The sequence below is a fragment of the Allobosea sp. 47.2.35 genome (assembly GCF_024655635.1).
Taxonomy (GTDB): domain Bacteria; phylum Pseudomonadota; class Alphaproteobacteria; order Rhizobiales; family Beijerinckiaceae; genus Allobosea.
Genome location: NZ_JANLGI010000006.1, coordinates 1 through 56,273, shown reverse-complemented (window position 1 = coordinate 56,273; position 56,273 = coordinate 1). Strand labels below are relative to the sequence as shown.

At 67.0% G+C, this 56,273-nt stretch carries 51 protein-coding genes and 1 tRNA gene (1 of these 52 running past the window's edge); 12 read left to right on the top strand and 40 right to left on the bottom strand.

Features of this window, described 5'->3' with window-relative positions:
* A protein-coding gene (locus tag NUV79_RS09695; RefSeq protein WP_257732874.1) for a glutathionylspermidine synthase family protein crosses the window boundary here: on the top strand, positions 1-373 show its 3' portion. It extends 797 nt beyond the left edge of the window; 373 of the gene's 1,170 nt are visible here — the last part of the coding sequence; its start codon lies off the left edge, out of view; its stop codon occupies positions 371-373.
* 73 nt (positions 374-446) lie between these two features.
* Positions 447-1,328 carry a VOC family protein gene (locus tag NUV79_RS09690; protein WP_257732873.1) on the top strand — a complete coding sequence of 294 codons (882 nt, stop codon included), beginning with the start codon at positions 447-449 and terminating at the stop codon, positions 1,326-1,328.
* 104 nt (positions 1,329-1,432) lie between these two features.
* Here NUV79_RS09690 and mdoH read toward each other — a convergent pair whose 3' ends face one another.
* Positions 1,433-3,616, bottom strand: coding sequence for a glucans biosynthesis glucosyltransferase MdoH (gene mdoH / locus NUV79_RS09685; RefSeq protein WP_374679097.1), 2,184 nt, complete (start codon positions 3,614-3,616; stop codon positions 1,433-1,435).
* Positions 3,604-5,163 (bottom strand): OpgD/OpgG family glucan biosynthesis protein, encoded by a 1,560-nt coding sequence (locus tag NUV79_RS09680; RefSeq protein ID WP_257732872.1) that lies wholly within the window; start codon positions 5,161-5,163, stop codon positions 3,604-3,606. Before NUV79_RS09680 ends, mdoH begins: the two co-directional genes overlap by 13 nt.
* A 308-nt stretch (positions 5,164-5,471) precedes the next feature.
* Between NUV79_RS09680 and glmU the strand changes: the two genes are divergently transcribed.
* Positions 5,472-6,839: a bifunctional UDP-N-acetylglucosamine diphosphorylase/glucosamine-1-phosphate N-acetyltransferase GlmU gene (gene glmU / locus NUV79_RS09675; protein ID WP_257733039.1), complete on the top strand. Its 1,368-nt coding sequence runs from the start codon at positions 5,472-5,474 to the stop codon at positions 6,837-6,839.
* A gap of 120 nt (positions 6,840-6,959) precedes the next feature.
* Positions 6,960-8,786, top strand: coding sequence for a glutamine--fructose-6-phosphate transaminase (isomerizing) (glmS, locus tag NUV79_RS09670; protein ID WP_257732871.1), 1,827 nt, complete (start codon positions 6,960-6,962; stop codon positions 8,784-8,786).
* Positions 8,787-8,793: 7 nt separating this feature from the next.
* Here glmS and NUV79_RS09665 read toward each other — a convergent pair whose 3' ends face one another.
* Positions 8,794-9,180 (bottom strand): YbaN family protein, encoded by a 387-nt coding sequence (locus NUV79_RS09665; protein ID WP_257732870.1) that lies wholly within the window; start codon positions 9,178-9,180, stop codon positions 8,794-8,796.
* Positions 9,181-9,310: 130 nt separating this feature from the next.
* On the opposite strand from NUV79_RS09665, the gene NUV79_RS09660 reads away from it, so the two are divergent.
* Positions 9,311-10,027, top strand: a complete 717-nt coding sequence (locus NUV79_RS09660) for a DUF502 domain-containing protein (protein WP_257732869.1) — start codon at positions 9,311-9,313, stop codon at positions 10,025-10,027.
* On the opposite strand, the gene NUV79_RS09655 is transcribed toward NUV79_RS09660, so the two are convergent.
* On the bottom strand, positions 10,017-10,850 hold the full coding sequence (locus NUV79_RS09655; RefSeq protein WP_257732868.1) for an AraC family transcriptional regulator: 834 nt from the start codon (positions 10,848-10,850) through the stop codon (positions 10,017-10,019). The two genes, NUV79_RS09660 and NUV79_RS09655, sit on opposite strands and share 11 nt — an antisense overlap.
* 123 nt (positions 10,851-10,973) lie before the next feature.
* Positions 10,974-13,073, bottom strand: coding sequence for an ATP-dependent DNA helicase RecG (gene recG, locus NUV79_RS09650; RefSeq protein ID WP_257732867.1), 2,100 nt, complete (start codon positions 13,071-13,073; stop codon positions 10,974-10,976).
* A gap of 157 nt (positions 13,074-13,230) precedes the next feature.
* On the opposite strand from recG, the gene NUV79_RS09645 reads away from it, so the two are divergent.
* A complete protein-coding gene (locus NUV79_RS09645; RefSeq protein ID WP_257732866.1) occupies positions 13,231-13,527 on the top strand; it encodes an FAD assembly factor SdhE in 297 nt (98 codons plus the stop codon).
* A gap of 161 nt (positions 13,528-13,688) precedes the next feature.
* Positions 13,689-17,237: a transcription-repair coupling factor gene (gene mfd, locus NUV79_RS09640; RefSeq protein WP_257732865.1), complete on the top strand. Its 3,549-nt coding sequence runs from the start codon at positions 13,689-13,691 to the stop codon at positions 17,235-17,237.
* A gap of 15 nt (positions 17,238-17,252) precedes the next feature.
* Here mfd and pcaG read toward each other — a convergent pair whose 3' ends face one another.
* From pcaG to NUV79_RS09590, 10 genes are all read right to left on the bottom strand, one after another.
* A complete protein-coding gene (gene pcaG, locus NUV79_RS09635) occupies positions 17,253-17,954 on the bottom strand; it encodes a protocatechuate 3,4-dioxygenase subunit alpha (RefSeq protein WP_308218177.1) in 702 nt (233 codons plus the stop codon).
* On the bottom strand, positions 17,938-18,657 hold the full coding sequence (gene pcaH, locus NUV79_RS09630; protein ID WP_257732864.1) for a protocatechuate 3,4-dioxygenase subunit beta: 720 nt from the start codon (positions 18,655-18,657) through the stop codon (positions 17,938-17,940). The genes pcaG and pcaH overlap by 17 nt, the downstream gene beginning before the upstream one ends.
* 25 nt (positions 18,658-18,682) lie before the next feature.
* On the bottom strand, positions 18,683-20,590 hold the full coding sequence (locus NUV79_RS09625; RefSeq protein ID WP_257732863.1) for a bifunctional sugar phosphate isomerase/epimerase/4-hydroxyphenylpyruvate dioxygenase family protein: 1,908 nt from the start codon (positions 20,588-20,590) through the stop codon (positions 18,683-18,685).
* A gap of 14 nt (positions 20,591-20,604) precedes the next feature.
* Positions 20,605-21,435 carry a shikimate dehydrogenase family protein gene (locus tag NUV79_RS09620; protein WP_257732862.1) on the bottom strand — a complete coding sequence of 277 codons (831 nt, stop codon included), beginning with the start codon at positions 21,433-21,435 and terminating at the stop codon, positions 20,605-20,607.
* Positions 21,432-22,496 carry a Gfo/Idh/MocA family protein gene (locus NUV79_RS09615; protein ID WP_257732861.1) on the bottom strand — a complete coding sequence of 355 codons (1,065 nt, stop codon included), beginning with the start codon at positions 22,494-22,496 and terminating at the stop codon, positions 21,432-21,434. The genes NUV79_RS09620 and NUV79_RS09615 overlap by 4 nt, the downstream gene beginning before the upstream one ends.
* A gap of 11 nt (positions 22,497-22,507) precedes the next feature.
* Positions 22,508-22,957, bottom strand: a complete 450-nt coding sequence (gene aroQ, locus NUV79_RS09610; RefSeq protein ID WP_257732860.1) for a type II 3-dehydroquinate dehydratase — start codon at positions 22,955-22,957, stop codon at positions 22,508-22,510.
* Between the two features lie 46 nt (positions 22,958-23,003).
* Positions 23,004-23,735: an amino acid ABC transporter ATP-binding protein gene (locus NUV79_RS09605; RefSeq protein ID WP_257733037.1), complete on the bottom strand. Its 732-nt coding sequence runs from the start codon at positions 23,733-23,735 to the stop codon at positions 23,004-23,006.
* A gap of 68 nt (positions 23,736-23,803) precedes the next feature.
* Positions 23,804-24,637 (bottom strand): transporter substrate-binding domain-containing protein, encoded by an 834-nt coding sequence (locus NUV79_RS09600; protein ID WP_257732859.1) that lies wholly within the window; start codon positions 24,635-24,637, stop codon positions 23,804-23,806.
* Between the two features lie 48 nt (positions 24,638-24,685).
* Entirely contained in the window at positions 24,686-25,327 is a 642-nt protein-coding gene (locus tag NUV79_RS09595; protein WP_257732858.1) for an amino acid ABC transporter permease, read from the bottom strand.
* A 7-nt stretch (positions 25,328-25,334) separates the two neighbouring features.
* Positions 25,335-26,003: an amino acid ABC transporter permease gene (locus NUV79_RS09590; protein WP_257732857.1), complete on the bottom strand. Its 669-nt coding sequence runs from the start codon at positions 26,001-26,003 to the stop codon at positions 25,335-25,337.
* A gap of 223 nt (positions 26,004-26,226) precedes the next feature.
* Between NUV79_RS09590 and NUV79_RS09585 the strand changes: the two genes are divergently transcribed.
* Entirely contained in the window at positions 26,227-26,892 is a 666-nt protein-coding gene (locus tag NUV79_RS09585; protein ID WP_257732856.1) for a TetR/AcrR family transcriptional regulator, read from the top strand.
* A 35-nt stretch (positions 26,893-26,927) separates the two neighbouring features.
* On the opposite strand, the gene aroQ (NUV79_RS09580) is transcribed toward NUV79_RS09585, so the two are convergent.
* Positions 26,928-27,395 (bottom strand): type II 3-dehydroquinate dehydratase, encoded by a 468-nt coding sequence (aroQ, locus tag NUV79_RS09580; RefSeq protein WP_257732855.1) that lies wholly within the window; start codon positions 27,393-27,395, stop codon positions 26,928-26,930.
* Positions 27,396-27,575: 180 nt separating this feature from the next.
* On the opposite strand from aroQ (NUV79_RS09580), the gene NUV79_RS09575 reads away from it, so the two are divergent.
* Positions 27,576-28,268 carry a GntR family transcriptional regulator gene (locus NUV79_RS09575; RefSeq protein WP_257732854.1) on the top strand — a complete coding sequence of 231 codons (693 nt, stop codon included), beginning with the start codon at positions 27,576-27,578 and terminating at the stop codon, positions 28,266-28,268.
* 137 nt (positions 28,269-28,405) lie between these two features.
* Positions 28,406-29,188 carry a helix-turn-helix transcriptional regulator gene (locus NUV79_RS09570; protein ID WP_257732853.1) on the top strand — a complete coding sequence of 261 codons (783 nt, stop codon included), beginning with the start codon at positions 28,406-28,408 and terminating at the stop codon, positions 29,186-29,188.
* 6 nt (positions 29,189-29,194) lie between these two features.
* Here NUV79_RS09570 and maiA read toward each other — a convergent pair whose 3' ends face one another.
* From maiA to NUV79_RS09500, 14 genes are all read right to left on the bottom strand, one after another.
* A complete protein-coding gene (maiA, locus tag NUV79_RS09565) occupies positions 29,195-29,827 on the bottom strand; it encodes a maleylacetoacetate isomerase (RefSeq protein WP_257732852.1) in 633 nt (210 codons plus the stop codon).
* Between the two features lie 14 nt (positions 29,828-29,841).
* Complete coding sequence (locus NUV79_RS09560; protein ID WP_257732850.1) at positions 29,842-30,612, bottom strand: SDR family NAD(P)-dependent oxidoreductase; 771 nt, start codon at positions 30,610-30,612, stop codon at positions 29,842-29,844.
* A 13-nt stretch (positions 30,613-30,625) separates the two neighbouring features.
* Positions 30,626-31,456, bottom strand: a complete 831-nt coding sequence (locus tag NUV79_RS09555) for an SDR family NAD(P)-dependent oxidoreductase (protein ID WP_257732849.1) — start codon at positions 31,454-31,456, stop codon at positions 30,626-30,628.
* A gap of 23 nt (positions 31,457-31,479) precedes the next feature.
* Positions 31,480-32,100: a glutathione S-transferase family protein gene (locus tag NUV79_RS09550; RefSeq protein ID WP_257732848.1), complete on the bottom strand. Its 621-nt coding sequence runs from the start codon at positions 32,098-32,100 to the stop codon at positions 31,480-31,482.
* A gap of 13 nt (positions 32,101-32,113) precedes the next feature.
* Positions 32,114-33,811: an FAD-dependent oxidoreductase gene (locus tag NUV79_RS09545; protein ID WP_257732847.1), complete on the bottom strand. Its 1,698-nt coding sequence runs from the start codon at positions 33,809-33,811 to the stop codon at positions 32,114-32,116.
* A 10-nt stretch (positions 33,812-33,821) separates the two neighbouring features.
* Positions 33,822-34,565, bottom strand: coding sequence for an SDR family NAD(P)-dependent oxidoreductase (locus NUV79_RS09540; protein WP_257732846.1), 744 nt, complete (start codon positions 34,563-34,565; stop codon positions 33,822-33,824).
* Positions 34,566-34,596: 31 nt separating this feature from the next.
* Entirely contained in the window at positions 34,597-35,310 is a 714-nt protein-coding gene (locus NUV79_RS09535; protein WP_257732845.1) for an ABC transporter ATP-binding protein, read from the bottom strand.
* On the bottom strand, positions 35,303-36,091 hold the full coding sequence (locus tag NUV79_RS09530; protein ID WP_257732844.1) for an ABC transporter ATP-binding protein: 789 nt from the start codon (positions 36,089-36,091) through the stop codon (positions 35,303-35,305). Before NUV79_RS09530 ends, NUV79_RS09535 begins: the two co-directional genes overlap by 8 nt.
* Positions 36,081-37,064, bottom strand: a complete 984-nt coding sequence (locus NUV79_RS09525) for a branched-chain amino acid ABC transporter permease (protein ID WP_257732843.1) — start codon at positions 37,062-37,064, stop codon at positions 36,081-36,083. Before NUV79_RS09525 ends, NUV79_RS09530 begins: the two co-directional genes overlap by 11 nt.
* Before the next feature lie 6 nt (positions 37,065-37,070).
* The gene (locus NUV79_RS09520) at positions 37,071-37,973 is read right to left on the bottom strand and encodes a branched-chain amino acid ABC transporter permease (protein WP_257732842.1); all 903 of its coding nucleotides are present in this window, start codon (positions 37,971-37,973) and stop codon (positions 37,071-37,073) included.
* Between the two features lie 92 nt (positions 37,974-38,065).
* The gene (locus NUV79_RS09515; RefSeq protein WP_257732841.1) at positions 38,066-39,274 is read right to left on the bottom strand and encodes an ABC transporter substrate-binding protein; all 1,209 of its coding nucleotides are present in this window, start codon (positions 39,272-39,274) and stop codon (positions 38,066-38,068) included.
* Positions 39,275-39,401: 127 nt separating this feature from the next.
* On the bottom strand, positions 39,402-40,142 hold the full coding sequence (locus tag NUV79_RS09510) for a GntR family transcriptional regulator (protein ID WP_257732840.1): 741 nt from the start codon (positions 40,140-40,142) through the stop codon (positions 39,402-39,404).
* A gap of 86 nt (positions 40,143-40,228) precedes the next feature.
* A complete protein-coding gene (fahA, locus tag NUV79_RS09505) occupies positions 40,229-41,593 on the bottom strand; it encodes a fumarylacetoacetase (RefSeq protein ID WP_257732839.1) in 1,365 nt (454 codons plus the stop codon).
* Positions 41,594-41,688: 95 nt separating this feature from the next.
* A complete protein-coding gene (locus NUV79_RS09500; protein ID WP_257732838.1) occupies positions 41,689-42,123 on the bottom strand; it encodes a MarR family winged helix-turn-helix transcriptional regulator in 435 nt (144 codons plus the stop codon).
* 106 nt (positions 42,124-42,229) lie between these two features.
* Between NUV79_RS09500 and hmgA the strand changes: the two genes are divergently transcribed.
* Positions 42,230-43,582, top strand: coding sequence for a homogentisate 1,2-dioxygenase (gene hmgA / locus NUV79_RS09495; RefSeq protein ID WP_257732837.1), 1,353 nt, complete (start codon positions 42,230-42,232; stop codon positions 43,580-43,582).
* A 196-nt stretch (positions 43,583-43,778) separates the two neighbouring features.
* Here hmgA and NUV79_RS09490 read toward each other — a convergent pair whose 3' ends face one another.
* The 7 genes from NUV79_RS09490 to NUV79_RS09460 are packed head-to-tail and all read right to left on the bottom strand — an operon-like array spanning position 43,779 to position 51,132.
* Positions 43,779-44,582: an MBL fold metallo-hydrolase gene (locus NUV79_RS09490; RefSeq protein ID WP_257732836.1), complete on the bottom strand. Its 804-nt coding sequence runs from the start codon at positions 44,580-44,582 to the stop codon at positions 43,779-43,781.
* A gap of 9 nt (positions 44,583-44,591) precedes the next feature.
* On the bottom strand, positions 44,592-45,392 hold the full coding sequence (locus tag NUV79_RS09485) for a TatD family hydrolase (RefSeq protein WP_257732835.1): 801 nt from the start codon (positions 45,390-45,392) through the stop codon (positions 44,592-44,594).
* Complete coding sequence (metG, locus tag NUV79_RS09480) at positions 45,392-46,951, bottom strand: methionine--tRNA ligase (protein WP_257732834.1); 1,560 nt, start codon at positions 46,949-46,951, stop codon at positions 45,392-45,394. The genes NUV79_RS09485 and metG overlap by 1 nt, the downstream gene beginning before the upstream one ends.
* A 21-nt stretch (positions 46,952-46,972) precedes the next feature.
* Positions 46,973-48,043 carry a DNA polymerase III subunit delta' gene (locus NUV79_RS09475; RefSeq protein WP_257732833.1) on the bottom strand — a complete coding sequence of 357 codons (1,071 nt, stop codon included), beginning with the start codon at positions 48,041-48,043 and terminating at the stop codon, positions 46,973-46,975.
* Complete coding sequence (tmk, locus tag NUV79_RS09470; protein ID WP_257732832.1) at positions 48,043-48,693, bottom strand: dTMP kinase; 651 nt, start codon at positions 48,691-48,693, stop codon at positions 48,043-48,045. The genes NUV79_RS09475 and tmk overlap by 1 nt, the downstream gene beginning before the upstream one ends.
* Before the next feature lie 9 nt (positions 48,694-48,702).
* On the bottom strand, positions 48,703-49,938 hold the full coding sequence (locus NUV79_RS09465) for a D-alanyl-D-alanine carboxypeptidase family protein (protein ID WP_374679086.1): 1,236 nt from the start codon (positions 49,936-49,938) through the stop codon (positions 48,703-48,705).
* A gap of 45 nt (positions 49,939-49,983) precedes the next feature.
* Positions 49,984-51,132: a septal ring lytic transglycosylase RlpA family protein gene (locus NUV79_RS09460; protein ID WP_257732830.1), complete on the bottom strand. Its 1,149-nt coding sequence runs from the start codon at positions 51,130-51,132 to the stop codon at positions 49,984-49,986.
* A 394-nt stretch (positions 51,133-51,526) separates the two neighbouring features.
* On the opposite strand from NUV79_RS09460, the gene NUV79_RS09455 reads away from it, so the two are divergent.
* A tRNA-Ser gene (locus NUV79_RS09455) sits at positions 51,527-51,616 on the top strand.
* Between the two features lie 163 nt (positions 51,617-51,779).
* On the opposite strand, the gene NUV79_RS09450 is transcribed toward NUV79_RS09455, so the two are convergent.
* From NUV79_RS09450 to NUV79_RS09440, 3 genes are all read right to left on the bottom strand, one after another.
* Positions 51,780-52,016: a hypothetical protein gene (locus tag NUV79_RS09450; RefSeq protein ID WP_257732829.1), complete on the bottom strand. Its 237-nt coding sequence runs from the start codon at positions 52,014-52,016 to the stop codon at positions 51,780-51,782.
* Positions 52,016-52,210 carry a hypothetical protein gene (locus NUV79_RS09445; RefSeq protein ID WP_257732828.1) on the bottom strand — a complete coding sequence of 65 codons (195 nt, stop codon included), beginning with the start codon at positions 52,208-52,210 and terminating at the stop codon, positions 52,016-52,018. The genes NUV79_RS09450 and NUV79_RS09445 overlap by 1 nt, the downstream gene beginning before the upstream one ends.
* A gap of 155 nt (positions 52,211-52,365) precedes the next feature.
* On the bottom strand, positions 52,366-56,235 hold the full coding sequence (locus NUV79_RS09440) for a hypothetical protein (protein ID WP_257732827.1): 3,870 nt from the start codon (positions 56,233-56,235) through the stop codon (positions 52,366-52,368).
* Positions 56,236-56,273 lie beyond the last annotated feature (38 nt).

Genomic DNA, 56,273 nt, shown 5'->3' with positions numbered 1-56,273 from the left:
CAAGGGCCTGCTTGCCTGCCTCTGGGAGATGGAGCCCGGCCATCCCAACCTGCTGCCGGCCTTCTTCGAGGGCGATCCGCGCTGCGCGACGCTCTCGGCCCGGCATGTGCGCAAGCCGCTCTATTCGCGCGAAGGCGCCAATGTCACGCTCATGGAACGCGGCCGCGTGCTCGACAGCGATGACGGTCCCTATGGCGCCGAGGGCCATGTCCTGCAGGACGCCGCGACCAACCTGTTCTCGGCGGACGGCAAATACGCGGTGCTCGGCTCCTGGCTCGTCGCCTCGCAGGCCTGCGGGCTATGCGTCCGCGAGGATGCCTCGCCGATCACCAAGAACACCTCGCGTTTCCTGCCGCACTATATCGAGCCCTGATCGCGGCGCGGCATGACCGCGCCCTGATCTGTGCTAGCCTTGGACTCCGATACGCCTGTCGACGGAGCCTGCCATGCCTGCAAACGCCTCAACGCCCCGTGGTCTCGACCATCTCGTCATCGGCGTCCGCGATCTCGACGCCGCCTGGCATTTCTACGAGAAGCTCGGCTTCCGCGTCGGCGCCCGTAATCGCCATCCCTGGGGCACTGAGAACCGGATCGTGCAGTTTCCAGGTTCCTTCCTGGAGCTGGTGACGATCGCCGACGATGCCGCGATCCCGCCGCATGGCGAGCGCCGCTTCTCGTTCGGCGCCTTCGTGCGCGAGGCACTGGCCGGGCAGGGCGAGGGGCTCTCGATGGTGGTGCTGGAGAGCACCGACGCCAAGGCCGATGCCGCCGCCTTCAAGGCGCAGGGCATCGGTGATTTCGAGCCGTTCTTCTTCGAGCGCCGGGCTCGGCGGCCTGATGGCAGCGATGTCCGTGTCGCATTCGAGCTGGCCTTCGCCGCCGATTCGCGTGCGCCGGAATGCGGCTTCTTCGTCTGCCAGCAATTCGAGCCGCAGAATTTCTGGAATCCGGAATTCCAGCATCATCCGAACGGCGCCACCGCTCTCTCCGCCGTCGTGATGCTGGCGGAGGAGCCGGCCTTCCACCGCGCCTTCCTCTCGGCTTTCAGCGGTGGCGCCGAGGTGCTGGAGGGCAATGAGGATTACGTGCTCGCCCTGCCGCGTGGGCGCATCGACGTGCTCGATCCCGAAGCCGCGCAGGGCGCCTATCATGTCGAGCCGGATACGACGCCGGCCCGCTTCCTCGGATTCTGCATCTCGGTGCCCGATCTCGAGGCCGTGGCGGAGCGCCTGACCGAGAATGAAGTGTCGTTCCAGCGCGGCGAGGAGCGGCTCTTCGTGCCGGCCGAGGAAGCCTTCGGCTGCATGGTGGCGTTCGAGCAGGGGTGAGGGGTGGCCGCGGTTCCCCCGTCACTACCTCTGTCAGTCCGGCGCGCGCCGTAGGCGCGACCCCCCGGAATGACAAGGGTGGCTCTTAGCCGGAATGGCCGGTGTCAGCCCTTCGCCTCGACCGGCGGCAGCGAGGCCAGAAGCCCGATCAGGGCGCGGTCGTGCAGCACGACCATGCGCTCCTTCGGCTTCAGCCAGATCGCCGCGTCGTCGACCGTCTCGGCATCGACGAGCTTGGCCTGCGCCACGGCGCGGTCGGGCTCGATCTCGCCGCGCCGGCGCGACTGGCCGTAGGGCAGCATCAGCTCATGGGCATGGCGCAGTTCGGCATCGCCATGCAGAGCCTTGATCGCGTCGGCATCGTCGTAGCCGGCCTTCTCGAACTCGGCCTGCAACTCGTTGGCGCGGGTCGCGATCGCGGGCGGGGCGCCTTCCTCCGGCGTCAGCAGGAGCTTGTGGCGCTTGAGCCAAAGGCCGATGGCGAGCTGGCCCGAGGCCCATGACAGCGGGATCGCCAGCACGAGGCCGACGATCGTCGGCGACATCCAGGCGAAGAGCGATGTCGCGATCATGAAGGCCGAGAGGCCGGTGACGACGCCGAGCACGGTATGGGTTCGGTGCCGGCGGATGATGTCCTTCAGCGGGATCGAGCCATCGTCGCGTCGCTGCGGATTCCAGCCGGTGTCGCGGCCGAGCAGGATCTGGAAGACCGAGCCGGACTGGATCAGCATCATGATCGGCGCGAAGAAGGCCGAGAACAGGACCTCGATCAGCGCCGAGACGATCAGGCGAAACGCGCCGCCGCCGGCCTGCCTGAGCTTGCTGTTGAACAGGGTCAGCAAGAGGCCGAACAGCTTCGGCGCCAGCAGGATCGCCATGGTGATCGCGAACAGGCGCAAGGCGCGCTCGGGGTCGAAGCGCGGCCAGACCGGGAAGAGCGTGAATTCCTGCGTGAAGTACTCGGGGCGCGCGTAGTTGACCTGCAGCACGATCAGGATGCCGACCACGAGCTGCATCAGCCAGAGCGGCGAAGCGAGATAGCCCATGATGCCGGTGGCGAAATGCTGGCGCGTCGGCATCACGAAGCCCTTGGCGCCCATGATCCGCGAATGCTGGAGATTGCCCTGGCACCAGCGCCGGTCGCGCACCGAGATGTCGATCAGCGAGGGCGGGCTTTCCTCATAGGAGCCCGTCAGGTCCGGCAACATGTAGACCGACCAGCCGGCGCGGCGGATCAGGGCCGCCTCGACGAAATCGTGGCTCAGCACATGGCCGCCGAAGGGCGGCTTGCCCTTCAGGTCCGGCAGGCCGCAATGGTCGGCGAAGGCCTTCGTCCGGATGATCGCGTTATGGCCCCAGTAATTGCCGTCGCGGCCTGACCACATGGCGAGGCCTGTCGCGATGACCGGACCGTAGACCCGCGCCGCGAACTGCTGGAGCCGCGCGAAGAAGGTGTTGCGGTTGATGATCAGCGGCAGCGACTGGATGATGCCGGCATCGGGATCGTTCTCCATCGCGGCGGCGAGGCGCACGATGCAGGTGCCGGTCATCAGGCTGTCGGCGTCGAGCACGACCATATGCTCGTAGAGGCCGCCCCAGCGCGTGACGAAATCGGCGATATTGCCGGCCTTGCGGTGATGGTTCTTCGGGCGGTGGCGATAGTAGACACGGCTGTTCGGGCCGAGCCGTTCCCGCAGCGCCAGGAAGGCGCGCTCCTCGGCCACCCAGACGTCCGGATTGGTGGTGTCGGAGACGATGAAATAGTCGAAATGGTCGCCGAGCCCCGTCGCCTCGACCGATTCACGGATCGCCGCCACGGCCGCGAAGATACGCGCCGAGGATTCGTTGTAGATCGGCATCACCACGACGGTGCGGTGCTTCAGGCTCTCCGCCCGGTCCGCCTTGCCGGCGCCGAACAGGACGCCGAAGAAGCCGAGCAGCGCGCTGGTGAAGGCGAGCGCGATCCAGGAGAAGTTGATCGTGAACAGCACGAGCAAGGCGTACTGCAGCGAGGTCGTGCGGCTGACCGACACGACATTGTACATTTCCCAGGCGCCGTAGGCGGTGAGCGCGAGCCCGCCGCCGAAGACGAAGAGGCGCTTCAGCCAGGGCGTCTTCCAGTTGCGCGGATCGGCCGGCGCACGGCGGTCGGAGGCCTTCCAGCTCCGGAAGGACTGTACCGGCATGACCAGCGGCTCTTCCGGCGGCGTCGCCGGCTCACGAGCCGCGCTGTAGCTGCGCTGTTCCGTTTCCATGGCGTCGCGGCGGGCTGCCGTTACCAGGTCCATCGATTCAACCAAGTCTCAGAGACGGGCTGACCGCCCGATTGCAGGACGAGCCGGAGCTCGGACAGATTGTCGTTGCCGGGGTCGACCTCGAAGCCGACGCGCATCAGCTTGCGCTCCGGATAAGGCCAGAGGCGGATGTTGTGCACGGCGCCGGGCTGGGCCGTGATCGTCGCCCGCGTCGACGCGACGAGGGCGGCGTCGGCAAGCCTGTCGCCGGTGAAGTCGACGATGAAGCGCCGACGGCGCCCTTGCGAGCCCTTGCCCTGCCGGGTGCGGGTGGCGAGCGCCAGTGGCGGGCGCTCCGGCGGCTGCCAGCACCAGGCCTGGCGATAGCTCAGCGAGGTCTCGCTGCCGGCCGCAAGCGGCTGCCGCGGCCGCCAATAGGTGATGATGTTCTTGTTGACCTCGGAGTCGCTGGGAATCTCGATCAACTGGACCGAGCCCGCACCCCAATCCCCGAGCGGCTCGTTCCAGACGCTTGGCCTGAGCTCGAAGCGCTGGTCGTCATCCTGGAAGGCGGAGGGGTCGCGCTCGCGCTGGACGAGGCCGAAGCCCTTGGGGTTCTCGTCGACGAAGGACGAGACCTGCAGGGTCGCGGGGTTGTTGACGGGCCGATAGATCCACTCGCCACCACCCGACTGCATCTGCACGCCGGAGACCTCGCCGATCGAGGACCGGACATCGTCGAAGGTGCGCCGGCTCTGCGGGCCGGAGAGGAAGGTCGCGCTCGTGCAGCCGAAGCCGACATGATCCAGCGCTTGGCGCGCGAACAACGTCATCTCGACATCGATGAAGGTGACGTCGCCCGGGCGCAGCGTCATCCGTACCGCACCGGCGACGCTCTCCGAATCGAGCAGGCCGTGAATCACCAGCGAACCCACCGCCGGGCTCGGCCGCTCGATCCAGAACGCCCGGAAGAAGGGCAGTTCCTCGCCGCGCGTCTCGCCGGGCCGCAGGATCAGGGCACGCGCCATCGCGCCGAAATTCTGGCCGCGCGCCAGGGCGCGGAAGAAGGTACCGCCCTGGAAGACCGCGACCTCGAAGGGGCGCTCCAGTCCCGCGGCGATCCGCATGCCCGAAAACTGCAGGTCGGCACTGCTCTGCGGCGGCGTGACACGCCCGTAATCGAACTTGCTGCGATCGAAGCCGATGCGGCGCACCGTGCCGTCCTCGATCGTGAACAGGCTCACCGGATTCGAGAAGACATAGCCGCGATGCAGCGGCTCCAGCGTGAAGCCGCGATTCTCGCCGGCCCAGACCGTGGCGCCCGGCTGCATCCGGATGCCCGCATACTGGTCGGCGGGGAGGGTGGTGTAGCCCTCCGGCAGGTCGTTCGTCGCCAGGGGAATCAGCGGGCGCTGGGCCAGGGCCCTGGCGGCGTCGACCACCAGAGCCGGGTCGAAACGCTGTCCGTCCACGAGGGTGGGGATGTTGAAGGACGCTGCGCCGGTCGGAGCCTGTGCCGCGGCCGGGCCGGCCAGCGAGAGCAGAGCCGCGCCACCTGCGGCGCCTTCCAGAAACTGCCTACGATTCAAGGGTTTCGACATGGGATCCAAACTACGCGGGCGACGCCCTCGCCCCTCGCGCTTCTAGAGCATTTCCAGTTCGCCTGAAAAGCCTTTCCGATCGGGAAGATGCACGCCTTTCGGATGGTGCGATCCTTCGAAATGGAGCCGGCGTCGAACCGGCACGACGGTCATCTTCCAAAGGTGCGTTTCACCGCGATTGAACTTTGCCAAAAGGCGCGCGGATCGGCTATCCACGGCGCCTGCAACGCCAGCATGCGTGAATTCGACTCTGATGCGCGGGCGGTGGTCCAACCATGCCTGCAAGGGAAACGAGAAACATGACCGAAATGCAGCCGGCCCGATCCTGCCTCGCGATCGTCCTGGCGGCCGGAGAGGGCACCCGCATGAAATCGCGCGGGCCGAAGGTGCTTCATGCGGTGGCCGGGCGGTCGCTGCTCGGGCATGCGCTGGCAGCGGTCTCGGAGGCCGGCGCGGACGCCGTCGCCGTCGTGATTTCCTCGGAACGCCCCGAGGTCGGCGAAGCCGCGCGCAAGCAGCTTCCGCATGCGCAGATCGCGATCCAGCACGAGCGCCGGGGTACCGCCCATGCGGCGCTGGCCGCGAAAGCCGCCATCGCGGCCGGCCATGACGACGTCATCATCGCTTTCGCCGACACCCCGCTCGTGCGTCCGGAAACGTTCGCCGCCTTGCGCCGGGGCCTGAGCGAAGGCGCAGCCGTCGTCGCGCTCGGATTCGAAGCGAAGGACCCGACGGGCTATGGCCGCTTCGTCGAGAAGGACGGGCGTCTCGAGGCGATCGTCGAACACAAGGACGCGACGCCGGAGCAGCGCGCGATCACGCTCTGCAATGCCGGGCTGATGGCGCTCTCCGGCGAGCACGCTCTCTCGATCCTGGAGGCCATCGGCAGCAACAATGCCCAAGGCGAATTCTACCTCACCGACGCGGTCGAAGTCGCGCGCAAGCGCGGGTTCGACGCCGTCGCGCTGCGTGCGCCGGAGAGCGAGGTGCAGGGCGTCAACGACCGCGCCCAGCTCGCCGCCGTGGAAGCGGATTTCCAGCGGCGCAAGCGCCTCGCCGTGATGCTCGGCGGCGCGACGCTGATCGCGCCCGAGACGGTCTTCTTCAGCTATGACACGCAGATCGGCCGCGATGTCGTGATCGAGCCGAACGTCGTCTTCGGGCCGGGCGTGCGCGTCGATGACGGCGCGGTGATCCACGCCTTCTCGCATCTCGAAGGCGCAACCGTCGGCGCCGACGCCAGCGTCGGCCCCTATGGCCGCCTGCGGCCGGGTGCGAGGCTCGCCGAGAAGGCCAGGATCGGCAATTTCGTCGAGGTGAAGGCGGCCGATATCGGTCCCGGCGCCAAGGTCAACCACCTCACCTATATCGGCGATGCCTCGGTCGGCGCGGCCGCGAATATCGGCGCCGGCACGGTCACCTGCAACTATGACGGCTTCAACAAGGCGAAGACGACGATCGGCGCGAATGCCTTCGTCGGCTCGAACTCGTCGCTGGTCGCGCCGGTGACGATCGGGGACGGCGCCTATGTCGGCTCCGGCTCGGTCATCACCAGTGACGTCGCGCCCGACGCGCTCGCCATCGGCCGTGGCCGGCAGGTCGAGAAGCAGGGCTGGGCGCCGACCTTCCGCGCCGCCGCCGCCGCCAGAAAAGCGGCCAAGAAAGCGGCTGAATAGCCGGGAAACGCGGCGGATCGGGCCATCCGCCGTTCACAGTTCGTCATCTAGATTGATTGGGCACGCGCGCCGATCGCGGCTATGCGCTTTGCCGACAGCAACGGCTTGAGGGGTTCGCCCATGTGCGGCATCGTCGGGATTCTGGGCAAGGAAGCAGTGGCGACGCAGGTCGTCGAGGCCCTGCGGCGGCTTGAATATCGCGGCTACGATTCCGCCGGCGTCGCGACGCTGGAAGCCGGCCAGCTCACCCGCCGCCGCGCCGAGGGCAAGCTCAAGAATCTCGAGATCCGCCTGTCGAACGAGCCGCTGGAAGGTCTTGTCGGCATCGGCCACACCCGCTGGGCGACCCATGGCAAGCCCAACGAGACCAATGCCCATCCGCATGCGACGCCGAAGCTCGCCGTCGTCCATAACGGCATCATCGAGAATTTCCGCGACCTGCGTGCCGAGCTCCAGGCGGACGGCTACGTCTTCGAGACCGAGACCGATACCGAGATCGTCGCCCATCTCGTCACCCGCGAGCTCGACCGCGGCAAGAACCCGGTCGATGCCGTGGCGGCCAGCCTGCCGCGCCTGCACGGCGCCTTCGCGCTTGCCTTCCTGTTCCAGGGCGAGGAAGACCTGCTGATCGGTGCCCGCAAGGGCTCGCCGCTGGCGGTCGGCATCGGCGACGGCGAGATGTATCTCGGCTCGGACGCGCTGGCGCTCGCGCCCTTCACCAACCTCATCGCCTATCTGGAGGAGGGCGACTGGGTTGTGCTTCACCGCCGTGGCGCGACCTTCTACGACAGGACCAACAAGCAGGTGGAGCGCCGCGCCCAGCGCGTCGCCGCCGGCGCCTTCCTGGTCGAGAAGGGCAATCACCGCCATTTCATGGCCAAGGAAATCTACGAGCAGCCCGAGGTCGTCGGCCATACGCTGACGCAGTATCTCGACATGGCCAACGGCAAGGTGCGGCTGCCCTTCGGCGACCAGATCGACTGGAAGAGCCTGTCGCGCCTGACCATCAGCGCCTGCGGCACGTCCTATTATGCCGGCCTCATCGCGAAATACTGGTTCGAGAAGCTGGCGCGCCTGCCGGTCGAGATCGATGTCGCCTCCGAGTTCCGCTACCGCGAGGCGCCGCTGCCGGACCAGGGTCTGGCGCTCTTCGTCTCGCAGTCCGGCGAAACAGCCGACACGCTGGCCGGGCTGCGCTATGCTCGCCAGAACGGGCAGGTCATCCTCTCGGTCGTCAACGTGCCGACCTCGACGATTGCGCGCGAGAGCGATGCCGTCGCGCAGACGCTCGCCGGGCCGGAGATCGGCGTCGCCTCGACCAAGGCCTTCGTCTGCCAGCTTGCGGTCTTCGCCTCGCTCGCGCTTGCCGCTGCCCGAGCCCGCGGCACGCTCTCGGCCGAGGACGAGGCCGATCATGTGCAGCATCTGATCTCGCTGCCGGGGCTGATGGCCCGGGCGCTGCAGCTCGAGCCGCAGATCGAGCAGCTTTCGCACAAGCTCTCGCGGGCCAAGGACGTGCTCTATCTCGGCCGTGGCACGAGCTTCCCGCTCGCGCTGGAAGGCGCCTTGAAGCTCAAGGAAATCAGCTACATCCACGCCGAAGGTTATCCGGCGGGCGAGCTGAAGCATGGACCGATCGCGCTGATCGACGAGGACATGCCGGTCATCGTCGTCGCGCCCTATGACGCGCTGTTCGAGAAGACCGCCTCCAACATGCAGGAGGTCGCGGCACGCGGCGGCCGGATCATCCTCGTCACCGATGCGAAGGGTGCCGCCGAATGCGGCATCGAGCCGGAGGCGACGATCATCCTGCCGGACATGGACCCGACCTTCGCGCCGATCGTCTACGCCCTGCCGATCCAGATGATCGCCTATCAGACGGCGGTTTTCATGGGTAAGGACGTCGACCAGCCGCGCAACCTGGCGAAATCCGTCACGGTGGAGTGACGGCGGCTCAGGTCTCGGGCCGGCTCGCCACGTAGAGGCCCGCACCGATCAGACACAGCGCCGCCGTCGCGAGAGCGATCGGCGGCGCGCTTGTTTGCGTCAGCAGGGCGAAGCTCAACGCCATCGAGCCGCAGGCGAGATATTTCGCATGTCGCGAGATGGCGCCGGTCTCACGCCAGCGCAGCACATGCGGCCCGAGCCTCGGATGGCCCAGCAGCCAGGCCTCGAAACGCGGCGAGGATTGCGAGAAGCACCAGGCCGCAGCGATCAGGAAGATCGTGCCGGGCATCAATGGCAGGATCAGCCCGACGACGCCCAGCGCCGTGAAGACCCAGCCCAGGGCGAACAGCAGCGGCCGCGGCCATCGGCGTCGCGGCTGATCGTCCTCGCTCACGGCCTCGTCCTTGCTTGTGTTTACCTGTGGGGACTGGCGGATGGCGCCGCCTCGCTTATCGTGTCATATCGCGGCCCGCGCTCGCGGCTGCAAGCAGGCTGGAGGTCGCGCCGGTGTTTTGGGAGAAGCGATGACTGCCGGGCCGCCCGATCCGCGCCTCGTCCTGCCGACGGAAATCCTGCGCCCGACCTGGGGTGCACGGTTGCGCCGCTATTTCCTGACGGGACTGGTCATCGCCGCGCCTCTGGCGATCACGGCCTCGGTGACCTGGTGGTTCATCAATTTCATCGACGGGCTGGTGAAGCCGCTCATCCCGAATTCCTACCTACCCGATTCCTATCTGCCCTATCCGATTCCGGGCTTTGGCCTCGTCATCGCGCTGGTCGGGCTGACGCTGCTCGGCTTCCTCACCGCCAATCTCGTCGGGCGCTCCCTTCTGAATGCGGGTGAGGCGATTCTCGACCGGATGCCGGTGGTGCGCAGCCTCTACAAAGGCGTGAAGCAGGTCTTCGAGACGATCTTCTCGCAGTCCGGCACCTCGTTCCGGAAGGTCGGGATGGTGCAGTTCCCGCAGCCGGGCATGTGGTCGATCGTCTTCATCGCGCAGGAGGCGGCGCCCGAGATCGCCGGGCGCCTGCCTGAGGGTGAGGAGCAGATCGGCGTCTTCCTGCCCTGCACGCCGAACCCGACCACCGGCTTCTTCTTCTACCTGCCGCGGCGCGAGGTCGTCGAACTCTCGATCTCGGTCGAGGACGGCGCGAAGCTCATCATGTCGGCCGGGCTGATCCAGCCCGGCGAACAGAACGGCAAGCCGAAGATCGATGGGAAGCCGCCGGTCAGCGCTTGAGCGGCACCCAGATTTCGACGGTGCCATTGCCGGTCGCGCCGTCGAAACGCTCGTCCATGCGCTCCAGCGTGACGCCCATCTCGGGCTCGCGGCCGGATTTCGGGAACCAGTCCTGCCAGATCGCCTTATAGGTCTGGGCGATGCCTGTGATGTGGCCCTTGTGCTCGAACACCGCGCAGAGCTGCTCCGGGACACTGAGTCTTGCGAATTCGTCGGTCAGGTCGCTGAAGGACGAGACCTCGGCCCCGGCGATATAGTCGAAGGCGCCGCTGTCGTCGCAATTATAGCTCGCGCCATAGGCGACATAGCCGCGCTGGCCGGGGATATGGCCGAAATGCGGGACGATCTTCTGCCAGAGCAGCGGGATGCCTTGCGTCTTGTCCATCGAGAAATGGCCGCTGAACCCGGCGATCAGCAGGGGCTTGCCGGTGACGACGCGCGGCTCGGCGATGGGGGCGGGGGTGATGTCATGCATGTTCAGCGACTCCACGAGGGCGAGCGATGAGAGGTCGCGCCGGGCGCGCAGTTCTTCCGGCGTGAGGCCGAACTGCTCGCGAAAGGCGCGGGTGAAGGCTTCGTGGGAGCCATAGCCCCAGTCGAGCGCGACCGAGAGGATATCGGGCGCGCCGTTCGCAAGCTGGCGCGCCGCCTCCGACAGCCGGCGCTCGCGCACATAGCGCATCACCGAACGGCCGGTCGCCGCGCCGAAGGCACGGCTGAGATGGAAGCGCGAGACGCCGCTGACCTCGGCGATCTCGTCGAGCGTCAACTCGGCGGTGAAACGGCTCTCGATACACCAGATGGCTGCCTTGACCGGGTCCATGTTCTCTCCACGAAGTGGCGCGACACTGGACGAGCAAGCGAGGGCTCGCTTGATCAGGATTGCTCCTGGCAGCGTCAGGGCGCCATTGCTAGGCGCCTGGCGACGAAGCCGTGACAGCAGCGATCAGCCCGCCCGCAGCAGCCGGATCGCGACGTCGCGCTCGAACAGGTAGAGCAGCACGCGGATCGCCTGGCCGCGCGGCGTCTCCAGATGCGGGTCGCGCTCGATCAGGAGGCGCGCATCGTCGCGCGCTGCCGCCAGCAGGTCGCCGTCGATCTCGGGGCGGGCAATGCGCCAGTCCGGCGAGCCCGACTGCTTGGTGCCGAGCACCTCGCCCTCGCCACGCAGTCGCAAATCCTCCTCGGCGATGCGGAAGCCGTCCTCGGTCTCGCGCATGATAGTCAGCCGCGCCTCGGCGACCGGGCCGAGCGGCCCCTTGTAGAGCAAGAGGCAGGTCGAGGCGGCCTGCCCGCGTCCGATGCGCCCGCGCAACTGGTGGAGCTGGGCGAGACCGAAGCGCTCGGCATGCTCGATCACCATGACGCTGGCATTGGGTACGTCGACGCCGACCTCGATCACCGTGGTCGAGACGAGGATCCGGGTTTCGCCGGCGACGAAGGCAGCCATGGCGGCATCCTTCTCGCGGCCGGGCATCTGGCCGTGGAGCAGGCCGACCTTGTCGCCGAAGATTTCGCGCAGCGCGTCGTAGCGCTCCTGCGCGGCCGCGACGTCGAGCGTGTCGGATTCCTGCACGAGCGGGCAGACCCAATAGGCCTGCGCGCCGCTTTCGACCGCCCGGCCGATCGCGCCGACGACCTCGTCATAGCGCTCGGAGGAGACAGCGCGGGTGACGATTGGCTTCCGGCCCGCCGGCTTCTCGGAGAGGATCGAGATATCCATATCGCCGAACCATGTCAGCGAGAGCGTGCGCGGGATCGGCGTCGCGGTCATGACCAGCACGTCGACAGCCTCGCCCTTGGAGCCGAGCAGCAGGCGCTGGTGCACGCCGAAGCGATGCTGCTCGTCGACGACGGCGAGCGCGAGATCATGGAAGGCGACGCCCTCCTGGAACAGCGCATGGGTGCCGACCGCGATGTCGATCGAGCCATCGGCCAGACCGCTGAGCACCTGCTTGCGCCCGGCGCCTTTCTCGCGGCCGGTGAGCAAAGCGAGCTTCAGGCCGGCCTTCTCCGCCAGCGGCGCCAAGCGCTCGGCATGCTGGCGGGCGAGAATTTCGGTCGGTGCCATCAGGACCGACTGGCGCCCGGCTTCGGCGGCGGCAGCCATGGCCATCAGCGCCACCACGGTCTTGCCGGAGCCGACATCGCCCTGGAGCAGGCGCAGCATCTTTTCGGGCTTGGCCATATCGGAATGGATATCGGCGATCGCCTTGCGCTGGCCCTCGGTCAACTCGAAGGGCAGGGCGGACTGGATGCGGTAGCGCAAGCCTCCGTCACCCGTGGTAGCGCGTCCGGCAATCTTCTTCTGCTGGCGGCGAACGAGCGCGAGTGCGATCTGGCTTGCGAGCAATTCGTCATAGCCGATGCGGCGCCTTGCGACGGTGTCACCCTCGGCGGCCTTGCGATCGAGCGGATGGTGCAGCGCCTCGACTGCGTGATGGAACGAAGGGAAGTCGCTCCGGGCGAGAAAGGCCGGGTCCTGCCACTCCGGCATCTCCGGACAGCGTTCGGCCGCCGCCTGCACGGTCCGCATCATCATGCGCTGGCCGATGCCCTCGGTCAGCGGGTAGACCGGCTCGAAGGCCGGCAGCGTCGCCGCGAGCTTGGGATCGAGGATGCGCTCGGGATGCACCATCTGGCGCATGCCCTCCCAGAGTTCGAGCTTGCCCGAGATCAGGCGATAGGCGCCGATCGGCAGGGTCTGCGCCAGATGCCGGGAATCGGCATGGAAGAAGACGAGCGTGACGTCGCCGGTCTCGTCCTCGACGATGATGCGATAGGGCGCCTTCTTGCCGGCGGGCGCGGGGCGATGCTCGCTGACGCGGGCGGTGAAGGTCGCGACATCGCCGATCGGCGTATCCGCGATCGAGGGGCTCGGCCGCCGGTCGACCGCGCCGGTCGGGAGCTGGAATAGCAGGTCGACGACGCGTGCAGGCCGCGTCTCGTCGCCGAGGAAGCGGTCCAGAACCTTGCCGAGCTTCGGCCCGACGCCGGACAGCGTCGTGACGGGGGCGAAGAGCGGATCGAGGATCGAAGGGCGCAAGACGTCTCGCGAAACTGTCAGGAGCGCGAAGATCGCGGCCGCTTCGCCGCTGACTTCGCCAGGTTGCGTCGCTATATAGCCTGCTCAGGCAGGCTCCGCGACGGGGCCGGCCCTATGATCATTGCGCCATCCCCCAAGGTTTTTGCCCGAGGTTCCCATGTCCGGCTCGACCCGCTCCAGCGCCGATCTCGACCCGCGCCGCCGCAAGATCCTGTTCCGCGCCTGGCATCGCGGCATGCGCGAAATGGACCTGATCATGGGCCGCTTCGCCGACGACGCCATCGCCGGTTTCAGCGATGCCGAGCTCGACGAGTTCGAGCGGCTGATCGAGGTGCTGGACCGCGACCTGCTGAGCTGGGTGACCGGAGAGGCGCCGGTGCCCGCGAATTACGACACGGAACTGTTCCGCAAGCTCAAGGCCTTCCATACACACGACAAGCCGATTCATGTGTGAGCACCGATGAAGTGCGCGCTGTCATCCCGCGCGGAGCGAAGCGCAGACCCGGGATCTATTCCGGAACGCTGCCGATAGAGGTTCAGGCATGGATCCCGGATCGGCGCCGCTTCGCGGCTTGTCCGGGATGACCTCAGGTAATTGAGAAAACGACGACTTCGATGAGCATTCCTCCCCCGTCCCAGATCGCCAAGCCGCAGCTCGATCGCCTGCTCGATGCGCTGAACCGCGGCGACAAGCCGACGCTTGCCGGCGTGCCGGATGGTTTCGACGCCGTCGTCCTTGCCGACCTGACCCGCGCCCGCGCCAAGAAGGCGGAGGGGCCGGCGCTGCTCGTCTTCATCGCGCGTGATGGCCAGCGCCTGCAGGTGCTTGAAAACGCGCTGCAATTTGTCGCGCCCGATCTGGAGGTGATGAGCTTTCCGGCCTGGGATTGCCAGCCTTATGACCGTGTCTCTCCCGCGCCTGCCATCGTCGCGCACCGGATGACGACGCTGTCGCGCCTTGCCAAGACCAAGTCGGGCGAGCGGCCGCGCCTGCTGCTGACCACCGTCAACGCCGCACTCCAGCGCGTACCCGCTTTCGGCAAGGTCGCCTCGGAGAGCTTCTCGGCCGCGCCCGGCAACGTGGTCGATACCGAACAACTGGCGCGCTGGCTCGACATCAACGGCTATCTGCGGACCTCGACCGTGCGCGAGACCGGCGAATTCGCTGTGCGCGGCGGCATCGTCGACCTGTTCCCGCCGGGCATGCCGGCGCCGATCCGGCTCGACTTCTTCGGCGACACGCTGGAATCGATCCGCACCTTCGATCCGGAGACGCAGCGCACCACCGGGCAATTGCGCGGGCTCGACCTCGTGCCGATGTCCGAAGCGCAGATGACGAGCGAAAGCATCCGCCGCTTTCGCCAGTCCTATATCTCGACCTTCGGGACGCCAGGCCGCGACGACACGCTCTATGAAGCCGTCAGCGAGGGCCGCCGTCCGGCCGGTCTGGAGCACTGGCTGCCGCTGCTGGCGGAAAAGCTCGATACGCTCTTCACCTATCTGCCCGACGTTCCTGTTGTGCTCGACCATCAGGCCGAGGATGCGGTCGGCGAACGCATCAGCCTGATCAAGGACTATTACGACGCCCGCAAGGCCGCGCTGGAGCAGGGCGGGGGCGGCGGTATTCCCTACAAGCCATTGCCGCCGGACGCGCTCTATCTCTCGCCGGCCGACTGGCGCGCGGTGATCGATGTCTCCGGTGTCGCCAGCATGACGCCGTTCCAGCTACCGGACAGCGAAGGCAAGCTGATCCTCGATCTCGGCGGCAAGCAGGGCCGCAGCTTCGCGGCCGAGCGCACCGCCGATGCCGGCGGCGTGTTCGATGCCGCCGTGGCGCATGTGAAGGCGCTGGAGGTCGAGGGCAAGCGCGTCATCCTCGCAGCCTGGTCGGAGGGTTCGCGCGAGCGCCTGGCGCATGTTCTGGCCGATCACGGCCTGAAGAGCACGCAATTGACGGGCTCGCTACGCGCCGCCTTCGATCTCAAGCCCGGCACGATCGCGCTCGCGGTCTGGGGTTTCGAGACCGGCTTCGAGGCCGGGCGCCTCGCCGTCATCGGCGAGCAGGATATTCTGGGCGACCGCCTCGTCCGCCCGCGCCGCAAGACCAAGCGCCCGCAGGATTTCATCGCGGAGCTGTCCTCGCTCGCGCCGGGCGATCTCGTCGTCCATGTCGACCACGGCATCGGCCGCTTCATCGGCCTGCAGACGATCACGGCGGCCGGTGCGCCGCATGACTGCCTTGAAATCCATTATGCCGGCGATTCCAAGCTGTTCCTGCCGGTCGAGAATATCGAGCTTCTGTCGCGCTACGGCTCCGAGGATACCGAGGTCCAGCTCGACCGGCTCGGCGGCGGTGGCTGGCAGGCGCGCAAGGCCAAGCTCAAGCAGCGCATCCGCGAGATGGCCGGAAAGCTCATCCAGATCGCGGCGGCCCGCGCGCTCAAGGATGCGCCGCGCCTGATCCCGCCCGCCGGCGTCTATGACGAGTTCTGCGCCCGCTTCCCCTATGAGGAAACCGAGGATCAGCAGAACACCATCGACGCGGTGCTCGACGATCTCGCCGCTGGGCGCCCGATGGACCGGCTCGTCTGCGGCGATGTCGGCTTCGGCAAGACGGAAGTGGCGCTGCGCGCCGCCTTCGCCGCCGCGCTCAACGGCAAGCAAGTCGCGGTCGTCGTGCCGACCACGCTGCTCGCGCGCCAGCACTACCGCAATTTCGCCGATCGCTTTGCCGGCTTGCCAGTCCATGTCGGGCAGGCCTCGCGCTTCGTCGGCTCGGCCGATCTCAAGGCGGTGAAGCAGGGCGCCAAGGACGGCACGATGGACATCGTTGTCGGCACGCATGCGCTGCTCGGCAAGGGCGTCGACTTCAAGGATCTCGGCCTCGTCATCGTTGACGAGGAGCAGCATTTCGGCGTCGCCCATAAGGAGAAGCTGAAGGAATTGCGCGCCGAGGTGCATATGCTGACGCTCTCGGCGACCCCGATCCCGCGCACGCTCCAGCTCGCCATGACCGGCGTGCGCGAGCTTTCGATCATCGCGACGCCGCCGGTGGATCGCCTGGCAGTCCGTACCTTCGTCACGCCCTTCGATCCGCTGATCGTGCGCGAAGCGCTGCTGCGCGAGCGCTATCGCGGCGGGCGCTCCTTCTATGTCGTGCCGCGCATCGAGGACATCGCCGACGTCAAGGACTTCCTCGACAAGCAGGTGCCGGAGTGCAAGGTCGGCATCGCCCATGGCCAGATGGCGGCGGGCACGCTGGAAGACGTCATGACGGCCTTCTACGAGGGCCAGTACGACATCCTGCTCTCGACCACGATCGTCGAATCCGGTCTCGATATCCCGACCGCCAACACGCTGATCGTCCACCGCGCCGATATGTTCGGCCTCGCCCAGCTCTATCAGCTCCGGGGGCGCGTCGGCCGCTCGAAGACGCGCGCCTATGCGCTCTTCACCGTGCCGGCGAACCGCAAGCTGACCGAGCAGGCCGAGAAGCGGCTGAAGGTGCTGCAATCGCTCGACACGTTGGGCGCCGGCTTCCAGCTCGCCAGCCACGACCTCGACATCAGAGGCGCCGGCAACCTGCTCGGCGACGAGCAGTCCGGCCATATCAAGGAGGTCGGCTACGAGCTCTACCAGCAGATGCTGGAGGAGGCGGTGGCGGCGCTCAAGGCCGGCATCGAGTTCGAGACCGAGACGCAATGGTCGCCGGCGATCCAGGTTGGCGCGCCGGTCATGATCCCCGAGCATTATGTCGCCGACCTGACGCTGAGGCTGACCCTCTACAAGCGCCTCTCGACCATGGACGACGATGCCGAGTTGCAATCGTTCGGCGCCGAGCTGGTCGATCGTTTCGGCCCGCTGCCGGAGGAGGTCAACCAGCTTCTGGAGATCGTGGCGATCAAGGCGCTCTGCAAGCGCGCCAATGTCGAGAAGGTCGAGGCCGGGCCGAAGGGCATCATCGTCGCCTTCCGCAACAACGAATTCGCCAATCCGGAAGGGCTGGTCGGCTTCGTCGCCAAGCAGGGCACGCTGGCCAAGGTGCGCCCCGACATGCGCGTCGTCTTCATCGACGATTTCGAGACGGTCGAGCAGCGCTTGAAGGCGACACGCCGTTTGCTGACGGATCTCGCGCGGATCGCGGAACGGAAGAAGGCGGCCTGAGCGGCCGCCTTTCACCTACATATCGAAGAACACCGTCTCGTTCTCACCCGCGAGGTTGATGTCGAGCCACCAGGTGCCGTCCGGCTTGCGCTGGGCGATCAGGGTGTGGCGGCGCGCCTCGGGCACGAGGGCGAGGATCGGGTCGGTCTCGTTGCCCTCGCCATCGGCGAAATAGAGCCGTGTCGGTAAGCGTTTGAGCAGGCCGCGGCCGAAGACCGAGAGCGCGATATGCGGCGCCTGCAGGCTGTTGCCGGGGCCTGGCACGCGGCCGGGGCGGATCGTGCGGAAGCGATAGACGCCTTGCTTGTCGGTCGAGGCGCGGCCGAAGCCGACGAAATGCCGGTCGAGTGCGACATCGGCGCGATCGTCGCTCGGGCTGGCATAGCGGCCGTTCGCGTTCGCCTGCCAGATCTCGATCATCGCGTCCTCGATCGGCTTGCCATCGGCGTCGTAGACGCAGCCGGCAAGCGCGATGACCTCACCCTCAGGTTGACCTGAGACATTCGAGCCCGAGAGCAGGAAATGCTCTGGCGGCATCAGGTCGGGCCGCGCGCCCATGTCGGAACGGCCGACCAGATCGGCGCCGCCCTTCCAGGGCAGGCCGTAATGGAAATAGGGGCCGACCGTCTGCCACGGCGTCTGGCCGAAGATCGACGGGTCCTGGCTGTCCTGCCGCGGCGCGGCGTTGCGGGTTTCCAGATCAGTGGTCGTCGTCATGCTCGTCCTCGAACGGCGTCTGGTAGCGGCCCTTGAGCACGATGTCGAAGACATAGCCCAGCGCCCAGTTCGGCTCGGTGGTGCCGATATCGAAGCGCGAGACCATGCGCTGGCGATAGGGCATCGGCACGGCATTCGCGATCGGGTCGATCTCGATCAGCGGATCGTCGGGGAAATACATCTGCGTGACCAATCGCGTCGCGAAGGCCGGGCCGAGCAGCGAGAGATGGATATGGGCCGGGCGCCAGGCATTCTTGTGGTTGCCCCAGGGATAGGCGCCGGGCCGGATCGTGACATAGCGATAGCGGCCTTGCTCATCGGTGATCACGCGGCCGACGCCGGTGAAATTCGGATCGAGCGGCGCCGGCCAGTCGTCCTTGGCGTGGATATAGCGGCCGGCGGCGTTCGCCTGCCAGATCTCGACGACGGTGTTCGGCACGGGCCTTCCGTCCTCGTCGAGAACCCGGCCGGTCACGACGATGCGCTGGCCCTGAGGTTCGGCTTTGTGCTGGGCGGTGAGGTCGGCCATCGCCGGGCCCATCAGGCGCGACCAGTCGGTCGGCCCGGTCACTTCGGTCAGCGTCTGCGGGATCGCGATCGGGGCCTGGCGCGGGCTGCGCGCCACGGTCGAGCGGTAATCCGGGGAGAGCGAGGCCGGCTGCCCGGCGTCGAGCCCCGCATAGGGAAGGATCAGGCTGCTCATGCGGCTTCTCTCTCCTTAGAGGCTCTTAGCCATGGCTCGGTGCGGGAACGCTGATCGGGCGCGCGAGCCTTGATTGCGCGGTGAGCCGGATGCCGGCATTGGCGGCGCCGTAGCCTGCATAGCCATCGCGCTGGACAATCTCGAAGAACAGACCGCCATCCAGCGTCTGGGTATAGGCCTGACGGAACGCGCCGCCTGCGTCGCTGTCATAGAGGATGTTCAGCGCCTTCATCGCGTCGATCTCCTCGCCCGTCAGGTCGGAGCGGGCTTCGAGGTCGTCATAATAGTTCTCGGGGATGGGTAGCATGGCGACGCCGTTCGCAGCCAGCCGCCTGACGGTCGCGGCGATGTCGTCGGTCGCGAAGGCGATATGCTGCACGCCGGAGCCGAAGAAATCGGTGATGAAGCGGGCCGAGAGCGTGCGGTGGCTCTGAGAGCCGTTCAGGATGAGTCTCAAGCCATGGCCGTTGCGGCCATCGAGCCCGCTCTCGATCACCTGGCTCTGCACCACGCCGCCGGGGTCGAGCACGGCCTGGCTCGGTGTCTTCCGTGTCTCGAACAGCGAGGAATAGAACAGAAGCCAGGTCAGCATCTCCTCGTACTGCATGCTCTGCGAGACATGATCGACGCCGATGAGCCCGGCATCGTCCGGGACTTCGCCGGTCGCCTCGAAATCGACCTCGGCCCAGCGGCCAAGCGCCGAGGCCTGGTCGAGGAAATAGAGCAGGCTGCCGCCGAGGCCGCGCACAGCCGGAATATCGAGCTCGTCCGGCCCGATCGCGCCGGCATGGGGCACGTCGAGCAAGGCCTTGGCGCGCGCGATCGCGGCCTGCGCATCCGGCACGCGCAAGGCGAGCGCGCAGACCGAGGTGCCATGGGTGATCTGGTAGCTATGGGCGAAGCCGTCGGCCTCGCTGTTCAGGACGATGCGGATATCGCCCTGACGCCAGAGATCGACATCCTTGGAGCGGTGTGCGCCCGAACGCGCGAAGCCAAGCGCCCGCAGCAAACGCTCGAAACCTGGCCGCTCCGCCTCCGACACCGTGAACTCGATGAACTCGACCGCCTCGACCGGGGCCGGCGGCGGCATCGGCACCGCGCCTGGCACCGGCTTGCCGACCTGCCGCGCGGTTTCGTCGAGCAGCCAGATCAGCGAGCGATGGCCGTCGAGCGCGACGGAGCGGGCCGAACCGGCCCGGAAGCGATCGTTGAAGATCTCCAGCGAGAGCACGCCGTCATAGCCGGTCGCGGCCAGCGCGCGCATGAAGCCGGAAAGGTTGAGATCGCCCTGGCCGGGCAGGCAGCGCCAGTGCCGGCTCCAGGAGAGCGGGTCCATCTGCAAGAGCGGCGCATCGGCCATCTGCACCATCTCGATCTTGTCGCGCGGGATCGTGCCGATCGCCGCGAGATCGAGCCCGCGCGCCAGGATATGGAAGGAATCGAGCACGATCCCGACCTCCGGCCGGTTGGCGCGGCGCACGATCTCCCAGGCGTCGCGATAGTCGAAGACATGCCGCCCCCAGGCCAGTGCCTCATAGCCGACGCGCAGGCCTCGCCGGCCGGCACGCTCGCCAAGCTCGGCGAAATCGGCGGCGAGCCGGTCGATGCCGGGCAGGGCTTCCGGCGAGACGCTGGAGCAGACGAAGAGCAGGTCGGTGCCCAATTCCTGCAAGAGATCGAACTTGCGCTCGGCCCGGTCGAAGACGCGTTGGCGGCGGCCCTCCGGCATGCCCTCGAAATCGCGGAAGGGCTGGCAGGTCACGATGGTCAGGTCGAGGTCGGCGCAGATGCGCCGGACTTCCGTCGGCGAGCCGGGGAAGGCGATCAGGTCGTTCTCGAAAATCTCGACCGCCTTGAAGCCGGCGGCGGCGATGGCCTCGAGCTTTTCCTGGAGCGTACCGGAGACGCAGACGGTGGCGATCGATGGAATCACGGGAGTGCCTCCTCTCAGGCCAGCTTGGCGACGGCGCGCAAATCCTCGGCCGTGGTCGAAGGCAGGCCGAAGAATTCCAGATAGGCGGGAATCTGCTCGAACAGCATGTCGGTGCCGACCTGCACTTCGCAGCCGCGGGCTCGCGCCGCAGCGAGGAAGGGCGTGATCTCCTGCGCCATCACGACCTCGCCGACGAAGGCGGAGGCGGGCAGGCGGGAGATGTCGACCGGCAGCGGATCGCCAGGCTTCATGCCGAGCGGCGTCGCATTGACGACGATGTCGAAGCCATCCGGGTCGTTCGAGCCGGTCGCCACACGCAGGGCAGGGTAGTGTGTGACCAGTCGCTGCCCGAGTTCCTCGGCGTTCGTTGCTTGCATGTCGAAGAGACCGAGCTCTGCGACGCCGGCCTTTGCCAGGGAGGCAGCGATTGCGGAGCCGACGCCGCCGGCGCCGACGACGAGCGCGCGGGCGCCAGCGAGCTTGTGCCCCTTGCGCAGCACGCCGCGCACGAAGCCCTCGCCGTCGAACATGTCGCCGCTGAGCCGGCCATCTGGTTCAAGACGCACGGCATTGCAGGCGCCGGCGATTGCGGCGGTCGGCGAGAGCACGTCGACGAGCCCGGTCGTGGTGACCTTGTGCGGCATCGTCACCAGCGCGCCATGGGCGTTGGAGAGCCGGAAGAACAGCTTCAGGAAATCGGGGTAGTCCTCGCTGCGGCAGCCCATCGGCACGACGACGGCATCGATCCCCTCGCGCTGGAAATAGGGGTTGTAGATCATCGGCGCCTTGAAGCTCTCGGTTGGATAGCCGAGATGGCCGATCAACCGCGTCGTGCCCTTGATCACGTGCCAGCCCTCGCAGGGGCCGGCTCCGGGGTGATCTCGACCGGGGCACCGCTGCGCGCCGCCCGCTTCACCGCCTCGATGACGGCGAGCGTCGCCAAGCCCTCACGTCCGGAGACGAGCGGTTCTTCTTCGCCACGGATCACGGCGCAAAAATGCCGGACCTGCGCCTGCAACGGGTCCTCAGGCACGAAGGGGATGCGCTCGCGCCTGAGCGGCTCCCACCAGCCGCGCTTGTCGCTGTGGCTCCAGAGTTCGAGCGCGGGAATGGTCAGCGATCCCAACGTGCCGCCGATCTGATAGCAGGACTGATCCTGTTTCGGATAAGCCGGGTTCTCGCCGGTCGTCAGCTCCCAGCTCCAGGGCGAGACGACGGTGTCGGAGGCGCTGACCGTGCCGAGCGCGCCATTGGCGAAACGCAGGATGGCGACGGCGGTCTCCTCGGCCGGATTGCCGCGTACGGCGTTCGAGCTCAGCGCCTGGACGCCGACGATCTCGCCGCAGAGATAGCGGAACAGGTCGATATCGTGGATCAGGTTGATCAGGATCGGCCCCGCGCCCTCCTGCCGGCGCCAGTCGACGTCGAAGTAATCATCCGGCTTCACCAGCCAGAACTGGCCGTTGAGCGTCAGGATGCGGCCGAGCCGGCCGGCATCGATCGCCTCGCGCGCCTTGCGGATCATCGGATTGTGGCGGCGGTGGTGGCCGACCAGCAATGGCACATTGGCGGCTTCCGCCGCTTGGACGAGCTTGCGGGCGCTGTCGACGCTGTCGGCCAGCGGCTTCTCGACGAGCATGGGCACGCCGGCCGCGACCAGCTCCAGCCCGTTGGCGACATGGAGCTGGTTCGGCGTCGCGACGATGACGCCGTCAGGCTTTTCGCCGACAGGGAGGGCGTCGAAACCCGGATACCAGGCGACGCCGATCTCCTCGGCGAAGGCCTTGCCGGCCGGGGCGGGATCGATGATCGCCGACAGGACGGCGCCGGGCTCGGCCCGGACATGGGCGGCGTGGCGCTTGCCGATCAGGCCTGCCCCCATCACCGCGATCTTCACCGGAGCCATCGGGGTAATCCTCACGCGGCCTGATCGTCGATCAGCTTGGCGATGCGCCTTAAGCCCAACTGATAGCCTTGCGTGCCGAAGCCAGCGATCACGCCGTCGGAGCGCATGGAGACATAGGAGTGATGGCGGAAAGCCTCGCGCTTATGCACCTGCGAGATATGGCACTCGATCACCGGTCCCTCGAAGGTGTTGAGCGCGTCGAGCAGCGCAACCGAGGTATGCGTGAAGGCGGCCGGGTTGATCACGATGCCGGCGCCGTCCTCGCGCGCCTCGTGAATCCAGTCGATCAATTCGTATTCGCGGTTGGACTGGTGGAAACGCAGTTCCAGCTTCAGCTCCTCGGCGAGCTTGCGGCAGTCGCGCTCGACATCGGCCAGGGTCTCGTGCCCGTAGATGTGTGGCTGGCGCTTGCCGAGCAGGTTCAGGTTCGGGCCGTTCAGGACATAGACGAGGCGGGACATCGATCGCATTCCGTTGAGGCGTCCGGGCCATCCCGGACGCTGAGCTTCAGTGCTTGCTGAGGATTTCGCCGAGAAACTTCCGGGTGCGCTCGTGGCGCGGGTTGTGGAAGAACTCCTCGGGCGGGGCTTCCTCGACGATCGCGCCGGAGGCCATGAAGATGACGCGGTTCGCCACCTGCCGGGCGAAGCCCATCTCGTGGGTGACGCAGATCATCGTCATGCCCTCCTCGGCGAGGCCGATCATGGTGTCGAGGACTTCCTTGACCATCTCGGGGTCAAGCGCCGAGGTCGGCTCGTCGAAGAGCATGACCTTGGGCTTCATGCACAGCGCCCGCGCGATCGCGACGCGCTGCTGCTGGCCGCCGGAAAGCTGGGCCGGATATTTCTCCGCCTGTTCCAGAATCTTGACGCGGCCGAGCAGCTGGCGGGCGGTGGCCTCGGCCTCTGCCTTGCTGGCGCCGAGCGAGCGCATCGGTGCCAGCATGCAGTTCTCCAGCACGGTCATATGTGGGAACAGGTTGAAATGCTGGAAGACCATGCCGACCTCGCGGCGCACCGCGTCGATGGTCTTCGCATCGTCGCCGAGCCTCGTGCCGCCGACCCTGATCTCGCCCTTCTGGTAGTTCTCCAGATGGTTGATGCAGCGGATCAGCGTCGACTTGCCCGAGCCCGACGGTCCGCACAGCACGATGCGCTCGCCCTTGCGGACCGAGAGGTTGATGTCGGTCAGGGCCTGGAACTCGCCATACCATTTCTCGACATGCGTCATGGCGATCATGGCGTCCGCCGAAGCGGCGTTCTGGACGGCTGGCTGGTTCATGGCCCTGACCTCGTCTGTTCGCGCGCTCAGCTCGCGGTGAAGGTGATGCCTTCGAGGCTCTCCGGGAACTTGTGCACCGGCACCTTCATCCACTTGTCGTAGATCTTCTGCAGCTCGCCATTGGCCTTGATCTTGTCGATGAAGGTGTTGATCGCGGCGTTGATCTCCTTCTCGCCGAGACGGGTGCAGGCGCCGTTGTAGAGGTTCTGGAATTCGAGCTTGTTCTCGAACTCGCCGGGGCGGGCCTGCTCGATGCGCTGCATGTAGAAGATGTTGCCGCCGATCGCCTGGACCTGGCCGGAGACCAGCGCCTGGATCGAGGGCGCATCGCCGTCATAGCGGCGGATCGTCGTGCTGGCAGGCGCGTTCTTGGTCACCTGCGTATCCTGCGCCGCGCCCTTGGCGACGGCGATCGTGTAGCGGCCCATGTCCTCGTTGGTGGTGATCTTGTCCTTCTTCGGGCCGATGAACACGATGGTGTTGGCGACATAAGGCTTGGAGAACTGCACGGCCTTGGCGCGCTCCGGCAGCATCGCCATGGTCGCGAACAGCACGTCGACACGGCCGGTGGTCAGGGCCGGGATGCGGTTATTGACCTCGAGCGGCACGAACTCGACCTGCACGCCGAGTTCCTTGGCGAAGAGCGTCGCGATATCGGCGTCGAGACCGTCCTGCTTGCCGGCGCTGGTGACGAAGCCCCACGGGGGATTGTCGCCCTGGATGCCGACGACGATCTTGCCCTTGGCCCTGATCTCGGCCGGGGTGACCGCAAGGGCAGGAGTGCCGAGCACAGCCGGGATCGCAAGCGCGGCGGCACCGGCGATGAGAACGCTGCGGCGGGTGGTCTTCATCTTCGTCATGTTTCTCTCCCTCTTGTGTTTGGTTGGTTCAGGCGGTGAACGGGGTGGTCAGCGGGCGGCGATGGCCATGCGGCGCTCGAGATGCGAGCCGTAGAGCGAGAGCGGCCAGCACAGCAGGAAGTAGAGGATGCCGACGATCCCGAAGACGAGGAGCGGCTGGAAGATCTGGTTGGAGACGATGTTCCCCGCCCGCGTCAGCTCGGTGAAGCCGACGATGGCCGCGAGCGAGGTGCCCTTGATGAGCTGGACGAGGAAGCCGATCGTCGCCGGCAGCGAGATGCGGATCGCCTGCGGCAGGACGACGTCGCGCATGCGCGAGACATAGTTCAGGCTCAACGCCTTGGCGGCTTCGGTCTGGCCCTTGGGCACGGCCTCGATCGAGCCGCGCCAGATCTCGCCGAGATAGGCGCTGGCATGCAGCGTGAAGCCGATCGCGACGGCGACCCAGGCATCGAGCTTCAGCCCGACCAGCGCGAGGCCATAGTAGACCACGAAGAGCTGCATCAGCAGCGGCGTGCCTTGGAACAGCGCGATATAGCCCGAGGTGATCCGCTCCATCAGCGGCCGGCCGGAGACCCGCATCAATGCGATGGCGAGCCCGAACACGCCGCCGCCGACGAAGCCGACCAGCGAGAGCAGCACGGTCCATTTCAGGCCGGTGAGCAGGAAGAGGAATTCGTTCGATCCCATCGCGCCCTCACTTCACCGGATAGCTGAAGTAACGGGTCGAGATCGCCGCGAAGAAGCGCATCATCACCCAGGAGATCACGAGGTAGAACAGCGTGATCGTGCCGTAGACCTCGAAGGAGCGGAAACTGTCGGATTCGATCCGCTGCGCCACCGAGGTCAGTTCATAGGCCGAGATCGCCGAGGCGATGGAGGTGGTCAGCGTCAGCAGCACGAACTGGCTGGTGAGCGAGGGGAAGATGGCCCTCAGCGCCGGCTTCAGCACGATCAGGCGGAAGACCTGGGCCTTGTGCAGGCCGAGCGCGAGGCCTGCCTCGATCTGGCCCTTGCCGATAGACTGGACGCCGCCGCGGATGATTTCGATGGCATAGGCGCCGCCATTGATGCCGAGCGCGATGATCGCGGTGGGCGTCGGGTCGAGCCGCAGGCCCGCCAGCGGCAGCGCGAAATAGATGAAGAAGATCTGAACCAGGAAGGGCGTGTTGCGGATCACCTCCACGAAGGCCTTCACCAGCCAGCGGACCGGGGCGACCTTCGAGTCGCGCAGGATCACACCGCCGATGCCGATGACGATGGCCAGCGCCATGCCGCTGATCGCGAGCAGGAAGGTGCCGAGGCAGCCCATCAGCAGGGCTGGCATCCCGTCGATCACCGGCGTGAAATCGAGCTTGTAGTTCATGGCGCTCCCTGGCGGTCGACCTTCTCGAAGGGGTCGATCCGGTTCCCGTCTGTAGTCGCGGCACCTCTCGTCGGGTGCCTTGGCCTTCAGGCTCGTCGGCTTGCGCTCCGCCGACGACATGTTAATTGTACCATCTAGTTCATTTGGTCAAGCGCAATGTACCGACTTGTCCATTTTGATGCGTTCGCCCTAGTTTCCGGGCTGGTTTTCTCGCGGGTGAAGCATGAGCAAGGCAGCGTCGATGCCGAAGGCAACGGGCCGCAAGCCGGCGTCCTGGACGCAGGACCCGGAGGGCGTCCGCCGCAACATTCTGGCCGTGGCCAAGGAGGAATTCGTCGAGAACGGCCTGAGCGGCGCGCGGGTCGACGAGATCGCGGCCCGGACCGCGACCAGCAAGCGGATGATCTACTATTATTTCGGGGACAAGGAGGGGCTTTACCGCGCCGTTCTCGAGGAGATGTACGAGCGCATCCGCGGCTTCGAGCGCAGCCTCGATCTCGCCAGCCTGCCGCCGGTGGAGGCGATGACGCTGCTCGCCGGCTTCACCTTCGACTACCACGCCGAGAATCCGGATTTCGTGCGGCTCGTCATGGTCGAGAACATCCACCATGCCCGCCATCTCGCGACCTCCGACCGGATCGCGACGCTCAATCTCTCGGCCATCGACATGATCCGGGAGGCCTATGAGCGCGGCGTGGCGGCAGGGCTGTTCCGGCCCGGCATCGAGGCGCTCGACATCCACCTGACGATCAGCGCGCTCGCCTTCTACAACGTCTCCAACCGCGCCAGTATCCGCCAGGTCTTCGGCCACGACATGGGCGCGCCCGAGGCGCTGGCACGCCGCCGCGCCGCCGCGATCGACACGGTGCTGCGCATGCTGCGCGCCTGAGGCTTCGCGGGGGCGGGCAGGCGAGGGCACCGCCGTCAGTTCCGCGCCGCGACGAGGCCGACCATCGCCTGGATTGCCAATTCGTAGCCGGCAGCGCCCAGGCCGATGATGATGCCGGTCGCCGTCCGCGAGACCAGCGAGTTGTGATAGATGCTCTCGCGCGCATGCACATTCGAGATGTGCAACTCGATCTTCGGGCCGTCGAACATCCTGAGCGCATCGAGCAGCGCGACCGATGTGAAGCTGTAGCCGGCCGGGTTGATGATGATGCCGCAGGCCTGCTGCCGCGCCTGCTGCACGCTCTCGACCAGCTCGCCCTCGAAATTGGTCTGGCGGAAATCAACGCTGAAACCGAGCGAATGCGCCTTCGCCTCGCAGCGCTCGCCGATCTCGCTGAGCGTGGTCGAGCCGTAGATATGCGGCTCGCGCTGCCCGAGCAGGTTCAGGTTGGGGCCGTTAAGGATGAAAATCCGGCGCGATGCCGCTGCTTCCTTGTCCGCCATGACACCCTCCCAGGCGAAGCTCTGCCGGCCTCGCTCGTAGCTTGTGAGCGGAACGTGATACAAGATGAACGAGAGATCAACTGATAATTCATCGATCATCAGTTGATTTGTGTGGCCGTGAGCGTAGGCTTGCGGGCAGCCTTGCTTCCTGACAGGAACGTGCGAGGGGTTTTGAGCGATATGACGGACGCGGCATTCGAGATCGGCGGCGAGGAGATTCCGGTTCTCTCGACCGGCGAGCAGGCCTATGAGCGCATCAAGCACGACATCGTCTTCGGCGTGCTTCAGCCCGGCCAGCGCCTGCCGCTCGACCGTTTGAAATCGGTCTATGGCGTCGGCATCAGCACCTTGCGCGAGATCCTGAACCGGCTGGCGCCGGAGGGGCTCGTCGTCGCGGAGGGGCAGCGCGGCTTCCAGGTCGCGCCCTGTTCGGCGACGGACCTCAAGGAACTCGCCGACCTGCGCCTGCTGATCGAGAGCAACGCGCTGGCACAATCCTTCGAGGCCGGCGATGTCGAGTGGGAAGGGCGCGTCGTCGCCGCCCATCACAAGCTTGCGCGGATGGAGCAGCGCCTGCTTGCCGGCGACGAAACCGGCACGCAGGCCTGGAAACGCTACGATTTCGAGTTCCATCAGGCGCTGGTCTCGGCCTGCGGCTCGAAGGCGCTGCTCGATCTCCATGCCGGCATCTATGACCGCTATCTGCGCTACCAGATGGTCTTCTTCATCTTCTGGGGGCCGACCTCGACCGAGGACCACAAGGCCTTGCTCGACTGCGCGCTCAATCGCGACGCGGCCAAGGCGCAACGGCTGCTTCACGGCCATATCCATGGCTGCATCGACGTGGCGCTGGAGCGCGGGCTGGTCGGCTGACAACGGCCACGACACCCGGTCTCGCCCTCATCCAAAAGTTTGCATGCGAAGTTGGATACTGTTAACGCTGTAGGCCTGAAACGGCCTCCGCCGCCGGCTGCAAGCCGGACCGAAAGAGGGGCCGGCGGGAGGTTTGAATGCAGCTTGTGGCCATCCAGCAGGCCGTAGCCGCGCGCAGTATCCTGGCGACCATGCCGCGTGTGATCGAAAGCGTCGGCCGCTCCGATTTTTCGAGCGGTCTATTCGATATTGCCCGGCGCTTCACCGGCACCGAGATCGTCACCGCCTTCGTCGCCGCCCCCGATGGCGAGGTGCATACGCTCCTGGCTGAGAACCACTACAATTCCGGGCAGCCGGCGCTCGAGATTGCCCGCCGCTACGTCTCTCGGCACTGGCGCGCCGATCCGGCCAACGCGATCCCGCTCGACGATGGTGACGAGGCGGATTGCTGGGGCGTGCGGATGAAGGCCGGCGATATCGAAAGCTCGGCCTATCGCAGCGAGTGCTATCTCTCGGTCGGCTTGTCGGAGCGCTTCTCGCTGCTGCAGCGCCGCGAGGCCGGCACGATGCGGCTCAGCATCTATCGCCGCCGCAAGGAGAGCTTCAGCGAGTCGGAAATCGACAATCTGGTCGAGAGTGCGCCGCTGCTGATGGCGGCGCTCTGGCGGCATTACGAGGTGACGAAGCCGGCAGGTGGTCGTGGCGCCGCGCGGGATTTCCACGCCCGGTTGGAAAAGGCCGCGCCGGAACTCTCGAAGCGCGAGCGGGACGTCTGCGCGCTCGTCGCCGCCGGCCTGACCTCCGAGGGCATCGCGCTCGAACTCGGCGTCGGCATCAATACCGTGCTGACCTATCGCAAGCGCGCCTATGCGCGGCTCGGCATCTCCTCGCAGAACGAGCTGATGCGCATCCTGATGTGAGCCGGCTCAGACCGCGTCCGGCTGCTGGTCGGGCCTTGCCGCGATGAAGGCGGGCAGGGTGGCGCAATGCGCGTCGATCGCGACGAGCTTCGGATAGGGCGAAAGGTCGATCCCGTAGCGCCTCGCGCTGCCGATCTGCGGCACGAGGCAGATATCGGCCAAGGTCGGCGCATCCCCGAAGCAGAACGGGCCGGGCTGGTCCTGGATCAGTTGTTCGCAGGCGCTCAGGCCCTCGCTCATCGCGGCGGCGAGCCAGTCCTGCACATCCGCTTCCGAAAAGCCCTTGCCGCGCAGGCGCTTCTGTATCTTCGGATTCTGGAAGGGATGGGTCTCGCAGGCGATCACCAGCGCGAAGGCCTCGACGCGGGCGCGTAGCGCATTGTCAGCCGGAAAGAGCGGCGGCTGCGGCATCTCGCGATCAAGCCAGCCGATAATCGCGAGCGATTGGGTCAACACGGTGCCGTCATCGAGCTCCAGCGCCGGGATCAGCTTCTGCTGATTGATCGCGGCATAGGCCGGCTCGTTCTGGGCGCCGTCGCGCAGGTTGTGGATCACGCTCTGCGGCGTCACGTCCTTGAGATTAAAGGCGATGCGCGTGCGCCAGGCGGCCGAGGAGCGGAAATAGCCGTGCAGGATCATGTCGGTCTCCCCAGTCAGGCCATGCGGTAGCCGCCATTGACGTCGATCGTCGCGCCGGTGACGTAGGAGGCCTGCTCGGAGAGCAGGAAAGACACGGCCCCGGCGATATCCTCCGGCGTGCCGAGCCGGCCGAGCGGCACCGCCTGCGCCAGCGCATCCATCGAGCTCGGCGCGGCCGAGCGCGGCGTTGCCGCGGCGAGCATCGGCGCGTCGATCACGCCCGGCGCGACGCAGTTCACGGTGATGCCGAGCGACGAGAGTTCGCGCGCCATCGCCTTGGTGAAGCCGAGGATCGCCGATTTCGACGAGATATAGCTGGCGGAGCCGCGATAGCCGCCAAGCTCCGCTGCGACCGAGCTGGTGGTGGTGACGCGCCCGCCTTCGACCGGCAGTGCCCGGCGCCTGCGCGCATAGGCACGGATGCTCAGGAAGACGCCGCGCGTGTTCACGGCATGGGTTTTCTCCCAGTCGTCGAGCGTCATGTCGAAAATGGTCGGCCGCTCGCCATCGGCCGCCATCAGGAGCACGCCGGCATTGCAGACCAGCCCGGTGACAGGGCCGTGAGCGGCCTCGACCTCATCGAACAGCGCTTCGACCGAAGACTCGTCGGAGACATCGACCGCCCAGCCGCTATGGCCGGAGCCGGGAAGGGCCGCCGCGACCGCTGCCGCCGGCTCCTTCGTCAGGTCGCAGACGGCGACCCGCCAGCCATCGGCCGCGAGCTTATGGGCGATGGCCGCGCCGATGCCGCGGCCGGCGCCGGTGACGAGGGCGAGCTTGCTCATGTCGGTCTCCGGTTCATTCGCTGTAGATGCCCTGCGCGAGCAGGGCCTTGGACGAGAAATCGCGGCCATGGCCGCGCGTGAAGAAGCCGGCCGAGACGCCGCCATCGGCCATGATGAGCGCGCCGTTGACGTAACTCGCGAGGTCCGAGAGCAGGAACAGGCAGACGGAGGCGACCTCGGAAGGCTGGGCCAGGCGCCCGAGCGGCGTGCGGTCCTCCATCACGCCGGAGACGAAGCTTTCGGGAATGCCGCGGCGGATCATCGGGGTATCGGTCGCGCTCGGGCCGATGCAGTTCACGCGCACGCCATGCGAGCCCCATTCGACCGCGAGGTCGCGCGTCAGCCCGACGACGCCGGCCTTCGAGGCGCAGTAATGCGCGCGGCCGGACTGGCCGCCGAGCGAGGAGACCGAGCCGATCGTGACGATGGCGCCGCGCCCGCGCGCGACCATGCGCCGGCCGGCCGCCTGGCAGGAATAGAAAGTACCGGAGAGATTGACGCCGATCACCGCTTCCCAGCTTTCGGCGGCGAGTTCGGTCGCCGGGGCAGGGCGGGAGATGCCGGCGGCGGTGATCAACCCGTCCAGCAGGCCGAGATCGCGCTCGATCGCCTCGATTGCGGTTTCGGTCGCTGTCGGGCTGCGCACATCGAAGCTCGCCACGACGGCGCGGGCGCCGAGCGCCGCGATCTCGCAGACGGTCTCGGTCGCGCCCTGCTCATTCGCGTCGGCAATGGCGACGGCGGCGCCTTCGCGCGCCAGCGCCAGCGCGCATTCCCGCCCGATGCCGGAAGCGCCGCCGGTGATCAGGACGGTCCGGCCGGCAAGCCCGAGATTCGCACCCATCGCCGCCTCCTGCCGTTCCGGCCTCAGCCCAGTTTCTGGCCGCCGAAGGCCGGACGTTCGGCGATTTTGGCGAACCAGGCGGCAGCATGCGGCCGGCCTTCGCGCCAGTTCAGGTCGGCGAAGCGCAGGTCGAGATAGGCCAGCGCGCAATAGAAGGTGATCGTGCCGATATCGACGCGCTCGCCGAAGCCGGCGGCCTTGCCCTCGATCAGGTCGAGCGTGGCATGGACCTTGGCGAGCTGGCCGTCGATCCAACGCTGCCAGCGCTGTTCCTCGCTGCGCAGCAGCCCCTCGTAGCGCGCTGCCAGCGCCGCATCGAGCAGGCCGTCGCCATAGCTTTGCTCGGTCAGGGCGTTCCAGCGCGCCTTGGGCTCTGCGGGAAACAGCGAGCCGCCGCCGAGCCCGTCGAGATATTCGCAGATGACGCGGCTGTCGGCGATCGTCGAGCCGTCTTCGAGCAGCAGGGTCGGCACCTGTCCCAGCGGATTGGTCTTGATGATGTTCTGCTCGCGCGCCAGCGGCCCGCCAGCTTTGTACTCCTGCGAGACGTCGAGCATCTCGATCCGGTCGAGGAGGCCGAGCTCGGCGGCGGCGATCCGGACCTTGAGCACGAAGGGCGAGGTGGCGGACTGGTAGAGCTTCATCGGAGTGCCTTTCTCAGCGCGGCAAGCGGTCGGGCTCGGCGGCGAGCGCCCGCCCGGCGATGAAGCCGAAGGTGAGCGCGGGGCCGAGCGTGATGCCGGCGCCGGGATAGGCGCCGGCCATGATCGAGTTCATGTCGTTGCCGCAGGCATAGAGCCCGCCAACGGGCTTCTCGTCGCGGCCGAGCACGCGCGCCTGCGGGTCGCAGGTCAGGCCGGTCGCGGTGCCGATATCGCCGGGCCAGACCTTCACGGCATAGAAGGGCGCGGTCTCGATCGGCCCGAGGCAGGCATTGGGCTTGTGGTTGGGGTCGCCGAGATAGCGGTTATACTCGCTGGAGCCCTTGCCGAAGGCCGCATCCGCGCCGGAGCGCGCCGCAGTATTCATGCCGGCGACCGCCTCCGCCAGCGCCGCGGCCGGGACGCCGATGCGTCCGGCCAGCGCCGCGACGCTCTCGCCCTCGAACAGATAGCCGGCTTCGACGAAGGTTTTGGGGGTCTTCAGGCCGGGATGGACGAGGCCGAGCCCGTACTTGCGCAGGAAATCGCTGTCGCAGACGAGGAAGGCGGGTACGGCGCCGCTCGCATGCATCGCCTCGACGAAGCCGTGATAGGAGGTCGCCTCGTTGACGAAGCGTCGGCCCTGGCCGTCGATCGCGATCAGTCCGGGCTTGGCCCGGTCGAGGATCAGGTGCGGGAACTGCACCTCGCTGCCATCCGGCTTTTTCAGCACCGAGACCGGTGTCCAGAAGGCCGCGCCGATATTGTCGTCGCGCAGGGCGCCGCCGGCTTTGAGACCTAGCTTGATGCCGTCACCGGTATCGGTCTTCGGCGCCATCGAGCGATGCACATCCGCATGCGGCATGTGCTCGCCGCGCATCGCGGCATTGGCCGGGAAGCCGCCGCTCGCCAGCACGACGCCGCGCCGCGCGCCGATGCGGCGCTCGCCTTGTGGGCCCTTGACGGTGAGGCCGATGACAGAGCCGTCCTTGAGGGCTAGCGAGCCGGCCGGCGTCTGCGTGCGGATGTCGACGCCCGCCTGCCGCGCCGATTTCAGCAGGCGTCCCGCAAGCGCATTGCCCATCAGCAGGCGCGCGCCGCGCGGATGGCGCAGGCGGTCGAGCCCGTACTGGATCAGCAGCTTCGCGCTATGCTTGAAGTTCGCCAAGTTGCGGAAGCGGCCGACCAGCGCGTCGATATCCTTGCGGTTCACCATCATGCCGCCAAGCACGGTGAATTCCTTCAGCGGCGGGCGCAGCAGGGCGAAATCGGCGCCGAGTTCGTTGCCGTCATAGGGCGCGGGATCGATCGTCCGTCCGCCCTTGGAGGCGCCGGGCTGCTCGGGCTGGTAGTCCGGCGAATAGGCCCGCGCCTCGAATTTCAGCGCCGTCTCGCGTTCGAAGAAGCGGACCATCTCCGGGCCGTTATCGAGGAAGGCACGCATCAGGTCCGGCCGCAGGCGGTTGCCGAGCACGGCCTCGAGATAGGTCATCGCCGCTTCGCGGGTATCGGCATGGCCGGCCTTGGCGGCATGCGGGTTCTCCGGCACCCACATGGCGCCGCCCGAGACGGCGGTGCTCCCGCCGATATACTCGCTCTTCTCGATCAGCAGCACGTCGAGCCCGGCCTTGGCGGCGGTGATCGCCGCCGACATACCGCCGGCGCCGGAGCCGATCACGACGACGTCGCGGATTTCGTCGAAGCTCTCGCTCATCGCCATGTCCTCAGCCGCCCATGCCACCGCCGAGCGACTTGCCGCCGTCGACGAGCAGGACCTGGCCGTAGATGAAATTGGTGCGCGGCGAGGCGAGGAAAGCGACGGCGTTGGCGATGTCCTCGGGCGCCGCGAGCGCTCCCGTCGGCTGCTGGGCGAGCAGGGCGGCGCGCGCCTCCTCGGACTGCTTCGCCACCATCTCGGTCGCGACCCCGCCCGGCGCCACCGCGTTGACGGCGATGCCGCGCGGCAGAAGCTCCATCGCCATCGCCCGCGTCAGGCCGACGACGGCGGCCTTCGAGGCGACGTAGTGGGCGTGGTTCCGGGCGCCCAGGAAGGTCCGCGAGGCGATGTTGACGATGCGCCCGCCCTTTTCCATCCGCCGCGCCACGGCCTGCGAGAGCAGGAAGAGCGCGGTGACGTTGACATCCATCATCCGGCCGAAATCGCTCGCCGCGAGATCGAAGAACGGCTTGTTCTCGAAGATGCCGGCATTGTTGATCAGCGCCTGCGCCACCGGCAGCCGCTCTGCCAGCGCGGCGAGGCCGGCATGATCGGCAAGGTCGACCGGCTCGAAGAAGACGCTGTGGCCCTGCGCCTCAAGCTCCTTCACCAGCGCGGCCGCGATCTCCGCCTCGCGGTCGAGGATGCCGACCGCAAAGCCGTCGGCGCAGAGCCGCTCGACGATGGCCCGGCCGATCCCGCGTGCGCCGCCCGTGACGAGAGCGATGGGTTTGTCCTGCGGCGTAGCCATGAGCCGGTTCCTGTTTGTGTCGCGTCCCGGCTCAGCCGCCGAGATAGGTGCGGCGGACGCTGTCGTCCTGCCGCAGTTGTGCGGATGCCCCTTCGAGGGCCATCTCGCCGTTCTCGAGGATGTAGGCATAGGTCGAGCAGCCCAGCGCGATTGCCGCGTTCTGCTCGACCAGCAGGATGGTGAGCCCGTCCTTGTTCAGCCGCTCGATGATCGCGAAGATCTGCTGCACCAGCACCGGCGAGAGCCCGAGCGAGGGCTCGTCGAGCAGGAGCAGGCGCGGGCCGGCCATCAGCGCCCGGCCGATCAACAGCATCTGCTGCTCGCCACCGGAGAGCGTGCCGGCCTTCTGCTGCAGACGCTCCTGAAGCTTCGGGAAATATTCGAAGACCCGGTCGAGATCGCGCTTGATGCCGGCAGCGTCGCTGCGGCGATAGGCGCCCATGTCGAGGTTCTCGCGCACGCTCATGTCGCGGAAGACCTCGCGGCCTTCCGGCACCTGCAGCACGCCGGCCGAGACGACCTTGTGCGAGGCCCAGGACTGGATCTCCTCGCCGGCGAAGCGGATGCGCCCCTTCGTCACCGGCACGAGCCGCGAGACGGTGTTCAGCGTCGTGCTCTTGCCGGCGCCGTTCGAGCCGAGCAGGGCGACGATCGCCCCTTCCGGCACCTTGAGCGAGACCTCGGACAGCGCCTGGATGCGGCCATAGGAGGCGGAGATGCCGTCGATTTCGAGGAGGTCAGCCATGGTTCGCCTCCCCGGCGGTCGCCGCGTCGCGGCCGAGATAGGCTTCGATCACGGCGGGATGCGCGCGCACCTCGGCGGCCGTGCCCTCGGCGATCTTGGTGCCGAAGCTCAGCACCGTGATCTTGTCCGAGATAGACATGACCAGTTGCATGACATGCTCGACCAGCAGGATCGTGATGCCGTCGCGCTCGCGCAATTCGCAGAGCAGGCGGTCGAGCGCCGCGATCTCGCGGTTGCGCAGGCCGGCGGCCGGTTCGTCGAGCAGCAGGAGCTTGGGGCGGATCGCGAGCGCGCGGGCGATCTCGACCATCTTCTGGTGGCCGAAATCGAGGTTGCGCGCCTTGGTCTGGGCGTAGGAGGTCAGGCCCGTGCGCTCCAGCAACTCATCGACATGCTCGGCGATGCCGCGCGGACGCGCGCTGATCGCGTCGCGCCAGGAGCGGCCGGCATGGACATGAGCGCCGATCAGCACGTTCTCGAAGACGGTGAGCTCGCCGAAGAGTTCGAGGTTCTGGAAGCTGCGGGCGATGCCGAGACCCGCCATCTCGCGGGCTGGCATGCGGGTGATGTCGCGCCCGTCATAGGTGATGCGCCCGGCGCTCGGCGTATAGAAGCGCGAGATGCAGTTGAAGGTCGTCGACTTGCCGGCGCCGTTCGGGCCGATCAGCGCATGGATCGAGCCCTTGGCGACGGCCATGTCGAGCCCACCGACCGCGGTGAGTCCGCCGAAGCGGATGGTCAGCCCCTCGACATTGAGGAAGGGAGCGCTCTCAGCGGCCATGGCGCGCCTCCCGGATGCGATCGCCGATGAAGGCGAAGAGACCGCGCGGCGCGTACATCATGAACAGGATCAGGATCGCGCCGTAGATGATCTCCTGGTATTGCGGCGCCTGGCGGAGCACCTCCGAGATCAGCCCGAACACGATCGCCCCGCCGATGGCGCCCGCGATCGAGCCGAGCCCGCCGACCACGACCATGGTGAGCACGAGGATCGTGGTCTGGAAGCCCAGGCTATCCGGGTGGATGAAGGTCTGAAACAGGCCGAACATGCCTCCGGCAAAACCCGCGATCGCGGCCGAGAGGCCGAAGGAGACGATCCGGGCGCGGCGCACGTCGATGCCCATCGCCATCGCGGCGACCTCCGACTCGCGCACCGCCCGGAAGGAGCGGCCGAGACGCGAGCGCGAGATCGCGACGGTGAGCCCGATTATCACCAGGCAGAAGAACAGCACGAAGGGGTAGGCCTGCTTGTCGCTGAGGATCTCGATCGGGCCGAAGCGGGCCGGGCTGATGCGCAGGCCGTTCGGGCCGTTGGTGACGCTGTCCCAGTTGGCGAAGACCCATTGCATCGCCTCGCCGAAGGCGAAGGTGGCGAGCGCCAGATAGATGTCGCGCATCCTGAGCGCGAGCGCGCCGATGAATAGGCCGACGGCGCCGGCGACCAGCGCACCGAATAGCATGGCGACGGGGTAGGGCAGGTCGACCGCGCGGTTGGCGAGCGCGCTGGCATAGATGCCGATGCCGTAGAAGGCGGCATGGGCCATCGAGAACTGGCCGGTTTCGCCGATGACGATGTGCAGGCCGAGGCAGAGCACCACGAAGACCAGCAGCAGGTTGGCGATGTAGACGACATAGCCCGAGGTGAAGACGGGCAGGGCAACGGCCACGATCACGGCCGCCACAAGCCCGATCAGGGCGGGGCCTGAGAGCGCGCGCCTGGCCGGCGCGGGCGATGCGAGAGGAGGTGACGACACGGGGCTTCAGACCTTCTTGATCGTCAGCTTCCCGCCGAACAGGCCCTGCGGACGCAGGACGAGCACGATCAGGATGGCGAGGAAGGGGGCGAGCACGATGGCGCGCGACGAGATGAACAGCCCGACCATGTTCTCGACGATGCCGATGACGAAGCCGCCGACCACAGCACCGGGCAGGCTGGAGAAGCCGCCGACGATCGCCGCAGCGAAGGCGAGCATGACGATCGAGCCCATATCGGCGGTCATCAGGATCTTCGGCGAGATCAGCAGGGCGGCGATGGCCGAGATCACGCCGGAGAGGCCCCAGATCAGCATATGGCAGCGGCGCAGGTCGACGCCGACGAGCTGAGCGGCCTTGGGGTTCATGCCGACGGCGCGCATGGCCCGGCCGGTCTTGGTGTAGTTGAACATCCAGAAGAAGGCGGCCATCACGGTGACGGCGGTTCCGAAGATGGCGAGATCGAGCATCGTCACCGAGGCCTGGCCGATCATGATGGAATCGGTCGGCACCAGCGCCGGGAAGGAGCGCGGCGTGTCGCCGAAGCCGGTGCGGCGGACGAGGCCCTTCAGCACATAGGACAGGCCGAGCGTCGCGATGACCAAATAGACGAGGTCCTTCGCGGACTTAGCGACCTGATCGAGCACGAAGCGGCGGAACAGCGCCATGGCGAGGAAGGCGACGACCAGCGTCGCCGGCAGCACGACCCAGATCGGCATCTTCTGGAAGACGAAGAGATAGAGCGCGACATAGCCCGCCGCCATGAAGACCTCGCCCTGGGCGAAGTTCGGCACATCCGAGGTCTTGAAGATCACCACGATGGCGAGCGCCAGCAGGGCATAGACGCTGCCCGAGACGAGGCCCGAGGCGATGCCTTGCTGCAGGAAGATCAGCGCGAGTTGCAGGTCCATATCCGGCCCGATGCTCAGGTCAGGGAAGGGCGGCGGCGCCAGGGCCGCCGCCCGGTCTCAGGAGGGAGGGCCGAGCGGCCCGCCCGTGGCGATCACTTCGCCTGGTAGGTCCAGCGGCTGGTGAAGACGCCCGGCAGCGGGGCCATGGTCGTGCCGTCATATTTGATGAAGATCGTCGAGCGGTTGGCGGCGCGCTGCTCCGGGCCGAACTGCATGCGGCCGGCCATGACGCCCGAGTCGAAATCCTGCGTCTTCAGCGCGGCGAGCACCTTCTCGCGGGTCGGGTTCGGGCCAGCATCCTGCAGCGCCTTGACGAGCGACATCGCCGGGGGAATGCCATAGGGCATGTAGGTCTGCGGATGGTCGGGCCTGGCCGCGAGCTCCGGATAGGCCGCCTTGTACATGTCGTAGATCGGCTTCAGCTTGGCGCCGCCGGGCGAGTCGATCATCACTTCCTGGGTGTAGAAGTTCTTGAGCGCGTCCTTGCCGACATTCTCGGCGAGCTGGTTGAGGCTGGCCGTGCCGGTGACCGAGAGGATGATCGGCTTGTTGAAGCCCATCTCCGCCGCTTTCTTGATCAGCAGCGCCGCCGGGCGGGCATAGGTGACCAGCAGGATCGCATCCGGATTGGCGGCGCGCACCTTCAGGAAGGGCGCGGTGACGTCGTTGATGCCGGGATTGATCGACTCGACCGAGAGCTTCACGCCGTTGACCTCGGCGTCCTTCTTCGAGCCTTCGAGGTTCCAGGCGCCATAGGCGTCGTCATGGTTGATATAGGCGACGTTCTTGGCGCCGAACTGCTTGGCGGCGAACTCGACCATCGCGCCGCCGACGGCGTATTGCGAGATCGAATAGGCGCCGAAGATGTAATCGGTCGGCGGGAACAGCGCGCCGTCGCCCGACGCGTTCAGCATCAGATAGGGCACCTTGTTGCGGACGACATAGTCCTTGGCGGCGACGACGGCGGCCGAGCAGGAGCCGCCATTGAGCATGAACACGTTTTCCTGCTCGACCAGCTTCTTCACCGCCGCGACCAAGTCGTTGGCGTTGCCGCGGTCGTCCTCGACGACATACTCGATCTTGCGGCCGTGGATGCCGCCTTCCTTGTTGATCTTGTCGTAGTACATCTTGGCCGCGTTCACGACGTCGAAGCCATAGGCCATGTTCGGGCCCGATAGCGGGCCGAAGATGCCGATCTTGATCGCCTTGTCGGTGATGCCGGGCTCCTGCGCGCCGGCTGCGGCCCCGATCAGCAGGCTGGCGGCCAGCGTCAGGCCGGCTGCGGTCTTGTTCACGCTCATCGTCTCTCTCCCTGGTCGTCGGCTTGTTGTGTCGTTGAGGTCGTCAGCTCATGGCAGCCCGATCCTGCGGGGATCATAGCGGGCCGGTGGCGGGCATCTGTCACAGCGGCGTGGGACATCGCGGCTTCTATCCTTCCGAGCCATGCAGCGGCGCCAGCGAGGGCGCGCCATGGGCGGGATAGGAAAGCTCGCGGAAGATATGGAAGGTGCGCATGATGTGCTTGCGCATCGCCTGCTCGGCCCGGTCGCCGTCGCGCGCCCGCAAGGCCTGCAGGATGATCTCGTGATCCTCGTTGCTGAGGCGGAATTCGGCCGGCGAGGTCATCCGCGCCACCGAGCCGTTGAAGTAGAATCGGCCGGAACGCAGGATCGCGTCGCGCAGCTTCTCGTTGCGGGCGGCGCTGACAATGATGCCGTGGAACTCGCGGTTGGTCTCGACACGAGTTCGGTCGTCGGCCGGGTCGCTGGCGATGCGGCGGGCATGGACGGCCGCGACCGCGGCGATCTCGTCATCGGTTGCCCGCTCGGCGGCGAGCCGCGCCGCATAGCCTTCCAGCGCGGCGCGGACCTCCGAATTCTCGCTGGCCTCGACCGCGGTGATCTCGCGCACGGCCCAGCCGCGGCGGCGCGGCACGATCAACTGCTCGACGGCCAACCGTTGCAGGGCCTCGCGCACCGGCGTGCGGCTGACCGCAAGCGCGGCCGCGATATCGGCCTCGATCAGCGGCTCGTTCGGCCGCATTTCCCCGGAGAGGATGGCGTTGCGCAGCGTCTCATAGGCGTCGCCGGAGCGGCGCCGCCCGAGCACGCCCTTCTCGGCGTCTCCCGGTGGCTGGTCCGAAGCGGCGAGTGTGAAGCGCTTCTGCATGCGATCCCCGAAGGCAGCGACAACCCGATGATGCCGAAGCCATAGCGCGTCCGCTGTCACCAGAGCAGGGGACAGCGGCGCCCGCTTCAGCCGCGCGCCGGCAGCACTTCGGCCCGGCATTCGCCGAAGCCGATCGAGGCGAAACCCTCCCGCCGGGCGCTGGCCTTCATGACGATGACGTCGCCATCGACGAGATAGGTCCGGCTCTCGCCATTGGGCAGCGCGATCGGCTCGCGGCCGCCGCGCGTGATCTCCATCAGGCTGCCGAAGGAGCCGGGATCGCGCCCCGAGATCGTGCCGGAGCCGAAGAGATCGCCCGGTTCGAGATTGCAGCCGTTCGAGCTGTGATGGGCGACGAACTGGGCCGGCGTCCAATAAAGGTCGCGTGTGCTGCCGAGCGAGAGCCGGTGCGGCGCCAGGCCGTTCGCGCGCATGGAAGCGGTCTCAATGAAGACCTCCATCGTGATGTCGAGCGCATGGGAGGCGGTGGCGTCACTTGGGCTGAGATAGGGCAGGGCCGCCGGATCGCCTTCCGGCCGTGGCGCCTGAGTCTTCCGGAAGGGCGCCAGCGCCTCCGGCGTGACGATCCAGGGCGAGATTGTCGTGGCAAAGCCCTTGGACAGGAAGGGGCCGAGCGGCTGGTATTCCCAGGCCTGGATATCGCGCGCCGACCAGTCGTTGAGCAGGCAGAACCCGGCGATCCGGTCGTCGGCCTCGTCGATCGGCACCGGCGAGCCTTGCGCGTTGCCCGGGCCGATCCAGATGCCCAGTTCCAGCTCGTAGTCGAGATTGCGGCAAGGGCCGAAGCTGGGCTCTGCTTCGTCCAGACGTTTGCGCTGGCCATTGGGGCGCAGGAAGGGCTCGCCGGAGGGCCTGACCGACGAGGCGCGGCCGTTATAGCCGATCGGGATATGCTTGTAGTTCGGCAGCAGCGGATTGTCCGGCCGCAGCAGCGAGCCGATATTCAGGGCGTGCTGGATGCCGGCATAGAAATCGGTGTAGTCGCCGATCCGGGCGGGCAGGCCGAGCACGCATTTCCGCGCCGGATGCAGCATCGGCTTCAGCGCGGTCTGCGCAGGCGAGCCTTCCGCCAGCAGGGCCGAAAGCCGCGCCCGCAGTTGCCTGCGCGCACCCGTTCCCAATCCGAGAAAGCCGTTCAAGCTCGGCGCGGCTGCCGCTGCGACGATCTCCTCGATATCGGCGCAAAGACCGGACGCGGCGAGCGCCGCCAGATCGAGGATTTCGTCGCCGATGGCCACACCGCCACGTGCCGGCTCGCCTTCGGGCGAGAACGCGCCGAAGGGCAGGTTCTGGATCGGGAATTCCGCATGGTCCCGCGCCGATGCGACCCAGCTGCGCAGCGCCGGATCGTGGCTGGCGTCGAGCGCGACAGCGGAGGAGGTGGGGCGAGGCGGGTTTTCAGCCCGCGCGTCGAGAGTGCTGCCCTGCATAGGCTCATCCGTTCCGTTCTGACTCGGCCAGTTCGATGGCGAGCCTAAGCGCAAGCGGCGCCCGGTCTCTGTCCCCAGCGCTTGGGACGAGGCATTCAGTCGATGGGGAAGCGCTCCTCCATCAGCGCCAATGCTTCGAGCAGAGGCTCGGCATGGGGGCCGAGCGCGGCGAGGATGCCGGCCTCGAAGGCCAGCGCGCGGGGCACGATCTCGCCATAGGCCTGCAGGCCGGGCGCCGTCAGCGACAGGCTTTCCTCGCGCCGGTCCTGCTCGCTCTCGCGGCGGGTCAGCCAGCGCCGCTCCTCGAGTGCCCGTACGGCCCGGCTGACCTTGGTCTTGTGCATCGAGGAGTGCTTGCCGATGGCCTTGGCCGTCATCGTGCCGAACTGGGCGAGGGTGGCCAGCACCCGCCATTCCGGCACGGTGAGGTCGTGATGCGGCCCATAGACCGCACGGAACTGCTGGGACACCGCCGAGCTCAGGCGGTTCAGGCGATAGGGCAGGAAATGCTCGAGCGCGAGTTTCGACATGCCTTGTTAGTTACAAAATCGACAGTTACCAAAGCAACCATCTCGAACAAGAGCCCGCACAGGGCATGCCGCCGGCCTGAGGCCGTCGCGAGGAGAGGGCGCCACCATGAACGTTCAGAACCCGGCCCATGCCGGTGCCGCCAAGGCCGAGAGTGCCATCGCGACGGGCTACATGTCAGGCTTCGGCAACGGTTTCGAGACCGAGGCGCTGCCGGGCGCCCTGCCGCTCGGGCGCAACTCGCCGCAAAAATGCGCCTATGGGCTCTATGCCGAGCAGCTCTCGGGCTCGCCCTTCACCGCGCCGCGCACCACCAACGAGCGCTCCTGGCTCTATCGCATCCGGCCAACGGTGGCGCATTGGAACGAATTCCGGAAGGTCGATGCCGGGTTCTGGCGCACCGCGCCGGCCCGCGAGGTCGACATGCCGATCGCGCCGCTGCGCTGGAGCCCGATCCCGATTCCGTCGGAACCGATCTCCTTCGTCGAGGGCATCCGCAGCATGACCACTGCCGGCGATGCCGGCAGCCAGGGCGGCATGGGCGCGCATGTCTACCTGATCACCCGCTCGATGGTGGACGAGTATTTCTACAATGCCGATGGCGAGATGCTGTTCGTGCCGCAGCAGGGTGATCTCAGGCTCTGGACGGAGTTCGGCATCATCGATATCGAGCCGGGCGAGATCGCCGTGATCCCGCGTGGCGTGAAGATCCGCGTCGAGCTCAGGGACGGGCCGGCGAGGGGCTATATCTGCGAGAACTATGGCGGCGCCTTCACCTTGCCGGAGCGCGGGCCGATCGGCGCCAACTGCCTCGCGAATCCGCGCGATTTCCTGACGCCGGTCGCAGCCTTCGAGGACCGCGACGCGCCGTCGAAGATGTATGTGAAATGGGGCGGCAATCTCTGGGCCGCGGATATCGAGCATTCGCCGCTCGACGTCGTCGCCTGGCATGGCAACTATGCCCCGTACAAATATGATCTCAGGCGCTTTTCACCGGTCGGGCCGATCCTCTACGACCACGCCGATCCGTCGATCTTCACGGTGCTGACTTCGCCCTCGGAGACGCCCGGCACCGCCAATATCGACTTCGTCATCTTCTCGGATCGCTGGCTGGTGGCCGAGAACACCTTCCGGCCGCCCTGGTACCATATGAACGTGATGAGCGAGTTCATGGGGCTGGTCTACGGCGTCTATGACGCCAAGACCGGCGGCGGCTTCGTGCCGGGCGGCATCTCGCTGCACAACACCATGCTGCCGCATGGGCCGGACATGGATGCCTTCGAGAAGGCGAGCAATGTCGAATTGAAGCCGCATAAGCTGGAGGGCACGCTGGCCTTCATGTTCGAGACGCGCTTCCCGCAGCAGGTCACGGCCTTCGCCGCCGGCTCGGATGCGCTCCAGCGCGACTATGGCGGCTACGGCCACAAGCTGACCAAGCATTTCGATCCGAACAAGCCGTGAGGGGGCGCCGGGGCTGACCGGCTGCCGGAGATTGGACAGACGATGAGGCCGGCGGTCGCTGCAGAGCGATTGCCGGCTTTGCTATCAGCGTCGGATTGAGCGAGCAGGGAGAGGCTGAAACTCGCCCATCTATGATTCGCATAAGGTATATTATGGAACTTATTTCGATGCGGGCGCTGCCTGAAATACTGGGTGTTCAGACCGGAACCGAGATCGTCATCCCGTCGTACGCCACTTCGGCAATGCCAGCCAAGCGTTTGCTCAGGCTGGCATAATCCAGATCGACATGGAGGTTGGTCAGGATGGCGCGGCGTGGCTTCAGGTGCGCGATCGCTTCCAGCGACTGCGCCAGATGGAAATGGCTGACATGCGGCGTCTCGCGCAGGCAATCGAGGATCAGCACGTCGAGATCGGCCATGGCCTCCATGGCGGCCGGCGGGATCAGGCTGACATCCGGCAGGTAGCCGAGATCGCCGAAGCGGAAGCCCAGCGCCTCGTAGTTCGGCCCGTGCTCGACCCGGAACGGCAAGGCCGTGATCGGCCCGCCGGCGCCGTCGATCGTGTGCGGCCGGCCGGCCGAGATCTGGTCGAGATCGAGGATCGGCGGATAGTAGCTGCCTTGCGGCGTCTCGAAGAGATAGCTGAAGCGCGAGCGCAGTGACGCCTCGGTCGCCTTGTCGGCGTAGATGCGGATGCGCCGCTGCATGTGCAGGACGAGCGCTCGCAGGTCGTCGATGCCATGGGTGTGGTCGGCATGGTCATGCGTCAGCAGGACACCGTCGAGCGCCGGCACTTCGGCCGAGAGAAGTTGCTCGCGCAGGTCCGGCGAGGTATCGACGAGGACACGCGTCATGCCTTCCGGGCCGATGCGCTCGACGAGGATCGAGCAGCGGCGGCGCCGGTTCTTCGGCTCGCTGGGATCGCAGGCGCCCCAGCCGGAGCCCGGGCGCGGCACGCCGCCGGATGATCCACAGCCGAGAATGGTGACGGTAAGCGTCATGGCGCCGCGTCAGGCTACCTGCGCGACCGGCGCGGCGTGGTCCATCTTCCAGTAGCAGCGCCGCGCATTCTCGGTGGTGATCCTTGCGATCTCATCGAAAGGCACGCCGATCGTTTCGCCAAGAACCTTCGCGGTTTCAACGACATAGGCCGGTTGGTTGCGCTTGCCCCGGAACGGCACGGGAGCCAGATAGGGTGCATCGGTCTCGACCAGGAGGCGCTCGCGCGGGACCATCCGGGCGATCCGGCGCAGGTTCTCAGAGGTCTTGAAGGTCAGGATGCCCGAGAAGGAAACGTAGAGCCCGAGCTCGACACCGGCCATGGCCAGCGCTTCTCCGGCCGTGAAGCAGTGCAGGATGGCGGGGAAGGCGCCCTTCCCCATCTCCTCGCGCAGGATCACGATCATGTCGTCATCGGCTTCGCGCGAATGGATGACGAGCGGCAGCTGCGTGATCCGCGCCGCGGCGATATGCGTGCGCAACCCCTGGGCTTGCGCGGCGCGCGGGCTCGAATCGTAGTGATAGTCGAGCCCGGCCTCGCCGATGGCGACGCAGCGCGGATGGCGCGACAGCTCCACGAGGCGCTCGGCCGTGACGTCGAGCTCCTCATGGGCGTTATGCGGATGCGTGCCGACCGAGAACCAGACCGACGGAAAGCGCTCCGCCAGCGCGGCATAGTCGGCGTAGCGCGCTACCCGCGTCGAGATCGTCACCATCCGGCCGACGCCGGCTTCCTCGGCGCGCGCAATATAGGCCGGCAGGTCCTCGGCGAAATCCGGGAAGTCGAGATGGCAATGCGTATCGATGACCATCACGCCGCCTGGTCGTCCTCGGGTTCGACATAGCGCGGGAAGATCGCGCTCGGCGCCGGCAGGGCCGCACCGCTGACGAGCCGATGCTCCGCACCGAGTGCCGCGAAGCTGCGGGCCTCGGGCGCGACGCCGAGCAGGTCGAGCAGCCTGCCCGCGGCCACCGGCATCACCGGCTGCACCAGGATCGCGACCTCGCGCAGCACCTCGATCGTGACATAGAGGATGGTGTCACGGCGGCTCGGGTCGGTCTTGGTCAGGCGCCAGGGCTCGTTATTGGCGAAATAGCGGTTCGCCTCGGCAATGAGAGCCCAGAGATCGGCGAGCACGGTGTGAAGGGCGAAATCCTTCATCGCCTCGCGCGCCCTGGCGAGCGCCGCATCGGCCATGGCGAGCATGGCTTCGTCGGCCTCGTTGAGCGCCCCGCGCGGCGGCACCCTGCCCTCGCAGTTCTTGGCGATCATCGACAGCGAGCGCTGCGCGAGATTGCCGAGATCATTGGCGAGGTCGGCATTGATGCGCCCGACGATGGCGTCGTGGCTGTAATTGCCGTCCTGGCCGAAGGAGACCTCGCGCAGGAAGAAATAGCGCAGCTGGTCGACGCCATAGGTCTCGGCGAGGCCGAAGGGATCGACCACGTTGCCGAGCGACTTCGACATCTTCGTGCCCTTGTTCAGCAGGAAGCCGTGGCCGAAGACGCGCTTCGGCAACGGCAGCCCCGCCGACATCAGGAAAGCCGGCCAGTAGACCGCGTGGAAGCGCACGATGTCCTTGCCGATGATATGGACATCGGCCGGCCAGTAATGCGCGCGCGGGCTCGCCGGATCGGGGAAGCCCGTCCCGGTGACATAGTTGTTGAGCGCGTCGACCCAGACATACATGACGTGCTTCGGGTCGCCGGGCACGGGCAGGCCCCAATCGAAGGTCGTGCGGCTGATCGAGAGGTCCTCGAGCCCGCCCTTCACGAAGGAAACGACCTCGTTCTTGCGGGTCTCCGGCGAGATGAAGTCCGGTACGTCCTCATAGAGCTTCAGGAGGCGGTCCTGATAGGACTTGAGGCGGAAGAAATAGCTCTCCTCCTCGACCCATTCGACCGGAGTGCCCTGCCCGCCCAGGCGCGTGCCGTCGGGCTGGAGGGTGGTCTCCTCCTCGCCGTAGAACGCTTCGTCGCGCACCGAGTACCAGCCGGCATATTTGGCGAGATAGATGTCTCCATTGGCTTCCATCCGTCGCCATAGTTCGTCGGTCGAGACCTTGTGGTCGGCATCGGTGGTGCGGATGAAGCGGTCGAAGGAGCAGCCGAGGCGCTGCTCCATCTCCTCGAAGCGCGCCGCGATCTTGTCGACGAATTCCTTCGGCGAGAGGCCGTTCTGCGCCGCGGTGCGCTGGACCTTCTGGCCGTGCTCGTCGGTGCCGGTCATGGCGAAGACGTCGTAGCCGTCGAGCCGCTTGAAGCGCGCGATCGCGTCCGCCGCCACCATCTCGTAGGCGTGGCCGATATGCGGCGGCCCGTTGGTGTAGTGGATCGCGGTCGTCAGATAGAATTTCGGGGCCGTGGCCATCGTCTGTCCGAAAGCTTCGCTTCACGCTGCGCGCGAGCGGGACACCGCAGACGACAGATCATGAAACAGGGTCATCACGAGCGGGCGGCGGTCAAGATTATAGGTCTCGACCTCGCGCGCCTGCTGTCCAAGCTTTTCCCATACCTCCGCCAGCGGTGCAAGGCGCGCCGGTTGCGCCGCAGCATGCGCGTGGAGATGATCCGAGATCCAGCCTTGTATGGTCTCGATCATCACCGCGAAATCGCGCTCGCCCGCCTTGCCGGCGACATCCTCGGCCAGAGCCATCAGAGCGGTAAGGTCGATCTGCGGGAGGGCGTCAAGCCGCGCCCTTACCGCCTCGACCAGCGCCAGCGTCTCGGGGTCGACATAGGTCAGCGCGCGGCGCACCGAGCCTTCGGACAGGCTCGCGGCGCGGCGCAGGGCCGAACCGTCGAAGGGCATCTCCATACGCTCCAGTGCCAGTCGGCCGGCCTCCGCGACATCGGCCTCTGCGAGCGGATCGAAGGTCAGGAGCCGGCAGCGCGAGCGGATCGTCGGTAGCATCCGGCCGGGGGCATGAGCGATGATCAGGAACAGCGCCCGCGGCGGCGGCTCCTCCAGGAGCTTGAGCAGGGCATTGGCGGCCGAGCGTTCCATGTCCTCGGCCGAGTCGACGATGCAGACGCGCCAGCCGCCCTCGGCCGCGCTCGACCCGAAGCGATCGATCACGCGCCGGATGGAATCGACCGGGATGTTGCTGGTGTAGCTCTTGCCGTCCGGCTTCGGAATCCGGCGCAGCACATGCAGGTCGGGATGCGACTGCGCCATCACCCGCCGCGTCGCCGGATCGTGCTCGGGCATGGCGAGATCGGCGCTGCGGGCCGCCCTCGCCTGCGGATCGCCCGCCGCAAGCAGGAAGCGTGCGGCGCGATAGGCAAAGCTCGCCTTGCCGATGCCCTCGGGGCCACCGAGCAACCAAGCATGGTGCATGCGGCCGGATGCCAGCGCGTCGAGGAAGGTTCGTTCGCGCGCGGCATGGCCGACGAGCGCCAGCGTCTCGCGCGGATGCGGCGCGTTCGGCAGCCGGTCGGGTTCGTCGCTGGTCGCTAGCATCAGGTGTCCGGATCGATTGGCAGGCGCTCGCGCAGGATATGCCACGCCGCCTCCGCGAGCGCCTCGGGAGGCAATGTCGCATCGAGCACGGCGCAGCGCTGCGGTTCGGCGCTCGCGATATCCTGGTAGGCTTGGCGCAGATTGCGATGGAAGGCCAGCGTCTCGCCTTCGAAACGGTCGATTGCCTCGCCGGGGCGGCGGCGCTTGGCGGCGCGGGCGAGGCCGATCTCGGGATCGAGATCGAGAATCAGCGTCAAGTCCGGCATCAGGCCGGAGATCGTCACGGCTTCAAGCTCGGCCAGCACGGCCTTGTCGAGTTGGCCCAGCACGCCCTGATAGACCCGCGTCGAATCGATGAAGCGGTCGCAGATCACCCATTCGCCGCGCTCCAGAGCCGGGCGGATCAGGCTGTCGATATGGTCGATCCGCGCGGCCGAGAACATCAGCGCCTCGGCGAAGGGGCCGTAATCGCGCGCCTGCCCGGCCAGGATCATCTCGCGGATGGCTTCGGCTTTCGGCGAGCCCCCGGGCTCACGCGTCGTCCGCGCCGTGAGGCCAGCCGCAATGAGCCGCTCGCTCAGCGCGCGCGCCAGCGTCGACTTGCCGGCGCCCTCCCCGCCTTCGAGGGTGATGAAACGTCCCTTGCTCACCCGACCTGCTCAGCTCCGGCTCAGGGCCTTGCGAACCCAGCCGGTCGTCGCCTCCAGCAGCGCGTCGAGCGCGCGCGACTGCAAGGTGCCGGCCTGCACGCTCTCGGCCGCGTAGAGCGGAATGTCGAGCGTCCTGATGTCACCGCGCGTCACCACGAGCCGCGCCACCTCCGCACCCTCCTGCACGGGCACGGTTAGCGGGCCGCGATAGACGATTCGGGCCGCCAGTCGCTCCGTGCTGCCGCGTGGCAGCAGAAGACTGACCGCGCTCTTGCTCCGGAGCGCGACGCGGCCCTTCTCGCCGCCATAGACGCTGGCTTCGCCCACCGTCTCGCCAGCGGCGAAGAGCTGGCGGCGCTCGAAGGCGCGGAACCCCCATTCGAGCAGCTTGCGGGCTTCCGTCGCCCGGTCGCGCGCCGTCTTGAGGCCGTTGACGACCAGCACGAGCCGCTGGCCGTTCTGCACGGCGGAGCCGACGAGACCAAAGCCCGCTTCCTCGATATTGCCAGTCTTGAGCCCGTCCGCGCCGATATCCATTGTCAGCAGCGGATTGCGGTTCTGCTGGCGGATCTTGTTCCAGGTGAACTCGCGCTGGCCGAAGATCCTGTAGAGCTCGGGATAGGTCTTGATAATGTGGTCGGCGAGCAGGGCGAGCTCGCGCGCCGTCACCCGCTGCTGCGGATCGGGCATGCCGGTCGCGTTGCGGAAGACGGATTTGGTCAGGCCGAGCCCCCTCACCCGCTCGGTCATGATGCGGCCGAAGGTCGGCTCGTCGCCAGCGATGGCTTCGGCCAGCGCGATCGAGGCGTCGTTGCCGGATTGGACGATGATGCCCTGCAGGAGGTCGGAGAGCTTAATCCGGCTGTTGAGGATGGCGAACATCGCCGAGCCGCCCGACGGGCCGCCGCCCTTGCGCCAGGCATTCTCGGAAATGCCGATCTCGCTGTCGAGCGTCAGGCGCCCGGTGTTGAGGTCCTGAAAGGCGACGAGCACGGTCGCGAGCTTGGCCATGCTCGCCGGCACCATCAATTCGTCGGCCGCTTTTTCGTAGAGCACCGCTCCGGTATCGGAATCGAGCAGCACGGCGTAGGGCGCCTGCGACTGGAAGCCCTGAGCGAAAGCAGCGGGGCCAGCAGACAGCAGCCCGAGCGCCAGAGCGAACCCTGCCAACAGCTCGCGGGCAGCTCGGCGCCACGCGGCAAGTCCTCTCTCGCGAAGTCCTGGCTGACGGCAAAAGGCGCTCATGCCTCGATGTGAAGCAGAGCGCCCGCCATCAGGTCAAGCTGGAGATCAGTTCCGCGCGAGCGGCTGCAGAGGCTGAGGCGCAAGCTTGTTGAGTGGATGCGTCTTGGCGAGGCGCTCGCCCGCGCCCTTCTCCGGAGCGGCGAACAGGCTCGCGACGCTTGCGCGCGTCGGCGGCAGGGTCGTGCGCAGCGTCGCGGGAACCGCGACGGGCTTGGCCGCGTTGGCGATGGTGTCGAGGTCGAACGGCCGGTTCGGCGGCAGCGGAGCGGCGCGCAGGGACGGCGCCTCGACCGGCGTCGAGACGGTCGAGGCCAGAGTGGCGACGACAGGGCTCGAGGGCGTGATCGTCCGCGGCTGTGGCGGCGCATATGCCTGGACGATCGGCGGCGTGGCAAGCGGCGCGGGCTCCGGCTCGACGGCCGGCTGCGCGTCGACATCGACGCTGCGGGTGCGCGTGGTGGCGACCGGCTCGGCGCTCGCGACCATGGTGCGCGCGCTGGTGCCCGGGATCGGCGCGGCCGAGCCGTCGGTGCGCAGCGTGGCGAGCAGCAGCTTGTCGTCGGAGCCGGCGAGCGAGGCCTGGCCGAGATATTCCATCTTGATCCGCGCAGTGCCGAGGTGGCGGAAGGCAAGCGCGTCAGCGGTCGTCTGCGACAGGTCCATCATGCGGCCGCCATGGAAGGGGCCGCGGTCGTTGACGCGCACGATGATCGAGCGGCTGTTCATCAGGTTGGTGACGCGGGCATAGGCCGGCAGCGGCATGGTGGGGTGCGCAGCCGAGACGCTGTGGCGGTCATAGACCTCACCATTGGCAGTGCGACGGCCATGGAAAGCCTCGCCATACCAGGAGGCGGTGCCGACCTGCGTGAAGCCGACAGGCTTCTCGAAGGGGGTATAGCGCTTGCCGGCGACGGAATAGGCCTTGCCGACGAGCTGGCGTCCGCCGCCCTTCGGCACCTCTTCACCCTCAGCCACGACGCGCTGGCTGGCGGGGCCGTATTTCGATTGCGGGAAGGCGCCGATTTCCTTGGAACGACGACCGGCGGTCTGGTTGCCGGCGCAATTGGCCGCGAAAACTCCGACGAGAATTACGCAGCCCATGCGGGCGACCGTCGGCATGGAATAAGACGCTGGCATCGACCCGGACATCGTGGAGTTGGTCCCCTTGGCCGAGAAGCGAGCGTCTTGAGTCATTCCGCCAATTCCGCTTTCTGCGCCAAAAACATTCTGTCAGCTCATCGCCATAGGCGATCGAGCCGAGTTTTCGGCCAATTCCATTAAGGGATCGTTAAGCTGCTAAAATCCGCTGAAAGCGGATCACTGAACAGGCCATCCCTGCGCCGTTGGGCGGACACAGGAGTGTTCGAAAAGGGGCGCATGTCAACGCCGGGGCATTCGCAGCGGCCATTTTTCTGTGCAGCGTGGCCATCAGGACACGGTGTGGATCGAGGTTGGATTGGGCTGAAAACCGGCTCGATCGCGAGGCGCAATCGCGATTTGGGCATCACAGCGATGCGGTCGACCGGCGCGCATCCACGCCATCTTCCGCTTGCAAATCCGCTCTCCGACCGGCATTGAACGGCCGCATGGAAGGGTGGCCGAGTGGTTTAAGGCAGCGGTCTTGAAAACCGCCGTGGGTGCAAGCCCACCGTGGGTTCGAATCCCACCCCTTCCGCCAAAAATTCCACCGCTATAATTTCGCTTTAATATCAACGCGCTAGCGAAGCGAAAAATCAAAGTGGACCCAAAAAGCCCCCAAAGATGGACCCAGAATTGGACCCATGTTGGGGGGCGGTGAGGACGGGCCAGGAACTGCATGGCCCAGACACGGCGGCAGCCTCCTATTCCATGCCGCCCTCGCCGTAGCGCCGCTCAAAGCCCCTCCCATCCATCTCGGCATTCAGCACCCGCCCCATCAGGTCTAGAGCGCTGTTGAGGGGATCAAGCGCGATGTAGACGGAACTCCCGATGGGCGTCTCGGCAGCCCATGTTCGCACTTGGCGCTGGAACTCCCGCACCGCCACGTTCATTTCGCTCGCTTTGGCCGGCGACATGCTGCGTTTTGACCTGAGCGCCATCAGCTAGCCCTCCGCCACGGGTGCTGGCCACGCACATAGCCATGGCTGACGAGGCGGTCAGCATCCCGCGCCAACACTGCGAGGTCGTGTAGCAGCATTCGGATCGCCTCCCGACTATCGCCGTTGGCTTCTTGAAGCACCGCGTCGATCTCCCCCTCGGTGATTGGCGGAAGCACCGGCTCGTCCTGTTCCATGGCTTGCTCCTGCATGAGAACGAAATAGGAACATAGACCGAGCATGAGTCAAGATGCCTAGTCTGCCGTCTGTGGGTTTGGAGGTGGACAAGAGGCCGTTTGCAAAAAAACAGGGAGAGACCCCGGTTGCCCGAAGTCTCCCCCTGAGGTTCACCTTAGAACGCCCTCTCGGGCGCGTCGCGGCGTGGCCGCTTGTCGTACTCGGGCAGCTCCCGCACCATCGTGTTCATCAGGTGGATGAACGGTACCCAGTTGCCCCACGGGAACGCCCGCGCGAGGTTGCTGACATCCCGCTGCGAGAGCTGGTTGTCGCCCGACAGCGCGTTGCCGACCATGCCTCCCACACCCTTCTGCACGTCATCGAAGAGCCCGAAGGTGGGGTTGCCGGTGATCAGATGGGACGGCTGCGAGGTCATGCGGAAGCCGAAGACAGGCTCCTGCCCGGCAAGCGAGAGCGCGGTGTCGGCCACAGAAGGCATGAACGAGGACCAGCTTGCGCGTTGAAAGCCGCCGGCCAGCAGTCCCTGCCACGACAGCGCCCTGTCCAGCTTCTCTTCCCGGCGCGGGTCCGTGGCATAGCGGTAGTGGCTGTACGCGATATGCGTCAGCACGCCGCCCATCCCCGTCAGCAGGAAGGTGGTCGCCGTCTCCCAATCCCGCATGTGGATGTTGTGCAAGAGGTGACGCGCCCATGCACCCATCACGAAGCTGCGGAACTGGAATACGACCCGCCCGAGCCCGTGCCCCATCACGCGGTTGAGCGCGCCGGGGTCGTTGGCCAGAACGGCATACTTGGCCCACCGAGTGGCCCCCATCTGGAAAGCCGCAGCGGCCTCCTGATCCGGCCACTTCTCGATGTTCATCCGGGGCAGCTTCCGGCCCTCGACGTCGCCGTCGATGAAGGTCCGGTTCTCGCGGATCATCTTGAAGATCCGATTGCCCATGTCCTTGTCGATGCCCATGGCCGTCAGGCGGTCCCAGTTCACCGCGTCGCCCTCCGCCATGTGGGCGAACTTGGCGTAGATGCCCCGCGCCGCGAAGCGCTGGAGGCCGGTGTTGATGGGGGCCATGAGCGACATGGCCGTGGTGGCGCGCTTCAGCTTCGCCATGCCGGCGTCGTAGCGCTCCCCGAGGGTGCCCGCGAAGCGCCCGTCGATGTTGCCCCCACCGGCCTCGATCTTCGAGTGCAGGCTGCCCCGCACCCAGTCGGTGCCGTAGTTGGTGAGGTACTCGATGTCCCGCGCAATCTCGTCCGAGAGCTGCCCGGTGCGGGCGTCGCGGAGGATGTGCCGGAAGGCGGGCATGGCGGACAGCGAGGCCTTCAGCCCGACCGAGGCCGTGACGTGGAAGAACTCGTTGACCTGGGCGAAGCCGACGTTGCCCATCAGGCGGATGAAGTTGTAGTCGCGCAGCCGCCGCAGGGCGTGGCCCCAGCCGGTCTGGTCGAGCCCGTGGGTCTGGCCGAGGACCGCCCGCCGCAGGTATTCGAGGTTCTCGGTGTCCAGCTCCAAGCCCTTGATGCGGGTGTTGTGATCGACGGCACCAGACGTGACGCGCTCGTCCCAAGTCTGGGCGAGGCGCTGCATCATCTTGTTCCAGTCGGCCTCCTTGGACAGACCGGAGACGAGCATCTCGGGCTCGTTCGTCGGGGGCTTCCACTCACCCGAGACCTCGTAGACGGGGGAGCCGTCCTTCGTCTCGTTGACCTTCTGCCCCTTCACGGTGCGCTTCCGGCCGCTCGGGGAGTTGACCCTCCAGTCGCCCTTGAGCGAGTCGAAGGCTGCCGCGAGGGTGTCGTCTACGCGCCTGTCCGAGACCAGCTTGTGGCCGGCAGCGGAGGCGTAATCGACGGCGGTCTCCAGCAGCTCCCTGATCTGCTCCGGGTCCGAGGTCTTCAGCTCGAACTTGTCGAGCACCATGTCCCCGTTCCGCAGGCGCAGCTCGGCGGTGCCGTGGGCGGTCCTGATGATGGGCGTTGAGGGGCTGTCGATCAGCTCGACGCCGGGCCGCTTGATCGGCCGGATGTGATCCGGGGTGAACAGCGGGTTCTTGACGCGGACCTGATGCAGCCCTAGGAGGCCCGACATCTGCCTGGAGTAGCCCTCGAAGACCGACAGGGCGTCGTTCTCGAACAGGTCCATCAGCCGGAACTCCAGCGTCTGGCCGTAGCGCGGGTCGCTCTTGTCGGTGACCGTGAGATGGTCGGTGAAGGTCTCGTCGTAGAGCGCCCTCTCCTTCCCTCGCGGCGACGCGCCGGCCTTCGGGTCCGCCTTGCCCTTCACGACGCCGAGGATGTTCTCGATCTCGTCGGGCTTCAACGTGCCGAAATCCTCCATCATCTCGCGCAGGGCGTCGAGGTCGTGACCGGAGACCGCTCGGTCCCCCTTCATGTCCACGTCGGCTGCCAGCTCGCGCAGGCGCTTGACGTAGCCATCGGCCCACTTGCGGGCCAGCGTCTCGTCCACTCCGGGGTGCATCGCCATGAAGCCCTTGGCGTAGGCCGACTTCAGGGCCGGGTCGCCGAACAGCTTCGTCTTCTCGGCGATGCGTTGGTCGGAGCGCTGACGCATCAGGTAGTTCTTGCTGTCCATCGGACGCTCGAAACCGGGCAGCGGCTCCAGCTTCTGGCCCGACAGGCGGCCGGGGTCTTGCGCAAGGTCGGCGAACTGCTGGTGCAGCTTGCGGATCGTGCCCGCCATCTTCTTGGCCTGCGACGAGAACTCCCCCTCGCGGGTCGGGTCGGTGTTGCGGATGGCGGCGGCAATCTCCTCGCGGAGGGTGCGCTCGGCCTCGGCCTTGTCAGCCCAGCCGATGTCCCGCTCCTTGAGGTAGGACTGGAACGTCGGGTGCCAGTCACGGGCCAGCTCGCTCATCGCGCTGTCGTGGACCCGCTGCTGGTACTCGGTGGCGGCGAAGTCGTTGGCGATGGACTTGTCCTTGTTGCCCACCGCGTCGAGCCCCAGCTTGCCCCCTACGGCCCGCGCAACGGGGCTCTCGGAGGACTTGAGCTGGCCCACCGCGTCGAAGCGGGCGCGAGCCAGCGCGGTCTCCGGGGCTTCCGCCTTCAGCCACGCATCGACCTCCCCATGCAGGGTGTCAGGGCGGGAGAAGCGGGCAGCACCTACCGAGCCAGAGCCCAGCGCGGTGCCGGCGTGGAGCCGTTCACCCTCCTCCTGCAGGCTGCGCCCGACGCGGGCCAAGGCGTCAGCCTCGGTCTGCATGGACGGGTTCCTGCGGAGTGCGCCGAACGCGCCGCCGAGGACGAGCCCGGTGCCGGCCGCCCAGAACAGGTCGCTGGTCTCGGCCGTCTCCTTGGACACGAAGCGGGGCATTTCGAGCGCCACGTTGGTGGCTGCTGCGGCACCGCCCGAGGCCGCGATACGGGCCATGCGCCCGAGCCGCGCGACGCCGGCCGCCTCGGGGATTGCGAAGGACGCCGCGAGGCCGACAGGCTCCAGCAGCTCGCCGAGGAGCGCGCCAGCGGTGCCCTTCCAGCCGGACGCGGCGATGCGCTGTTGGGTCTCGAGTTGGCTGTCGATGCGGCTCCTGATGGTGCGCGCATGGGCCTCCGAGGTGGCGTCGTCGAACGCCCCCCAGAACTGCTGGGGAACGCCCTTGGTCACCTCGCTCAGGAGGTCTTGGCGCTTCGACCAGCGGAAGTCGGGGTCGGGCTGGTGATCCTCGACACCGCGCAGAGCCCAGGTCAGCGGGCTGGCGTCCTTGGCGCTCTCATAGGCCGAGCCCCAGAAGCCGAGGCCCTCCGTCTTGGAGGCGGCGTCGCGGCGCTCGATGTCCGTCACCGGGCTGGCCGGGCGGACGCTGTCGTGCGTCAGGGGCGAGCCGTTGTCGAAGGTGGCCGCCAGCGAGATGGGCGCGGAGCCCGAGAATTTGTTGTAGACCTCGACCGCCGTCTTCCGCCTGCCGGCCCAGTTATGGCCGCCTGCGGGGTTCTGCGCGGTCCAGCCTGCGGGGCGTTCGAAGGAGATAAAGGCGTGGGCCGCCTCGTCCTGTGAGATCGCCTGCAATGTTGGCCCCGTTGGGGGCGGTTATCGCTTTGAAGGTT

Excerpts from the sequence above, each read along its gene's own strand:
- NUV79_RS09690 (WP_257732873.1), top strand. The coding sequence starts at position 447 with ATGCCTGCAAACGCCTCAACGCCCCGTGGTCTCGACCATCTCGTCATC.
- mdoH (WP_374679097.1), bottom strand. The coding sequence starts at position 3,616 with ATGGACCTGGTAACGGCAGCCCGCCGCGACGCCATGGAAACGGAACAG.
- NUV79_RS09680 (WP_257732872.1), bottom strand. The coding sequence starts at position 5,163 with ATGTCGAAACCCTTGAATCGTAGGCAGTTTCTGGAAGGCGCCGCAGGT.
- glmU (WP_257733039.1), top strand. The coding sequence starts at position 5,472 with ATGCAGCCGGCCCGATCCTGCCTCGCGATCGTCCTGGCGGCCGGAGAG.
- glmS (WP_257732871.1), top strand. The coding sequence starts at position 6,960 with ATGTGCGGCATCGTCGGGATTCTGGGCAAGGAAGCAGTGGCGACGCAG.
- NUV79_RS09660 (WP_257732869.1), top strand. The coding sequence starts at position 9,311 with ATGACTGCCGGGCCGCCCGATCCGCGCCTCGTCCTGCCGACGGAAATC.
- NUV79_RS09655 (WP_257732868.1), bottom strand. The coding sequence starts at position 10,850 with ATGGACCCGGTCAAGGCAGCCATCTGGTGTATCGAGAGCCGTTTCACC.
- NUV79_RS09645 (WP_257732866.1), top strand. The coding sequence starts at position 13,231 with ATGTCCGGCTCGACCCGCTCCAGCGCCGATCTCGACCCGCGCCGCCGC.
- mfd (WP_257732865.1), top strand. The coding sequence starts at position 13,689 with ATGAGCATTCCTCCCCCGTCCCAGATCGCCAAGCCGCAGCTCGATCGC.
- pcaG (WP_308218177.1), bottom strand. The coding sequence starts at position 17,954 with ATGACGACGACCACTGATCTGGAAACCCGCAACGCCGCGCCGCGGCAG.
- pcaH (WP_257732864.1), bottom strand. The coding sequence starts at position 18,657 with ATGAGCAGCCTGATCCTTCCCTATGCGGGGCTCGACGCCGGGCAGCCG.
- NUV79_RS09615 (WP_257732861.1), bottom strand. The coding sequence starts at position 22,496 with ATGGCTCCGGTGAAGATCGCGGTGATGGGGGCAGGCCTGATCGGCAAG.
- aroQ (WP_257732860.1), bottom strand. The coding sequence starts at position 22,957 with ATGTCCCGCCTCGTCTATGTCCTGAACGGCCCGAACCTGAACCTGCTC.
- NUV79_RS09605 (WP_257733037.1), bottom strand. The coding sequence starts at position 23,735 with ATGATCGCCATGACGCATGTCGAGAAATGGTATGGCGAGTTCCAGGCC.
- NUV79_RS09600 (WP_257732859.1), bottom strand. The coding sequence starts at position 24,637 with ATGACGAAGATGAAGACCACCCGCCGCAGCGTTCTCATCGCCGGTGCC.
- NUV79_RS09595 (WP_257732858.1), bottom strand. The coding sequence starts at position 25,327 with ATGGGATCGAACGAATTCCTCTTCCTGCTCACCGGCCTGAAATGGACC.
- NUV79_RS09590 (WP_257732857.1), bottom strand. The coding sequence starts at position 26,003 with ATGAACTACAAGCTCGATTTCACGCCGGTGATCGACGGGATGCCAGCC.
- NUV79_RS09585 (WP_257732856.1), top strand. The coding sequence starts at position 26,227 with ATGAGCAAGGCAGCGTCGATGCCGAAGGCAACGGGCCGCAAGCCGGCG.
- aroQ (WP_257732855.1), bottom strand. The coding sequence starts at position 27,395 with ATGGCGGACAAGGAAGCAGCGGCATCGCGCCGGATTTTCATCCTTAAC.
- NUV79_RS09575 (WP_257732854.1), top strand. The coding sequence starts at position 27,576 with ATGACGGACGCGGCATTCGAGATCGGCGGCGAGGAGATTCCGGTTCTC.
- NUV79_RS09570 (WP_257732853.1), top strand. The coding sequence starts at position 28,406 with ATGCAGCTTGTGGCCATCCAGCAGGCCGTAGCCGCGCGCAGTATCCTG.
- maiA (WP_257732852.1), bottom strand. The coding sequence starts at position 29,827 with ATGATCCTGCACGGCTATTTCCGCTCCTCGGCCGCCTGGCGCACGCGC.
- NUV79_RS09560 (WP_257732850.1), bottom strand. The coding sequence starts at position 30,612 with ATGAGCAAGCTCGCCCTCGTCACCGGCGCCGGCCGCGGCATCGGCGCG.
- NUV79_RS09555 (WP_257732849.1), bottom strand. The coding sequence starts at position 31,456 with ATGGGTGCGAATCTCGGGCTTGCCGGCCGGACCGTCCTGATCACCGGC.
- NUV79_RS09550 (WP_257732848.1), bottom strand. The coding sequence starts at position 32,100 with ATGAAGCTCTACCAGTCCGCCACCTCGCCCTTCGTGCTCAAGGTCCGG.
- NUV79_RS09545 (WP_257732847.1), bottom strand. The coding sequence starts at position 33,811 with ATGAGCGAGAGCTTCGACGAAATCCGCGACGTCGTCGTGATCGGCTCC.
- NUV79_RS09540 (WP_257732846.1), bottom strand. The coding sequence starts at position 34,565 with ATGGCTACGCCGCAGGACAAACCCATCGCTCTCGTCACGGGCGGCGCA.
- NUV79_RS09535 (WP_257732845.1), bottom strand. The coding sequence starts at position 35,310 with ATGGCTGACCTCCTCGAAATCGACGGCATCTCCGCCTCCTATGGCCGC.
- NUV79_RS09530 (WP_257732844.1), bottom strand. The coding sequence starts at position 36,091 with ATGGCCGCTGAGAGCGCTCCCTTCCTCAATGTCGAGGGGCTGACCATC.
- NUV79_RS09520 (WP_257732842.1), bottom strand. The coding sequence starts at position 37,973 with ATGGACCTGCAACTCGCGCTGATCTTCCTGCAGCAAGGCATCGCCTCG.
- NUV79_RS09515 (WP_257732841.1), bottom strand. The coding sequence starts at position 39,274 with ATGAGCGTGAACAAGACCGCAGCCGGCCTGACGCTGGCCGCCAGCCTG.
- NUV79_RS09510 (WP_257732840.1), bottom strand. The coding sequence starts at position 40,142 with ATGCAGAAGCGCTTCACACTCGCCGCTTCGGACCAGCCACCGGGAGAC.
- fahA (WP_257732839.1), bottom strand. The coding sequence starts at position 41,593 with ATGCAGGGCAGCACTCTCGACGCGCGGGCTGAAAACCCGCCTCGCCCC.
- NUV79_RS09500 (WP_257732838.1), bottom strand. The coding sequence starts at position 42,123 with ATGTCGAAACTCGCGCTCGAGCATTTCCTGCCCTATCGCCTGAACCGC.
- hmgA (WP_257732837.1), top strand. The coding sequence starts at position 42,230 with ATGAACGTTCAGAACCCGGCCCATGCCGGTGCCGCCAAGGCCGAGAGT.
- NUV79_RS09490 (WP_257732836.1), bottom strand. The coding sequence starts at position 44,582 with ATGACGCTTACCGTCACCATTCTCGGCTGTGGATCATCCGGCGGCGTG.
- NUV79_RS09485 (WP_257732835.1), bottom strand. The coding sequence starts at position 45,392 with ATGGTCATCGATACGCATTGCCATCTCGACTTCCCGGATTTCGCCGAG.
- metG (WP_257732834.1), bottom strand. The coding sequence starts at position 46,951 with ATGGCCACGGCCCCGAAATTCTATCTGACGACCGCGATCCACTACACC.
- NUV79_RS09475 (WP_257732833.1), bottom strand. The coding sequence starts at position 48,043 with ATGCTAGCGACCAGCGACGAACCCGACCGGCTGCCGAACGCGCCGCAT.
- NUV79_RS09465 (WP_374679086.1), bottom strand. The coding sequence starts at position 49,938 with ATGAGCGCCTTTTGCCGTCAGCCAGGACTTCGCGAGAGAGGACTTGCC.
- NUV79_RS09460 (WP_257732830.1), bottom strand. The coding sequence starts at position 51,132 with ATGACTCAAGACGCTCGCTTCTCGGCCAAGGGGACCAACTCCACGATG.
- NUV79_RS09450 (WP_257732829.1), bottom strand. The coding sequence starts at position 52,016 with ATGGCGCTCAGGTCAAAACGCAGCATGTCGCCGGCCAAAGCGAGCGAA.
- NUV79_RS09445 (WP_257732828.1), bottom strand. The coding sequence starts at position 52,210 with ATGGAACAGGACGAGCCGGTGCTTCCGCCAATCACCGAGGGGGAGATC.